Below are 57,671 nucleotides of genomic sequence, written 5' to 3' on the forward strand. Positions count from 1 at the left end.
CCCCAATTTATCTATCTACTACATTTGAACGTCAGCCAGACGGCAGCTACCCTCAGGGTTATAACTACAGTCGAGACAATAACCCGAATCGGGATAGTTTGGAGAAATGCCTGTCTAAATTGGAGGGGGGAGCAGCCGCCGCCGCTTTTTCTTCTGGTTCAGCAGCTACCTTGAGTATCTTCCAGGCTTTGTCTCCTGGAGACCATGTAGTTGCACCTCTAGATAGTTATACAGGAACTGGGTTTCTCTTGCGAGAAATTTTCGGCCCTTGGAATTTGGAGGTTACTTTTGTAGATATGGCTAACCCTAGCACAGTCATGGAGGCAGTTCAACCCAATACCAAGCTGATTTGGATAGAAACCCCTTCCAATCCAATGTTAAGGGTTACCGATATCAGCAAAATTGCCCATATTGCCCATCAGCATAATGTTTATTGTGTTTGCGATAACACTTGGGCAACACCGATTAGCCAACGTCCGTTGGAGTTGGGGGCAGATTTGGTTATACACTCCACAACCAAGTATCTCGGTGGACACAGTGATGTCTTAGGAGGTGCCGTGATTACTAAGGTTGAGGATGAATTTTTTCAAAAAATTAAAACAATTCAGATGGCTGGCGGTTCAGTAGCCGCTCCTTTCGACTGTTGGTTACTCCTGCGGAGCATTCAGACCTTACCCTACCGCATGAGAGCTCATTCAGAAAATGCCTTGAAGGTGGCACGGTTTTTAGAAGAACACTCCCAAGTAGAAGCTGTTCATTATCCGGGATTGCCAAACCATCCAGGACATAGGATTGCTGCTGGTCAGATGAACCTGTTTGGGGGTATGATTTCTTTCCAGGTGAAAGGAAACATCGAAGATGCCTTTGCCTTTACTGCCAAGGTGAAAGTATTTACACGAGCCACTAGCTTGGGTGGTGTCGAGAGTTTAGTCGAACATCGTGCTTCCATGGAATTTCCTGGTACCAGAACCCCAGACAATCTGTTACGGATGTCTGTTGGTCTTGAACATACTGATGATCTACTAGAAGATCTCGCTCAAGCTTTAGGTTAGTGAGGGGGCGTTGCACAATTGTGGGATGTTACCATTTTTTGCACATAACTAAAAGTGGCTTATAGTCTACAGTTCAAACTTCCTTCGGCAAATAGGTACATCATCCTGTTATTGTGCAACGCCAGTAAGGCAGAAGCATAATCCCATTACGAGGGGACGCACAAGTCGAAAGCCCCGCGTTTTTAAACCGGGTTAGAATTTACCGCAAGAATAGTGGAGCCTTTATAGTCGGCAGGTTATGAGTAAAAGTTTGAAGGTTTTTGTAATAAGGCTCCACTATTCTAAGGTTTCGTCTCCGGGATGAAGACTAGCAGCGACTTGAGTCGCCGTGAAAAAAATCTTGACTAGTACTTGACGCTTTTATATAAAATTGCTAGAGTAAAGACATATCGTTCGCGTAGCGCGACCGTTCGCGTAGCGTGACCGTTGGTCAAGGTCGAGGAGGTCGAATTTCGTTCGCGTAGCGTGATCTAAGGTCAATGATCATTCTAGAGTTTAAAGCCAAGGGCAAAAAGTATCAATATTCAGCTATAGACGAAGCTATCCGGACAGTTAAGTTTATCCGAAATAGTTGTATTCGCCTGTGGTTAGACAACAAAGGGACAGGAAAAAGTGACCTTAGCCGGTACTCTAAAATACTAGCTAAAGAGTTTACCTTTGCTAATGAATTAAACTCTACCGCTCGTCAGGCTGCATCTGAGAGGGCATGGTCATCGATTGTTCGCTTCTACGATAACTGCAAGAAAAAAGTTCCAGGCAAAAAGGGTTTTCCTAGATTCCAAAAGCGTGCTCGCTCTGTCGAGTACAAGAAGTCAGGATGGAAGTTATCTCCTGATAAAAAGTCGATAACGTTCACAGACAAAAAAGGGATTGGAAAGCTTAAGCTAAAGGGGACTTGGGACTTGTGGCGCTTCGACAAGAAGCAAATTAATCGGGTTCGGATAGTTAAACGAGCTGATGGGTACTATGTTCAATTTTGCGTTGCAGTTAACGTAAAAGAGGAAGTAGAGCACACAGGTGAAATGATTGGTCTGGATGTAGGACTCAAAGAGTTTTATACAGACTCCAATGGTCATTCTGAACCTAACCCCCAATTCTATAGAAAAGGGGAAAGACGTTTAAAATTTTATCAACGTCGGGTTTCCCGAAAAAAGAAAGGCTCATCCAACCGAAGAAAAGCGGTCAATATACTAGGTAGACAGCACCTTAAAATAAGTAGGCAGCGTGAAGAACATGCAAAGAGACTTGCACGTTGCGTAATCCGATCTAACGATCTGGTCGCCTACGAAGATTTAAGAGTTAAGAATCTGGTAAAAAATCACTGTCTCGCCAAATCTATTAATGACGCTGGTTGGTATCAATTTAGGAAATGGTTGGAGCATTTTGGGATTAAGTTTGGCAGGATGACTGTTGCAGTGAATCCTGCCTACACTAGCCAGAACTGTTCTGAATGCGGTGAAACTGTTAAAAAGTCCCTATCTACTAGGACTCATGTATGTGAATGTGGGTGTGAACTTGATAGAGACCACAATGCCGCTATCAACATCCGAAATCGAGCCATAAGTACGACGGGGCACGTCGGAACTTGGATTATTAATCCAAACGCTTCAGGAGATTTGGCCTCTACTGTCCTTGATTCCGGTCAGGTTCAGCAAGCCGAGTCATTGAGTGAAGAATCCCCGTCTCGCGATTAGCGGGGAGTGTCAATAGTTTAGAGATTTATGAGGAGTTATCGATTCTCTAGCGGCAGCACTCACCCAATCAACGAAAAAAGTCAAAAAGACAAAACAAACCAGCGTCATGCCCACACTGCGATAATCAAAGCTGCTCAGTTGTTCGGTCAACAACACCCCTAATCCTCCAGCCCCAACTAATCCTACAATGACCGTCTCCCGCATACACACCTCCCAGCGATAGAAAATATAAGCCAGAAAACGAGGTAAATTCATCGGGAATATCCCATAGAGAAACAAGAGTGCTCCTGGAGTTCCTTGTGCTTTTAAGGCTTCTAAGGGAGGCTTTTCCAAATTTTCATTTATTTCTGCCATCAACCTGCCAAGGATGCCTAGATTATGCAATCCTAGGGCGATCGCACCAGGTAAAACTCCCGGAAACATGACAAACATCACCACTAATGCCCAAATTGGGGCAGGAATAGCTCGGCAAAACAGTAGTATGATCCTGGTGAATACTAAGATAGACCAGCCTTGTAAGGCAGCTAATCGGGAAGCTTTTGGACTGGGATTGAGCAATCCCCCTGGTAGCAAAAAATTATGGGCTGCCGGAAAAGACAGAACAATCCCTACAAGACCAGAACCAGCACTGGCCAGGACAGACATAATTAGAGTTTGTAGTGATAACTTCCACAGCTGCGACAAGGGCACAGTCTTAAAATCGAGGGGAAATGATGCTTGGGCAATGTCACCCAAGAGTTTTTGAGTTCGGGGAGACCAAAACTTGCTCAGATCAGGACTGACATACAAAAACCCCAAACAGCACAAAGCCACTAAAATTAAAACTACTCTCAAATTAATCCGGCGGCGCAAGATGACACTACTGATGTCAATCGCAGCGCTTAATAAAACTAGGGCATAGAAAAATGTCCATAGTTGTTCGTAACGCAGAGACTGTAAACTCAGCAAGATCTCATAGCCCAACCCACCAGCCCCAACCAGTCCCAGTACAGTAGCTGAACGAATGGAACACTCAAAGCGATAGAGGGTGTAGGACAGGAGATTTGAAAAGGCTTGCGGAATGATACTGTAAAGAAAGGCCATCAAGGGGGACACGCCACTACTGAGTAATGCCATCAAAGCACCCCGGGGCGTTTCATCCAGAATTTCTGAGAAGACCTTCGCGACTATTGCCCCATAGGGAATGGCGATGGCCATAATGGCCGCCAGAGGATCTAAACCCCAGATACTGACAAAAAAAATGCCCCAGATCATCTCATGAATTGCTCTGGGGAAGGCCAGCAGTCCCCGAATTCCCAGCCAGATGGGTTGTCGCAGAGTCCAGTGAGGCAAGACTGTCAACCACCAAACCTGGGAGGTGATAACTCCTGCCACCACGCCGAGCAAGATACTCAGAAAAGTGCCGCAGGCGGCATAAGCTAGGGTCGTGAGGGTAGCCTTCAGGGTCAGCTGCAGAAACTCAGGACTCACTTCGGGGTGCAAACTCGCCCGCAAGAACCGCAACAGTTGGTAAAATCCTCCCACATTAACAAGATCTTGCTCAAAGATACCAGCTTTAACAACCGCCATCCCGATAAAAATGACAAAACAAATTCCCCACAGCAGGCTGCGATTCAGTAATGGTGGACGAGATAAACTTTGAGTCATCTAAGTTATTGCAACGGATTTTAATAGTATTTTGGTTTCAAGGGAACAGTGGATAAAGTAACAGGGAAAATAAAACGGGTAACAGGGAACACAAATAGAGATTTATATAATACCATAACACCCTAAAACTAGAGGTTAATAGACGCAACAAACGAAATAAATGGTAGTGTAAATATGTAATAACTTAGCTTTAATGTAGTAAAAAATTAGGCAATTAATATAACTACTTTGGTCACGCTAATATCGTTTATAAAATTTTTTTTAAATTATAATTTTTCACAAGTTTAATTTTCTTTATTTGACTCGATTAAAGATTATGTGGAGATGTCTAATGTGTCTTAAACTTTCCTTCGACTGCTATATAAGTTGAGACGGAAAGGTTCCTGAAAATTGAAAACTATACATTCATAAGATCAGTCTCTGTAGCATATAATTTGTCGATCATGCTCTGAGACAAAACCGCTGGAGGAACATCAAAGACAATCTGTCCCCGTTGCAATCCCACCAAGCGATCGCAATGACTGCAGGCGAATTCGAGAGAATGCAGACTAGTTACTAATGTCTTTCCCCCGGTTTCAGTTATCTCCTTGAGCAAATCCATAATTTCCCGACTCATTTGCCTGTCCAGGTTAGAAATCGGTTCATCAGCAATAATCACGTCAGGATTTTGCACCAGCACTCTAGCTAAGGCAACCCTTTGTTGCTGTCCTCCAGACAGTTCCTCGGTTGGTGCATAAAGCTTTTCGGGAATTCCTACCTGAGCTAAAGCCTTGAGAGCAGTGTCTACCTCTTGGGGAAACAATAAAGAAACAAGAGCTTTCATTAATGACCAGCGTCCTAAATGACCCGCATTAACGTTATGAATCACCCGGAGGTTATTGACTAGATTGAACTGTTGGTAAACGGTGCCAAGGCGACGCTGCACCTGACGCAATTGGCGCGGGGAGATTCTAGCTAGATTACGACCTAAGACCCAGACTTCTCCTTCGCTGGGGAGTAAGATGCCATTGAGCAGGCGCATCAAGGTACTTTTACCTGCACCACTCGCCCCCACTAGGGCAACTCGTTCCCCAGGATAAATCTTGAGGTTAAGGTTAGTCAATGCCCGAAACTGGCCAAATTGCTGGGATACCTGTTTGAGTTCAAAGATAGGAATTTTAGTCATTGGTGATTAGTGATAAGCTCTTCAGCATTTGGCGTTGCTTAATATTGGAATGATTTTAAAAGTTTTTAGGTGCGCTTTCCGCATCTAATTATTAAATTCGCCACGGGTCGCACCTGTGGAATGGGCATCTTGCCTGTTCGGCGATCTTTTCTGGCTGGCAGGATGCCCACCCTACTCCTATTCAGCGCGAAGACTGACGCAACGCCACCTAAATTGCTCAAAGGTAACAGGGAACAGCGGATAAAGGAACGGGGAATAGCCAATTTAAATGTAGATCAGCTTATTTACTTAATCTTGCCAATTTTCCGTCCAATTTTCTCAATTTGGGCATAGTTGTCATTTTTTGTAGAAATAAATTTAGTAGCTCCAAATAAGTCAAGAATTTCTTTTTGCTCGGGAACATTAGGATCTAGCTTTAACAAGGCGGCTTGAACCCGCTCGACAAAATCATCCCCGTAGCGTTCTTTGACTTTAGGATTAATCACCCAGTGATAATCATAGTAAGCTGGAGTTCGCCAAATCAACTCTACTTTTTTTAAGTCCACATTCCCAGCTGCAACGCGACTCTTCCAGACCTGTTCGTTCAAGGCTCCTACCTTGTAGCTCCCTGCCTCAACCAATTGAATGGTGGCATCGTGGGATTTGGAAAACCCAACTTCACCTTTAAAATCGTCTAAGGTTACCCCTGCTTGTTCGAGAAAATACTGGGGCATCAAGCGTCCAGAGGTAGATGACTCACTGCCAAAAGTTAAGGTATGACCTTTCAAAACTTTTAAATCTTTAATATCCTTAATGGGTTTGAGCCCGCTGCTTTTATTGGCGATAAAAACGGTGTGAAATTCAGCATCAATATCCCGTTGAGCGATCGCTTCAGCCTCTTCTACCTGTAACCGTGCTTGAACCCCAGTCAGTCCACCAAACCAGACCAGATCCAAGTCCCCCACCCGAAAAGCTGTTACCGCTGCTGCATAGTCAATCACAGGCTTGTATTCTACCGGAACCTTTAATTCTGCTTCTAGGTAAGCTGCAAGCTTGCCGTAGAGTCGCTGTAACTTTTCAGGATCTTGATCGGGGATTGCTCCAGTGGTAAAAGATTGAACCTGAGCCCCATTTCCAGACGAGGATGTAGAATCGGAGCTAGGGGAACAGGCAGTAACCGGTAGTAATAGGACTAAAAGAAAACCTAGTAAGATTTTTTTGTTCATTGTTTTCTTCCTTGATCATCAAACTGTGAAGATTATACTTTGGCTAAGGTAAAAATTGAATTTTTTTTATCCCAGATTTCGCCGATCAAGTTGTAGTATTAAAGTAATACGCTAATAATTCTGTGTAGCTTGGCGATTTTTTTTACCTATAAATAGTTAATTTGGCGCTATCGATGTTTGATCAGCCACAGATAAAGCCTGATTATTACCTATGACACTGTCAAGTCTGGGATGTGGGTTTTATTGAAGCAAAATTAGATAAACTGAAGACAGCTTTTTCAATTTTTTCAACGGGTCTCATGCAGCCAGCTCCTCAACCGATCACCACAGATTTAGTCTTAGTTGGTGGTGGTCACAGCCATGCGATCGCTCTCAAAAAGTTTGCCATGAAACCTCTGCCTGGTGTCCGTATAACCCTGATTACCGACAATGCCCACACCCCCTATTCGGGAATGCTACCAGGTCATGTTGCCGGTTTTTACACCTACGATGAAGCTCACATCGACTTGCGTCGTCTGGCGGTGTTTTCCAAAGCCCAGTTATATTTAGACCAAGCGATTGGTCTGGAGTTAACTGAAAAGAAAGTAATTTGTGCCAATCATCCCCCTGTTGCCTTTGATTATTTATCCATTGATATTGGCAGTACGCCAGCAAGGGTTGGAACACCTGGTGCAGCTAAGTATGCGATTCCTGCAAAACCGGTTCCCCTGTTTTTGGCAGCCTGGGAGCAAATCGCTGCCCAGGTGGAACACAATCCCATGGGCCCTCTCACCTTGGGTATTGTTGGGGGTGGAGCTGGTGGAGTAGAACTGGCCCTGAACATGCAAGCAAAATTGCATCAAATTTTAACCGATGCTGGTCAACCGACGGAGAAGTTACAAATTCATTTATTCCATCGAGGTACTCAACTGTTACCCCAGCACAATCGTTGGGTCCGGGGTCACTTAGAAAAAATTTTATTCCAACGAGGAATTAGAATCCATTTAAGGGAAGAAGTGAGTCAAATATCTGCTGATGCCGATCAATCCCAACCCCTCAAGGTGATCTGTGACTCTGGCTTAAAAGTTGAATGCCACCATGTCTTTTGGGTGACTCAAGCCTCGGCTCCCAGTTGGATTAAAGCCTCAGGACTAGCCACTGATGAGCGCGGGTTCATTCTCGTTGCCGATACCTTACAGTCGATTTCCCATCCCCATGTCTTTGCTACTGGAGATATTGCCACCATGCAAAACTACCAGCGGCCTAAAGCTGGGGTATTTGCTGTTCGTCAGGGAAAACCATTATTTGAAAACCTGCGACGGATTGTCTTAGGCCAAAAACTGCTCCCTTACCATCCCCAGGCTCGATATTTAAGTTTAATTGGCACGGGGGACAAACAAGCGATCGCTTCTTGGTCATTTTTGGAGTGGCGCTCACCGCTGCTGTGGCTATGGAAAGACCAAATTGACCGCAAATTCATGGATAAGTTTGACGATTTACCGTCAATGGAAGCGGAAGAACCAAGCAGTAGGGGAGATCAAGAGTCCAAAAGACAAGAAGACAATCTCTCCAGTTCCCTGTTGCCATCACCGATTAGCAAACCCAAAATGCACTGTGCAGGCTGTGGTTCAAAGGTGGGTAGTACAATCCTAGAAAAGGTGATCAAACGGCTGCCGATCATGGGAGGAGCCGATATTATGATTGGATTGGGGGACCCAGATGACGCAGCTGTTTTGCAAGTGCCAGCCGGTCAACTGCTGGTACAGACAGTCGATTATTTTCGTAGCTTGATCGATGACCCCTATATCTTCGGTCAAGTTGCCAGCAATCACTGTTTGAGTGACATTTTTGCCATGGGAGCAACCCCTCAAAGTGCCTTAGCCATCGTCACCATTCCCTACGGGACAGACGAAAAGATCGAGGAAACCCTCTATCAATTGATGTCGGGAGCCAATAAAATCCTCCAAGACTGTCAGAGTCCCTTAATTGGTGGTCACACCACTGAAGGCGCGGAATTAGCCTTTGGTCTGTCCTGCAACGGGCTAGTTAATCCCGACCAACTTTTGCGCAAAAGTGGGATGAAACCTGGGCAAGTGTTGATGCTAACCAAAGCTATTGGTACAGGAACACTGTTTGCAGCTGATATGCGCTACCAAGCTAAAGGTCGCTGGATTGAGCAGGCCCTTGAATCCATGTTGCTCTCCAATCAAACTGCTGCCCAAGTCCTTCTTGAATCCGGCGCAACAGCCTGCACTGACATTACTGGATTTGGGCTGTTCGGACACCTTTTAGAGATGGTAAAAGCCTCCCAAGTGGGAGTTGAATTAGACTTAGATGCCATACCGATTTTGCCAGGAGCCATAGAAACCGTGGAAGCAGGAATTACCAGTTCCCTACACCCTCAAAATTTACGACTAGCCATCTACATCAATAATGCTACCCAGGTTGGTGATTTAGCCAAATACCAGTTGTTATTTGACCCTCAAACCTCTGGTGGACTCCTGGCTGCTATTCCAGCTGAAAACGTTGATGAATGTATCAAGAAGTTGAAAACATTTGGCCACAAACAAAGCTCCTTGATTGGTAGGGTTATTCCTGCTCCGGAAACTATGCCAATTACCCTGAGGAATGTAGAATTGGGAATTGAGAATTGAGAATTGAGAATTGAGAATTGAGAATGCAGTATTGGGCATCTTGCCTGTCCTTAGTTCTTTGTGGAATGGGCGTCTCGCCCGTCCAAAACATGCAAGTTAAATGTCGAACAGCTTAGGTGGGCAAAAATGGGCGATTTATCAGTCTAATCCTTAAAGATATTCATTTTGCCCACCCTACTAGCTTTGATTACTTGTGGGATAGACATTTTACCTGTCCTTGCCCACCCTACTAGCTCTGCTTTTGCAGATTTTGTTCAAAGCTGTAAATCATCAGCAGTCCCCCAAGTTGCACCATTAATTGTGCCATTGTTACCATGACTTGTACGATCAGAAACGGTATTGCCACTCCCTTCGTTCAAAGGCCAATATCCCTCTAGTCCTGGTTCATTCGAGATCAAACGGCAAGATATATCCTTTTGGATTTCTGCCTGAGTACGAGTCACTCCCCAAAGCCTAACTTCAGCAATCTTACCCTTAAAAAGATGGGTTTCATTGTTATCGTTATATCTGCCAATTGCTAAATCATTTTCGGGCTTGTAATCAATACCAGAAGATTCTAGAGCTCGATTTGCTTTTTCTACTCCATCTACATAGACCTTCATTTCTTTACCATCGTAAGTTCCAGCAATATGATGCCATTGATTTAATGTAAGGCTATTGCTTTTACTATTCAAATAAATAATTTTTTGAGATGAGGTTTTCAAAGCAAAAAATATCCCGCTTTTCCCATTGAGTAAGAGACCGTATCCACTCTTAGCAGCACCTGTATCAAAAACATTGGAAATAATACCAGCCTCTCTAACTTGGGCTTCACAATAAACCCAAGCTTCTAGGGTGATCTCTTTGGCAATTTTAAATTCAGGCTGATTTCCCAAATCGATATAATCATCCTGACCATCAAACGTGAGAACGGCCTGTTTGGATGACACATTGGAAGACACAGAAGATGCCGAGGGTCTTTTCCTACTATTTGCATCTTCATCATAGTAGCAACCAATATCTACATTTTCTAGTACCCCCAAAGCATCGGGAACCAGCACAGCGGCGGAAAAGTAAAGGGTGACGAGGTAGGAGGCGATCGCTTTCTGGTCAATGCCCATCAACCGTACGGACACACCTGGAATCTCTTCATGTTCGCCAATCAAACCTGTTTTACGTAGCCCTACCACTCCTTGCTGCGCTTCACCCACGCGCATCAGCAGAATATTGGATTTGCCTTTGGCATCCACGGCAAGTTTGTTACTGGCAATAATGGGAACCCCGCGCCAGGTGATAAAGGGAGATCCAAACAGGTTAACTGTGGCTGGGGGAACCCCACGACGAGTGCATTCCCGACCAAAGGCAGCGATCGCCTTGGGGTGAGCCAAGAAAAAGGCTGGTTGTTTCCACACCTTAGCCAGGAGTTCATCAAAATCATCTGGGGTAGGGGGGCCTGTGCGCGTTGAGAGTCGCATGGAAGGATCCGCCCTGTGGAGTAACCCAAAGGCTCGGTCTGGATCACCATTGCCATCGTTGTTGACAATTTCCCATTCCTTGCGCTCCCTTAGCGCTTCAATAGTCAAGCGCAACTGCTCTTGCAACTGATCTCTGGCATTGCTGTAGAGGTCACTGACCCGGGTATGCACCCGCACAATCGTTTGAGCCACCCTTAAGGGATATTCCGGCGGATCATCGTCGTAGTCAACAAAGGTTTGGGTGAGGGTGGGTTCCCCTTCGTGACAACTTAAGATGTCAATGTTCTTTTCTCCGTCATCGTTTGCGGAAAAACCCTCTGAAATCCTGACATCCCGTCGGTTGACACGGTAAGTCCCCCCTGACACTTCAACCCAAGGCAATAGCTGGAGCAACCAGCGTGGTGAAATGGCCCGCATTTGCAGCGGGGATTTGGTGGTACAGGCTAGTTTCTTGGCGGCCCGAACACTTACACTCTGTTGTGGGTGCTCCGATGTGTAAACCATAGAATCGGTTCTCTTAAACGATTAGGGTCTAAGAGTAAACGCATCTAATTGGCACGATTCCTATATATAGTGTATTTAAAATTAAATAAACACTATTTTATGTATAAAATTCCTTGTCAACAAGCCCAATAAAGCCTGGTTTATTGAAAAATACTCCCAGTTTATTGACAAGATGCGTTTACCCTGATTACGATATTTGGATTGAGTTTTAAGATAACTGGTGTTTTGCTTTTTTAATTGCTGCGATCAGCTTATCTACTTCTCCAAAGGTGTTGTAAAAGGCTAAGGATGGGCGCACAGTGCTAGTCAACCCAAACCGTTTCAGGGTGGGTTGGGCACAATGATGTCCGGCACGTACGGCAATGCCTTCACTATCCAAGAATTTCCCCATATCCTCTGAAGAAATATTCTTAAGGGTAAAGGACAACGTACTGACCTTATCCGGCGCTGTACCAATCTGGCGCAATCCTGGAATAGCTGCCATTGCCGCTGTGGCATAGGCCATCAATGCTTCTTCATGTTTAGCCGCCGCTTCAAAACCAATTTGATTGAGATAGTCAATGGCTGCCCCTAAACCTACAGCTGCTGCCAGGTTGCCGGTACCTGCTTCAAATTTAGCTGGAATGTCGTTAAAGGTGGTTTTTTCAAAGGAAACAGACTCAATCATGTTGCCACCGCCTTGCCAGGGGGGCATCTCTTTGAGTAAAGCTGCCTTGCCATAGAGAGCACCAATGCCAGTGGGGCCAAAGAGCTTGTGACCGGAGAAAACATAAAAGTCAGCCCCCAGGTCTTGAACATTGGTTCGGAAATGGGGAACCGATTGAGCCCCATCGACCACCACCGTAGCACCATGGCGATGAGCCATAGCTGCCATGGTTTTGATGGGCAGCACCGTTCCCAAGACATTGGAAACATGACTCAGAGCAACGATACGGGTGCGATCGCTGAGCAGTTTTTGATATTCCTCCAGTAGGATTTGCCCTTGATCACTAATAGGAGCAACCTTTAACACAGCTCCTTTCTCTTGGGCTAGCATCTGCCAGGGCACAATGTTAGAGTGGTGCTCTAAGGTAGTGAGCAAAATCTCATCCCCAGCTTTAACATGCTTGCGACCATAGGTTTGCGCCACCAGATTAATCCCTTCGGTCGTACCCCGTACAAAGACAATTTCCTTGGCTAAACTTGCGCCCAGAAACCGTTGAATTTTCTCCCGAGCGTCTTCGTAGGCATTGGTAGAGCGCGCCGCTAGGGTATGAGCCCCTCGGTGTACATTGGAATTATCCTGCTCGTAGAACTGGGATAGAGTATCGATCACGCTCTGGGGTTTTTGACTGGTGGCCGCATTATCCATCCAGATCAGTGGCTTGCCATGAACCTGCTGGTGCAGAATTGGGAAGTCTCGCCGTACCGCTTCCACATCAAAGCCATCCTGGGGCAGTTGCGAGGTTTGTTGCTCAGTGGAAGGCTTGGATGAAGTTGACTCCGCCGGTTTTGAGTCTGGCAAAAAGTAAAACTTAGGTGTGCTTCCAGGGGGCAGGGGCACCGCTGCTGGAGGTTCGGTTAGAGACTGATGCAGATCTGCTTCACTCAGAGGAATGCGACCAACCCCTTCCTCTAAAATGCTCAGGAACTCGGCACCGGGTAGCATCTCAACCTGAGGTAGAGCCTCGCTCGTGCTCCGTCCCCCAAGTTGTTTGAGGTTTTGGATTTCCCCTTCCCCTTGACCTTGTAGCTCACGGCTTTGGGTTTCTATTACCCCTCCGAGTTGTTCGGGAGCCACCATGTTGCTACCGGATGGGTCACCAGCAGGTAGCGTAGAGGCAGCAGAGGTCATGGTTGGAGACAGATTTGGCAAAAAGTAATAATCGGGGGAACTTTCATCAAATAAAGACGCAGGTTGGGAAGAAGCCGGTGTTTTCCCCTGGATATCAGGAGAGGATTGTTGGCCCACTGCACCAGCTTGTTCAGGGTTTAGCACCGTTTTAGCTTTTGGTTCAACCTCCGATCCTACCTGTTCAGGGTTCTGCAATGCTGTACTGGTAGATCCTGCTGCTCCCATCTGGTCTGAGCCAGATTGAGGGGAAGCTGGAAGAGCTGGTTCTGTTGGCAGAACGGCTGCCATGCCTTGCTCAAACAGACGCTGTAATTCGGCTGAGTCGGGTAGGAACTCGCTGAGGCTGAGATCCCCCATCCCTGTCATGCCATTGCCACTGCTTGGAGATTGACTGGGTACTTGACGCCCTTGCCGATTGGCTTCGGTAGCAGCAGTGCTGGGTGCAGTTGTGCTTTTGGTTGCTGCCTCACTGGTTTGAGTCGGAGACAACTTGGGGGTTTGTGCTGAGGAGATCTCAGGCATTAAGGCAGAGCCAGAGGTATCCCCCTGAGGCACTGGCGTTAATGGGGCAGATGTGGGTGTTTTTCCCTGCAGATCAGGAGATTGCTGACTAGTTCCAGCCATCTGGTCTGGGGTTGACCCGCTGGACAGCAGCTGTTGAGCTTCAGCTCCCAATAGGTCTAGACTCCCCAAACCAGACATAAGTGGTTGAGCCTCAGAGATGATTGGGTCTATTATTTGGCCTAGACCCTGTAGGCTGGACAGCTGCTGTTGGGCATCAGACAGCAATTGCTCTGGACTTTGCCCACTAGTGGTCTGCTGGGGTTGAGCCTCCGGTTGCTTGGGACTCTGGCTGCTGGATTGGGGTTGAGCAGCCGCTACGGGTTGACTTAAACCCTGTCCAGTCAGCATTTGTGGTATCATGCCAGCCATTGCCTGTGGTGAGGTTAGCGGTTCGGGTAGCTGGGCCAAGAGCTGATTCAATATTTGATCTAACATTTGGGGATCGGATAGATCCCCTCCGAAAGAACTTTCAAGGGGTTGACTGTTCTGAGGCGATGGGGAAAGATTTAAACCTTGTTGTTCAGTCATAATTATGGTATGTCGTAATATCTACGTTCTCCAGAACGCCCAGGGCGTCGGGCACAAGGCAGGCTACGGAAAAATAGGTAGTAATCAGGTAAGTGGCAATCCCCTGGTCATTGATCCCCATTAAGCGCACGGACACGCCCGGCACTTGTTCTCCAGACACGCCAGTTTTGTGTAGACCCACCACCCCTTGGGCGGCTTCGCCAACTCGCATCAGCAGAATATTGGTTTTGCCCTCGTTTACCTTCAACTTATTACTGGGAACTACCGGAACCCCTCGCCAGGTGATATAGGGTGAACCAAATAGTTGAACGGTTGCAGGAGGAACACCCCGGAGCGTACATTCTCGACCAAAGGCAGCGATCGCTTGGGGGTGAGCTAAGAAAAATGCTGGCTGTTTCCAGACCTTTGCCAATAGTTCATCAAAGTCATCCGGTGTGGGTGGCCCAGTACGAGTGGAGATGCGCATAGATGGATCTGCGGCATGGAGTAAGCCATAGGCTTTGTCGGGATCACCATCACCATCATGGTTAATAAGGTCATTTTCCTTACGTTCCATCAATCCTTCAACGGTGAGGCGCAACTGCTCTCGCACCTGATCCGTGGCATTGCTGTAGAGATCACCGACTCGGGTATGAACCTTCAAGATTGTCTGGGCAATACTCAAAGGATACTCCCGAGGTTCATCGTCGTAGTCAACAAAGGTTTGGGTGACGCTGGGTTCGCCTTCGTGACCACTTAATATTTCAATGTTCTTTTCCCCATCATCGTTCGTGGGCATCCCTTCTGTAACTCTGATATCTCGGCGGTTCACCCGGTAAGTACCACCTGAAACCTCAACCCAAGGTAGAAGCTTGAGGAGTAAACGTGGGGTCTTCCCCCGCATTTGGGGCGCTGTTTTAGTCGTCGTCGCTAAATTACGCGCTGTTTGAGTACTTAAGCTTTGTTGCGGTTGGTCTGATGTATAAACCATCTCTTAAATCCAAGCAGTACATTAATTTTATTCACCTGGATTAATATACTATTCTCCTGAGGCGGACAGCAATTTAGAATAAATAAATCTTTGATCTTGTTAGGTAATCGGTAATATTTCTTAATTAACCATGGCTTATTGTGCTTGTTGACAAGGGATTTTCCAAATTATATAGTGTTTATTGAATTACCAAAACACTATATAATGAAATATTGCACAACTACAAAAAACTTAATAACGGCAGTGATAACAATCAATTTCAGTACTTAAATAGTCAAATATTATCACTTTTACCTGTTTCCCGTTCCCTGTTCCCTAGTTTTACAGGTAAAATTTTAACTTGGTGCAGTATCTAAGTATACTCAGCTCTTGTACCTGATCAGACAAAAATAAAAACCTAGCTCATTTAACCAATGCATAAGTATATCTAACCAGGGCTATTTCATGGTGGAAAATGCGCTCTTTGTTTATCTATTCAAAACTGGCACCATCTTTGTGCCTAAGCTATATTTGAAAAGTAATCAGAATGAAAGATATTTAGAGCAAAGTTACGAGCAACGACAAAGATTTAAGGTAACTGATGCATCCAAATACGTGAAGCATTTCACCAACAAGCAGCATTTTCGACCTTGCTTGTCAGTCAATATAATATAAGGCATCTTGCCGGTTTTGTGTCAAAGACTTTGTGCAAAAATCCCACACTCACACTTGGCGGTAGGCCATGGGTGGTCGATCACGCTTGCAGATTTGGGGCTTTTTTTCCTGGAAGCTAAAAGCTGATCAGGTCATCGAGAATCCTAAGTAACTTGATTTCACTATAACCAATCAGCCATCTTAGGGAGTGAGCAAAGTGCGATGTTGAGTTTGCGATCGCATCAGGGTTTGTATACAGTTATAAAAAGTGTCACATAGTCTAGCAATATCTCAAACTATTTGGTATACTTAAGGGAGGTTTAGTGAACAGCACAAGAAAATGTCGCAGAGTCTACCAAAAACTCTTATTATTTGTTAAACTTAAGTTAGGGTAACACCGACAGGGATTATTATGTAACTTAAATTAAAGCCGAAAACCAAGGGTTTAATAGTTGCGCTCTCTATCCCGGTGGAACCAACTTTGTTGACATTTTTATGGCGCTCGCGGGATATTCCGTCAGAGAAGCGCGGAGATACCCCCTGGATGTGAAAGCATCTTGCATTGGCGGATCAAAGTCTATCTTGGTAGACTTTGGTAGCTAAAAAGTATCGGAAACGATCACAAACCCATAAGTCACATACTCCTACACTGAACTCAAAGAGTCAGTTTAGGCTTCTTGCCAACTACACCCAGCGGTATCGACTTTCGCCGACGCTGCGCGAACGGATACCTAGGCTTGCTTGATTAACGACACGGTCAGAAGTTACCGCTAGAATAGGGCAGCCTTTATGGTTAGTCGGTTATGCGTAAAGGGTTAAAACTTTGAGGCGCGCTTTCCATGATTAAGGCTGCCCTATTCTAAGGTTTCCTCTCCGGGATGCCCCTACGCATGAAGTTACCGTAAGGATAGTGGAGCCTTAATCATAAAGTTGTAACCCTTTTCTGCATAGCCTGCTGACCATAAAGGATCCACTATCCTAAGGTTTCGTCTCTGAGCCGGAACAATACAAAAATTCGATTTTTTCGCGCTGTAAATAGCTGACTTGCCCAGCATTTAAGGCCGTAGGCCACGCTACGTGAACGGCTTTGTTTATCAGTAGATATATTATAGCAATTCCATACATACTCTGTGCAAAATTCATCCCACACCTAATGCGCAGCATAGGTGTGGGATGAATTTTGCCGGACAGCTAATCAATAAGCATCCTGTAATTCGTAGAAGTCCGGTGATATATAATCCTTCCGCAAAGGCCAACCCACCCAATCTTCTGGCATCAAAATCCGCTTCAGGTTAGGGTGCCCTTCAAAAACTATACCGAACATATCGTAGGTTTCCCGCTCCTGCCAATCAGCAGCTTTCCATATCCAGTAAACCGAGGGAAGCTTAGGATTATCTCGCGGTAGGAATACTTTTACACGCACTTCCTCAGGCTGATCAGTATTATCACTCACTTTAATCAAGTGGTAAAAGCTCACCAAGTCTGCCCCAGGACCAAAATCATAGCCTCCTTGACATTGGAGGTAGTTAAACCCATAGGCATACAGAGCAGTAGCAATGGGAAGCAAGACATCTGGTTCAACTTTGAGTACCTCAACGCCTAGGTGATCCAACTCCATGAACTCATGCTCAAAACCGTTTTCCTTGAGCCATCCCGAGACTTTTCCCGCTTCAACTATCTCAGAGGATTGTGTGGTTTGCTCTACGGGTTTTGACTCTTCAGCCACGCTCTACCTCCTGCTTTTGATAGGATTTGAGTGCTGGTGGTACTGCCATTCCCATCCCCTCGGTCAACTCTTTGGGGGGAGTATAGCGCTCGTCAGATTGCAGGTACTTACCGGTCAAAATCTCTGGTACCACTTTCATGTTGTGAGTGGTGCTGTAGTAACGGTGGGTTTGCTTGAGCTGACCACGCTCCTGAATCGACTCGTTAGCCACCTTTTTGCGAAGCTTGACAATAGCATCCATGATTGCTTCTGGACGAGGGGGACACCCAGGTATATAGACATCCACTGGAATCAATTTATCCACACCACGCACTGCTGTTGGAGAATCAACGCTAAACATGCCGCCAGTGATAGTACAAGCTCCCATGGCAATCACGTACTTCGGCTCTGGCATCTGCTCATAAAGACGAACCAGTGCTGGTCCCATTTTCATGGTTATGGTACCCGCTGTGATAATTAAATCCGCTTGTCTGGGGCTAGAACGAGGAACCAAACCAAAACGGTCAAAGTCAAACCGCGACCCAATCATTGCCGCAAATTCAATGAAGCAACAAGCGGTACCATACAACATCGGCCAGAGGCTGGAAAGCCGCGCCCAGTTGTAAAGGTCGTCTACTGTAGTTAAGATTACATTTTCCGATAAGTCTTGAGTGACTTGGGTTCGCTCAATCGGGTTAAGAATTTTGTTTGTTTGCTGCTGTTCTATAGCAGCACTATCCTTTGTAAGATTAGATTTCATGACCATTCCAAGGCTCCTTTGCGCCAAGCGTAAACCAGAGCAACCACAAGAATTGCAATAAAAATTAGGGCTTCCACAAATGCCAGTAATCCCAGGCGATTGAAGGCGACAGCCCAGGGATAGAGGAATACAGTTTCAACATCGAAAATCACGAACACCAGGGCGAACATATAGTAACGAATGTTGAACTGAATCCAAGCACCCCCCACTGGTTCCATACCAGATTCATAGGTGGTGCGCCGCTCTGGCTCCCGATGGCTAGGTCGCAAAAGCTTGGAAGCCGACAGGGCTAGTAGGGGAACTAAGCTGCAAGCTAGTATGAAGCCTAAGAGATACTCGTAACCGCTAAGAACAAACACAATTGGTCAGTGCCAGGTAAAAACTGGCGTTAGTACTTCTTTACAAACTTTATTATAGGTGGTCTGCCCTTTTGAACGGTCCTCAGGGGTCAGTGGTTGGTTCTCAAAAGCCAATGACTACCATAGACTTCAAGGTTGCTCGTAGTTGATTGTACTCCCTCTCCCTAGAAGACCCTACTCTTTCAAGGGTTCATCAAAAATCGGGTCAGGCATCTCGGAGAAACTCCTGAGCTTAAATCGAAAGTTAAGAAAATCTGACACTTAGTGTGTGATAATATTTTTTAACATAGTTATTAAGATTTGCTGCTTAAGCTTACAGAGGAATGACTGAACGAGCCCCAGAGCAAACCCTAGCTGAACAGGCACCCAGCAGCTATGAATGCCGTGCTTGTGGCTATGTTTACGATCCGACCAAGGGAGATAGTAATCGCAATGTTCCAGGAGGGACATTATATAAGGATTTGCCAGATGATTGGCGCTGTCCAGTGTGCAGCGCTCCGAAAATTCAGTTTATTAATATTGGTGCTGTTAATGCCCCGTCTGGATTTCAGGAGAATCTTACCTATGGCTTCGGTGTTAACCGCATGACACCAGCACAAAAGAACCTTTTAATTTTTGCCGCTTTAGGATTAGGCTTTTTGTTTTTTCTGAGCCTTTACGGTTTGAACTGAAATCAGGGCAGTTGGCTTGTATGCGTGAACGTGAGCAACTGCTGGCATCACCAAAGCTTAGATCTAGAAGCCATCGCCCTTGGTGGGGTCTGAAAACCTACGGAGAACGCTGCCATACTCAAGAAGTTCTGGAAATAATGAGATATTTGATGAAAACGCTGAAACAAATTTTAATATTACTGGCGGTGGCATTAATTTGTGTCAGCTGCAAATTTCCTTCATCCATAAGCTATAATCCTTGGGCGGTTATTTCCTTACCTACAGAAGCGACCATGCAAGACCTTGGCTTTACCGGGGATCTTAGTCATGGATGGATTGTGGGTAGCTATGCCACAATTTTTGAGACTAAGGATGGGGGTAATACATGGCAACAGAAAGGCTTGGATCTCGGAGATGAAAATTATCGCTTCTCCTCTGTAAGCTTTGCTGGTGATGAGGGGTGGATTGTTGGTCAACCCTCGATCATGCTTCATACTAATGATGGGGGGGGATCTTGGTCTCGCATTCTCTTAAGTGAAAAGTTACCAGGTTCACCCAACAGAATCCTGGCTCTCGGACCCAACTCAGCAGAGATGACCACTGATGTTGGCGCAATTTATCAGACTAAGGATGCTGGTAAAACCTGGAAGGCTCAGGTAGCACAAGCGGTAGGAGTCACCCGTAATATTTCCCGCTCTGAAGATGGTAGTTACGTTGCTGTGTCTGCTAGAGGGAACTTTTACTCCACTTGGGATCCAGGTCAGAGTGCTTGGTTACAGCATAATCGTTACAGTTCCAAGCGTCTCCAGAATATGGGGTTTACCCCCGATGGTCGTCTGTGGATTTTGGCCCGGGGTGGTCAGGTACAATTTAGCACTGCCGAAAACCTAGAAGAGTGGGAAGAACCAATTTATCCAGATTTTTCCAACAGCTTGGGATTACTTGACTTAGCCTATCGCACACCCAATGAAATTTGGGTAGCAGGTGGCAGTGGTAATTTGCTTTGTAGCTTTGATGGTGGAAAAACCTGGCAAAAAGACCGGGATCTTAGGGATGTTCCCTCGAATTTTTACAAAATAGTCTTTGTAACACCAGAACAGGGGTTTGTCATTGGTCAGAAAGGGATTTTACTCAAGTATGAGCTGCCTAGCCAGGAAGCTTAGGGCTTGGAAATCCCTATGATCGATGCCAGTCAGTTTCGTTTTATCTTTCAACATCGAAGATGTAGAAAAAAACGGCACTTAGAACTATTATAGTTATGGAATTTTAAACGGTTGTTGGTAGGAGGAATCTACGATGGCAGGTACAACTGGAGAACGTCCGTTTGGTGACATTATTACCAGCGTTCGTTACTGGGTCATTCACAGTGTTACTATCCCAGCCCTATTTATCGCTGGTTGGCTTTTTGTGAGCACTGGTCTGGCTTACGATGCGTTTGGCACACCCCGTCCTAATGAATACTTTACTCAAGAGCGGATGGAACTACCAATCGTTTCCGACCGCGACAATGCTAAACAGCAAGTTGAAGAATTTGCTCCATAAGGTTTTTTAGATAAAGGCAGACAATCATGACTAGCAGTAATCCCAATCAACCAGTTTCGTATCCGATTTTCACGGTTAGATGGTTAGCGGTTCATACCCTAGCCGTTCCTTCAGTCTTTTTCTTAGGCGCGATCGCAGCCATGCAATTTATTCAACGATAGGAGAAGCAATTATGGAGCGGAATTCCAATCCCAATAGACAGCCGGTTGAACTCAATCGGACGTCTCTTTACTTAGGTCTATTACTGATTTTTGTGCTTGGTATTCTGTTTTCCAGTTATTTCTTTAATTAACTGATTTAACAGATTCGCCTAAATCCCCATCTTGGAGACGGCTCGGATGTAAACTGGAAAAGACTCTTAGTTAATTCCCTGGTAATTTCCGGTTAATCGCTAATTTCCTAGCTAAGATGCACCGCGATAGACATTTTTCCTAAGTTGTTTAGGTTATGGCACCTACGAATGAACGCTATTTCGTAGCCCTGTCACTAGTAGTTAAGTTAAGGGAAAAGTGCTGCTAGCTCAACAAGCCTTTACAATATTGCCGTTCGCGGAAGCAGGAAGAAGTCCGGCAAAGATTACTCCTGATAGGAGTTGCACAAAATCTAAGCCACGAGGGAGGCTTTTCAACGAAATTACTAGTTATTAAGCCTTCTATCGTTAACTACATGTAAGAAAAAAAACTTGATTTAAAATTGGAGGTATAAGCTGTGTCTGGAGGGGGAAGAATTCCTTTATGGATAGTTGCCACTATCGCTGGTACTGGTGTCCTCGTAGTGGTTGGTCTTTTCTTCTATGGTGCCTATGTGGGAGTTGGTTCTTCCATGTAAGGTTGACCGATTTCTCTGATTAACACCCCGGCGAGGTTCCCTCGCCAAGGTAACGCGCACCAAAAGAAAGGCGCGAAATTAAACATGAAGTAAATCCACAGGTGCCCTTGACCCATTAAGAATTTAATTCTTAATGGGTCAAGGGCACCTAAGGATAATCGCTAGTTTAACTTGTAGCTGGCGGTATTTTTTTTGGTGATTAGCTTTTAAGACAGCCTGCCGGATATAGGAGTTTGTTGACAGGCTTCAAGCCAATTTAAAACAGGTGAAATTTTTATCGAATGTTTATCAGCTGATCCGGCAACATCAGTAATAATAAAGCCCCAACTTCCAATAAACAAAGAAGACCCACTATCCCAGCTAACGGTTTTCCTCCCAAACCCGTTATCCAAATTGGTCCAATGCCTGTGTAAGCAATTAACTCAGCTGAGTCCAAACAAGTTAAACCCCAAATCCAACCAGCATGTAGTCCCCATGCTAAACCCAGACTGCCTCCATCCACCCAACGGGCTAGGACTAATACCATTCCCATTAGCCATAATCCTGGTAACTGAGGGATAGTATCTTTTTGTTCCCAAACTAGGTGTAACAGGGCAAAAATCCCACTAGAGATGGCTGCTCCTACCCAGATAGAATAATCCTGCTGTAGTTGATTGACTAAGAAGCCACGAAAGACTAACTCTTCTGTAAGGCCAATCCACAGCCCTAATAACATCACTGGCAGTAATATCGGTCCCAAACGCTGCCAATTTTCATAATTCCACCTCACCCAGCCTAGTAATAATTGCCCAGTAAATACTATGATTAAGCTGAGAATACCTACTCCTAGTCCCAATCCTAGAGAGCCTAAAACGCTTAATTTCCACTCCAATCCGTAATCGGAGAAAGGCACCCCCTCTAGTTGAGAAGCTCCCCATAAAATTAGGGGAGCAATCAGGTAAAGTGCTGCGAGTAGTGGTAACTTTTGGTCTGGTGCTAAAGGCTTATTTGGACGCCACTTTAAAACCATAGCTATAGGGAGAGCTAGGGGCAGCCACAAAACTGCCCAAGCTAGGAAAAAAGTGCCTACCTTGAAAAGAGTAGTTGACGTCATTAATGACACAAACGACCCATTAGTTGCCTGATCAAGAATAGCCATTGGCGAGATTGGCAAATTACTATCAAATGACTATAAGGTCTAAACTAAACTACCATAAGCGGCTGCCGTTTTCCTATGCCTTGCTTCCCTAACCACAGAGCACATCGGGCTGGTTAATAATAGCCTGCTTTATCAACTCCTCAGGTAGTAGAAAGAAGATTTTTGTTTCTACTGTCTTATTATGGGGCATCCTCACCGTAGGCATATGCTTGATTCTTGGTCATCAGCTTTTCAGCAGATCAACCAGTCCACTTGCTTAAAAAATGACATTTTCCAAGTAGAGGTTGGTCTGTCCGATACTTTTTAGCTACCAGAATCTACCAAGGCAGATCCTAGCCCGCCAATGCAAGATGCAATAGCATCCAGGGGGTATCTCCGCGCTTCTCTGACGGAATATCCCGCGAGCGCCATAAAAATAAATGTCAAAAAAGTTATAACACCGGGATAGAGAGCGCAACTATTAAACCCTTGGTTTTCGGCTTTAATTTAAGTTACATAATAATCCCTGTGGGTGTTACCCTAATTTAAGTATAACAAATAATAAGAGTTTTTGGTAGACTCTGCGACATTTTCTTGTGCTGTTTACTAACCTTTTTCGCCCAGCGTGCGCTTAGCGGAAGCTTTTTCAGGTTCTTTCCCTGGAGTTTCCTTGTACCTTATGGTACCGATACAATTATTTTGACACTCCCCGCTCGCCCAGAGACGGGGATTCTTGGCTCAACGATTCCCCTTGCCATGACAGGTTTTCACCAAGCACAGATAAGGCCAAATCTCCCCGGAGACGAAACCTTAGAGAGGGTCGCCTTTATAGTCAGCAGGCTATGCAGATGCATGGTTAAATCTTTTTTAATAAGGTGACCCTCTCTTACGGTAACTTCAAACCCAGCGTTTGGATCATTGATCCAGGTTCCGGTGTGCCGGAAACGAAACCTTAGTAGAGTGGAGCCTTAGTTAATAAGTTTTGACCCTTTTTATCATAGCCAGTCCCCTGTAAAGGCGACCCTCTACTTACGGTAACTTCAAACCCCACCGTACCTTGTTTAGAATGGGAGACAATCAACTTTAATACAATATCTACCTTATTCGTTTCATAGACTCCCAGATCGTTAGACGAAACCGAGGTGCATGTATCATTCTTTTAACAGGTTTTTACGTCGTCTATTTATATTCAGGCAAGTTGGTTGTCTCACTTCCTATTATATAGGACAGCGCTAGTTTAGGGATTACCGACAACAGAAGAAAAAAATATCCATTGACGCATAAATTCGTCAAGCAAGGTTATATCCCCCGGATAAATCACGGGGGCTTTACCCATAACGTCGGTAACAGATTCTTACAAGCTCACGTGCCAAAAAAATCTTCAAGGCTCGCCCCACACGGTCGTTTTTCATCCCCGCTCGCTTAGAGACGGGGGTTTCAAACTCGCAGGATTTTCTGTAAGAAGGATTACTTCTTTACGGTGCGACCCCGCGCTTTTAAAAAGCGCTAGGGAACACGCACTAAGAGGTGGCTTTCTTTGGTTTGTGAGTAGATACCTCTTCAGATTCAGACTCTTCATCCACCTGCTTAAGATGGATATGCTTGTAGCCCAGTTTAATTTCAAACTCATCACCAGGCTCTAATCCCATGGCATGAGTGTAGGTTGAACCAATAACAATTTGACCATTTTTATGGACACTCACACGATAAGTCGGTTCACGCCCCCGACCATCTTTTGTGCCTTCTGGATCCAGGGGAACACCCTTGGCTCCTAAAACCGCATCATAAAAATCTGTTAAATTGACGCGGGTCTGGTCTGTTTTAGTTATAGTGTAATAGCCGCAACGCTTGGCTGTCTCTCGGCGAGGCAAGTGTGATAGCTCTTTTACTTTTTGAAGTAATGCTTTACCAGTTAGGGGAGTAGTTGAAATCTCTGGCATAATCTCACGAGATATCCTTTAAACTTCAGAGTGGTCAAGATCATTAATGGCCAAACTTTGGCTCTATTAAAAATATATCGTTAAATCTATCTCAGTTGACAAGATATTTTGGATCATTTGTTTAAATCTTTACGTATTTCAATAATAACAGATCAGACAATCTCTGCCTAAGCCTTTAGGGGCAGTAAGATGATAACTATGAAAATAATCCAGGAAACATACCAATAGGATTGCACTCTTACACCAGAAGTCAACTAGCGAGGGGTATTGCTTCCCTAGGGACTACTCAAACAAGTATGGCCTAATTATCAAGAGTAACTACTTACCTCAACAGTAGTCCTGTTGCTCATATCATCCCTTAACCTTACCGATTATCCTTGTATATGTTGGAATACTCAAGAGCTTAGTTTTATGCAAGTTGATTTTAAAATCATTCGACAGACTCAAAACACTGCGCCACTACTCCAGACTTATAGGCTGGATGTCCAGAAAGGAAACACGATTCTGGAATGCTTGAATCGTATTAAGTGGGAACAAGATGGTACTTTAGCTTTTCGCAAAAATTGTCGCAACACGATTTGTGGTAGCTGTGGCATACGAATCAATGGTCGCTCGGCTTTGGCCTGTAAGGAAAATGTGGGCAATGAATTGGGCAAGCAACAGCTGCCAGATGACTCTAAAATCCCGGAGATTACTATAGCACCTCTGGGTAATATGCCAGTAATCAAGGATTTAGTCGTTGAGATGAGCAGCTTCTGGGATAACTTAGAAGCTGTTGATCCCTACGTCAGCACTGCTGCTAGGAAGATTCCCGAACGGGAATTTTTACAGAGTCCTGAACAGCGATCGCATTTGGCTCAGGCAGGTAATTGTATCATGTGTGGTGCCTGTTATTCTGAGTGTAATGCCAAAGAAGTTAATCGAGATTTTGTCGGTCCTCATGCCTTGGCTAAAGCACAGCGTCTGGTGGTAGATTCCCGTGATAATACCACGGAAAATCGTTTGGAGAAATATAACGAAGGAACAAAAGGAGTCTGGGGTTGTACCCGCTGTATGATGTGTAATGCGGTTTGCCCGATGGGTGTGGCTCCTATGGATCAAATCGGTAAGATTAAACAGGATATTCTTGAAGGCATTGAGACCTATGATAGTCGTCCAATCCGCCACCGCAAAGTCCTAATTGATTTAGTCAAAGAGGGAGGCTGGATTGATGAGCGTAAGTTTGGCTTGCAGGTGGTTGGTAACTCATTTCGAGATATCCAAGGTTTGGCGAGCCTAGGACCACTGGGATTACGAATGCTAGTTAGAGGTAAGTTTCCCTTGAGCTTTTCTCCATCAGCAGGCACATCACAAGTGCGATCGCTAATTGAATCGGTAAAAAATTTGGAGTCTGAAGGATCTGATCAGTCATGAGTTCTGAAACACCCAATTCTAGTGAATCGTCTCAGGAGTCTTTTAACCAACCCGAACCAGCTTTTGGTTGGACTCCCTATGCTGAGCAAATCAATGGCAGGTTTGCCATGGTTGCCTTAGTTTGTATCGTGTTACTGGAGTTGCTCACTGGTCAAGGTTTGTTGACTTGGCTGGGTCTACTCTAAGGAATTTCCAACTACTATATAATGATCCCGAGCTTGAGATTTATTTGCTCTTACAATCAGGATTGTTGACGGTTGACGGTTGAACGCGCACGTGTGGCCGAAAGGCCAAGGTTGACGGTTTACTACCTCTGTTGGGATTTCCTCCTTGCCCTGACCAGCCAATTGTTGCGGCTACACAAATGTAGAGACCTAGCATGCTAGGTCTCTACAAAACTCTGGGCAATGAAAAGCTAATTAAACTGGAGTATTGCACCCGGATTGGCTATTAGTTGTGTTAATTAGATAGATTTTGGACCGCTGCTATACGAAAGTAGGCATTCTACAGAAAAGTCTACAGATTCAAGCTGTCTTACCATTGGGGAAAGAGCTATGGGGCTTTGGATTTGCTATCTGGCCATGACTTCCTGCTCGGGGAAGGTCTTGCTGAGCCATAACTTCGCTGATGTATATTTCCTGCTGAGGCAGTGGGATCACAATCCCCTCTTCTTCAAATCTTTCTTTTATAATTCGGCTGATGTCACAATAGGCTGTCCAGTAATCCTCTTTCTTAGTATAGGCCATAAACCAAATATTAACAGCATATTCAGCCAATTCCCCAGTGTCAATCCAAGGTGCAGGGTCTTCTAATACTAAAGGATGAGAGTTGGCAATATCCTTAAGAACTTGGATCGCTTGAGTAATACTATTGCTATAGCTGATCCTTACCGTGAGGAACATAGCGCGGACGGGGCTACTGGTTTCATTCTCAATAACGTTACCCCAGATTGAGTTGTTTGGCACGATAATGATTTTATTTTCATAAGTCTTGATGGTGGTGCAAACTAAGTTGACATCCTTAACCGTACCTTTTACCCCAGCTACTTCAATCATATCGCCCACGTCAAAAGGTTTATAGAGCAAGATCATTAACCCATTGGCAAAGTTACCGAGGGTATTTTGGAACGCAAATGCTACCACAAAACCAGCAGCTCCAATCATGGCCATCAGTGGACCAATACTGACCTCTAGGGCAGTGATCCCTAAAAGAAGACCCACCAAAAATAATCCTTGGCGGGTTATCCTAACCACGAACTGACGCAGCATAGCTGACATATTCGGGAACATCCACAAAGATTTCTCGAGCACTGTCCCTAAAATCAGGGAGAGGATGCTAAAGCCAGCGACAATTCCTAAAAATTTGCCAATGTTATTCGCCCAGCGCAGACCTCCTTCTTTAGACTGGAGCCAGCCGACGATGGTAATCCAGGTTCCTTCAGTGTCAGTGACGTCTACCTTAATCCCACTGATGGCATCGATGTATTTGTCGTACAACTCAACATCACCGCCTTTAGTTTCCAGCTCTTCCAGTACCACCTCAAAGCGATCGCTTAAAGCAGTGCGTTGCTCCCGCAGTGTGGTCATGTTGACCAGCACTTGCTTTTTAACTTCGGTCTTCGCCTCGACCGCTTCTTCTAGGTCTTGCTTGGCTTGGTCAATTCCCTGTCCAGTCTTTTTCTGCTCTTGTTCATCAGTAACGATTTTGTTGCTAATTGTTCCAATCTTATCTTGAACCTTAGCAACTTCTTCGTTTGAGGTTTTGGCTTTATCTTTCTCCGTTTCAGTACCTTCAACTGCTTTATCAATCGCCCCTTGCAAGGTTTTATCTTGCTTGGTCTTTTCCTCTTCTTTGACTGCTTCTTCTACTGACTCCTGAGCTTTTTCGAGAGCTTCCTGTGCATCTTCAGCAGCTTTTAAAGCTTTAATACGATCCTTAGCCGATCCCTTAGTCTCTATTTTTTCCTTAGTATCTGTCGCTTCCTCAAGAGCATCTTTGGCATCTTCTAGGGCATCAACAGCTTCTTTAGTTTGTTGAAGCTCTCGATTTTTGCGCTTTACAGCAATTTCCGCATCGCTAAGTTCTTTAACTTTAGTTTTAAGCAAGAACATCCACGCCTCAGCTTCACCATCCAGCTCATCCTTAGTCAAAGGCTTGAGCATTAGCTCTAGCTCCTCAATCGGAATAGTTGGATCGTCAGTGGTAACGGCTTTCTCTAAGACTGGATTAGTGGTCTGTTTAGCTTGAGCAGGTAACCACCATGCCCCAATAATTAAGAGACTGCCAAATAAAATGCTAATTTTCTTTTGTCGGTAACGAATCATTGGTTTTTCGTGTTAATAAGACGTTAATGAAGATGTAACCTGTATAGTTTGCTTGACTGCTGAGTGTTAACCAATGAAGATGTAACCTGTATAATTTGCTTCACTGTTGAGTCTTAACCGTTGACTGTCAACAGTTGCTCCCCCCATTACCCCCGAAGATCGGCAGAGCTGTTTCATTTTCGATTTAGACTGAGGGGGGCAGAGCAGTAGAGCAGCGGAGCCTAATTTTCGGCAAATATTCGGATTTTGACAGAATTTATCCCTTTATAATTCTCTCTATCTAACTAAGAAATGAAGATCCCGGGGGCAGTCAATAGTTAACGTTTAACAGTCAACACTCAACAGTCAACAAGGTATAGATAGCCTTTTATTGGTTCAAATCGAGCCATGTCCTTATTGTTGCCCAATATTTTTCATCAATAAACATCTTGAACAAAAATTTTGCAAAATCTTTGCTGAATACCGACTCCGCTTTGATCATATCTTTATTTCCCTGGCTGATAATTAATTTTTCATGGCTGCCATCATCCATAGCTTAGTTATCGGTAATGGTAGATTTACCAGCCGTATTTGGTATAATCTGCTTCTGTAAAACTCGGTAAAACCCTTTATTTTTACTGGGCTGTATTCTTAACAATTCGTTGAATGCTCCTAGAGAAACAGAATACTATCAAATCCGGTTGAATAACTTACTTCCTGGTGAGTATAGCAGGGGGAGCAGGAATCCTCATAAGGGTAGGTTTTTAACTTTGACCTCAGGTGTGGGGTGAGGTGTGGGGTGAGGTGTCGGGTGTGGGGTGAGGTGTCGGGTGTGGGGTTTGTCGTTAAAAATCATCATTGTCTTGATGCAATAGCGAGTAGGGAAAACCACGGCAATAGCGAGTGGGGGAAACCCCCGTGAGGCCACTGCATCGCTTCTTTGTTGTTTTCCTTTTCCTCTGATGAGGTTAAGTCCCATGTTTTACCCAAATGTAAAAACCTACCCCTGTGAGGAGCAGGAATCCCCCCTAACCCCCCTTAGTAAGGCAGGGCTGTTTCATTGTCGATGTCAAAATTTTTTCTGAGGTTTTGAAACCGCCTTGGAGTAACGGAATCACCCTTTTTTTGTCTGATTAAGTATTTTAACCTGAAAAAAGTCGTTAAATTCTCTAAGCGCAAAAAGCTTGGGCAACGGAATAAAAAACCGAATGATATCACCAAAACAAAAAGCGCTCGCCGAGAGTGTAAAATAAAAGCTAACGCTATTTAATCAAAAAAAGTTTATCTATGAATAGCCTAATTCAAGCCCTCAAAAAAGTATTTGAAGTTACCGTATAACAGGGTCGCCTTATCACAAATAATCAACCCTTTTATGCGTAACCTATCACCCATGCGACCCTTTTCAAGGTTTCGTATCCGAAGGACTTTCGTCAACTCCAAGGACAACGGCATCCTTGATCAAGGGTTTTATTAATTATCATTATCGAACTTATCCAAGGATATACTAGGTATATATCTTTAGAAAATTTAGATAAATTTCATCAAGATTTGTTAGAGGTTATCTGAGAAGTCTCATTTGCTACATCCAAGCCCCCTAAATCCCCCAATTTTGGGGGACTTTTAGAAGCCAATTGACTCTTGTTCCCCCCAAACTTGGGGGGCTAGGGGGGCAAAATTCAGTATCAAAAAACTTTTCAGATATCCTCTTATTTAATAACTTAAATATTTTTTCGGATATAGTTACTTATTACTAAACCATTCGACCAGTGATGCTAGGAGTAAATTTATCAAATTTGTGAAAAATTTTTCATCAGTGGGCAAGTCAGTTTGCTTTTTATAAATCCTTAAGATATTGGATAGCTACTGATGGGAATATTATAAATATTAAGGTTAACTTATGTCACAATAATTCAATGAATTTTTTTTATTGTGGTAATCTTTTATTGATTTAGTCAGGAGTTAGGGTTAGTTTTAAATTTAACTCGTTTCTCTTGGTGCGCGTTCACGCTTAGCTTTGAAAAAGCGCGGGGTCGCACCGCTTGAGAATAATAAAAGTTCATAAATTCACCAAGTTCAAGAAGCTATCAGAACTTGCCCCCTTCAGAATCAAGTATTTACTCTGGATGCTATCCACTGCCAAAAACAAACCACCTTTGATATTATAAACTCCAATAATTATTATCTTATTGCCGTTAAAAAGAATCAAAAAAAACTCTATTATTATCTAGAATATGTGAGTAATCATCAAACCCCAATTACAGTTAATCGAACGATTGACAAGAGTCATGGCAGACAAATTGAGCGCATTACTTCAGGTGCGACCGGTCGCACCTGTTGAATATATTTGGTTAAAAACTAAAAATTTATTAATAAAATTTTGGGATAAATTACGGTAATTTGCGTTAGTTAAGTGGTTATTTACTTTTTTTATTCAAAGAGAAGTTTTTGATTTTAATAAACTTCATAAGTATGGTTTGTTGCAAAAAAAATAATAGGAAATAAACGATTAATTAAGCCAAGTTGATTTTTACGAATCATTTAGTACTGCTATAATTGGATACATTACTTGATTTTATTTATGGGGGGGTGACATCCACGCTAAAATCCTTACTGGGTAATAATTTCAGCCCATCAGTTATAAAAAGATAGATGCTGTTTTGGGCTGACATTGGATGTAGTTATAAGGGTTTGAGCTTCCAGAAAATGAAAGGAGGGTCAATTGGCTGTATCAAGCCATAGCTCATTGGCATCAAAGCCTTATATAGTAATGTTTTTAGGGCTCATGTTACCCCCTCAGATTTTATTTAAGGTTTTATCTATAAGTTTAGCATACTAGATACTGAAGAACCCCCAATCCTTATTATTTCGTTTAAAGTGAACGCATTTGTGAATCATTGCAAACATCTCAAAGCTAGTGATGGACTTGCTTCGCAATTCCTGGAGATGTCTATTTTCCAAAAACAAACTTCAACCTAACTAAGCCATGTTCGACGATCTGCTCTCAGCCTTAAAAAGGCTAGATAAATTACTAGAGCAAGCAGTAATAACAGCACAAGCTGTCTACGGTTCAGAAGCAGCTACTGACCCTTATCGAGGTCTTCGTATTAATCGCGATCAGGTCAAGCAACTCCTAGATCGTGAACCAGGGATACCTTTGTTTGCAGTAGATGCAGAAAAAACTGAGTCCGCTCAGACTAACAATACACCATTAAACTGGCTGAAACAGACTTTCGGTTTGTCTGAATTTGATTTAGACGTGATGTTGATTGCCCTGGCTCCAGAAATTGATTTAGGTTACGAGCGTCTATATGCCTATCTCCAGGATGATGTCACTCGCAGGCGACCTAGTATTGATTTAGCCTTAAATTTACTATGTCCCTCTGCTGAAGCCAAACTGTTGCAACGAGTTCATTTTGCTCCTGACGCACCCTTAATCAAACATGGCTTACTTCATTTAATTCCTGACCCTCATCAGGTTAAACCACCAATATTATCCTATTATCTCAAGCTAGACGAGCAGGTTATCCATTCTCTCTTAAAACAAAAGCGTCTTGAACCGCGTTTAGAATCTTGGTGTCAATTGATAGATAGTCCTGCGGTTGAGGACAAGTTACCGATTAGGGATGACATTAAACACATACTTCCTAAGCTAGTCAAACACGCTCAAAATACCAGCCAGTCTCTACATCTGTACTTCTCTGGTTTGTCTTCTACTGAAAAACGCCGTGGAGCGATCGCCCTTGCCGCTCAACTCAACAAGCAGTTATTGATTGCGGATTTAGCTCAATCTTTAGCAATTAAGGAAGAGTTTGACCAACTGCTAAAACTGTTGTTCCGTGAAGCCTGTTTTCACAATGCTATCCTCTATCTAGAAAGTCTGGAAAGTTTAGATGCACTACAGACCAAAGAGCAGCATCTGTTATATAAAAGCTTACTTGACAGACTAACTGAGGAAAAAAGTGTGGTGATCTTATCTGGAACACAGTCGTTGGTGCCAAAGTTTACCAATCTCCAGGGTATGATTACTGTACCTTTTGCTACACCGGATTTTTATCAACGGCGCGTTTACTGGCAAGCTAGTTTAGAAACTAAAGAAATTGTACTTAGCGATCGCGACTTGGATACCCTCGCCAATCGTTTTACCTTGAGTTCAGCCCAAATAGCAGGAGCAGTAACAACTGCTTGTAATCAGGCTTTGTGGCGTGCTGCTGCCGAATTTGAAGAATTGCCATTAAACAGTACAATTAAGCCAACCCTAAATGACTTATTAGCAGCGGCTCGTGACCAATCTGGTAGCAATTTAACTGAATTAGCTCGCAAACTTAACCCTAAGTATAGTTGGCAAGACATTATCTTACCCCCCGATCAACTCGCTCAGCTCAAAGAAATTTGTAATCAAGCCAAGTATCGTCATATTGTCTATGAGAAATGGGGCTTTCACCGCAAGCTATCCATTGGTAAAGGATTAAATGTACTATTTTCAGGTCCACCAGGCACAGGTAAGACCATGGCGGCGGAAGTGATTGCTAATGAACTACAGCTTGAGCTATACAAAATTGATTTATCCCAAGTTGTCAGTAAGTACATTGGCGAGACTGAGAAAAATCTGAACCGCATTTTTATGGCTGCGGAAACAGCTAACGCTATCCTTCTGTTTGACGAGGCAGATGCTCTGTTTGGCAAACGCTCTGAAGTTCGAGATGCTCATGACCGCTACGCCAATATTGAAGTTGGGTATCTGTTGCAGAAGATGGAGGAATATGAGGGGATATCAATTTTGACAACAAATCTGCGCCAAAACTTAGACGAGGCATTTGTGCGTAGGTTAGCCTTTACAGTACACTTTCCCTCACCGGATGAAGCTAGTCGTCGGCGCATTTGGGAGGGGATTTGGACTGAGGAAATCCCCTTGTCAGCAGATGTAGATTTTGAGTTTTTGGCACGGCAGTTCAAATTGAGTGGAGGGAATATCAAGAATATTGCCCTAGCAGCAGCTTTTCTAGCAGCTGAGGCAGGTAGTGCAGTGATGATGGAACATCTGTTACAGGGCACTCGCCGGGAGTATCAGAAGATGGGTAAGGTCTGGAGTGATGGAATGCGATCGCATACATAATCCGCCCACGGTCAGTAGTTAGCCAGTTTTACACTAACGACGTACCTAGTGCTATTGTAAGCATTCAGCCGTTGGCCTTTGGCCAAGGCTGAGAGCTGAATCCTTACGTGCTATTTACCTGATTAAGCCACAAGTATAATACTGTAATCCTTGGGCGATCGCGAACATATTATTGATCAAGTTATTTCTTTTTATTCCTGTTATCTTATTTCTAGAATTATTTTAGTGAATTCGTATAAGGTGCTATGGATGACTTAGGGAGAAGAAAGTACACAGGTGACGGTAAGTGTCGCTACAAACCGCTTCCTGGTGCATGGCAAGAGCCAGAACCTTACATTGCTTCTAAGGCTTTGGCAGATGCAGTTAATACTGCTCTCTACCTGCGTCGTCCTTTATTATTAGAAGGTGACCCAGGCTGCGGGAAAACGCGATTAGCTTATGCGGTTGCCTATGAACTGGGTTATCCCCTCTACAGCTGCTACATCCGCTCTACCAGTCGAGCCCAGGATTTACTTTATGATTATGATGCCATAGGTCGGTTGTATGACATTCAGGAACGTCAAACTGCAGGTAATCCCAGGCAACCTTTGTACCGCAGAAATTATGTTAACTTAGGAGAATTGGGCGAGGCAATTCAGCAATCACAAAATGACATTCCTTCCGTGGTTCTAATTGATGAAATTGATAAAGCGGATCGGGATTTACCTAATGACTTGCTCTTAGAATTGGAGCGATTGCAATTCCAAATTAAAGAAGTACTAAACGTTCGTTTTGATGCTTTAAAAGGTAAAACCAAAGAAGAACGAATATATTTTTTACCGTTAATTATTATCACCAGTAATAGGCAAAAAGAATTGCCAAAACCCTTCCTACGTCGTTGCTTATTTTACTACCTTAAATTTCCAGAAAATGCTACCCTAAAACAGATTATCCAGAGTCATTTTAAAACTGAGATTACACGCCTATCCGAAGCAGCTATCCAAAAATTTGGGGAACTGCGGGAATTGAGAAATTGGCAAAAAATACCAGGTACCAGTGAATTTTTGGATTGGTTGAGAATGTTGGAACGAGATCAACAAGAGACCTCTCCAAAAAACAAATTTATGGTAAAATAAGATAAAATTTACCACTTTTATCAACCTCAAAAACCATGAGCTATACTTGGGATTACATCCAGAAAAATCCTAAACAAACAAAAAGATTGGTAGGAATAAATTATGAGCAACTATCTCAACTGATAGAACAAGCCAAGTTATTACATCGTCAACATCAAGAAAAAATTGAAAATCAAAAAGTCCGGCTAATAAAGCCTGGGGGAGGTGCTGGACAAAAATTATCAATTGAAGACCAAATAGTCTTGACATTAATTTACTTACGACATCACATAAACTTTCAACTTCTCGGACTACACTTCCAGGTGAGTGAATCTAAAGCAAACTCTACTTTTAACTACTGGCAATCTCTTTTCAGGGAAGCTCTACCAGCTTCTTTGTTAGAACAAGTAAAAAAGTGCCAAGAATCCGAGGATATAATTCGAGAAGCCTTAACTGAGTATGAGTTAATAGTAGATAGCGCAGAACAAGTCAGAGAAAGACCTTCAGACTATGATCAACAAAAATCCTTCTATTCTGGCAAGAAGAAAAACCATACATTTAAAAATCAATTTATTGTGTTGCCAAAAGGGGAAGATATTGTAGATGTAGTGGTCGGTAAACCAGGCCCCAAAAGTGACATAAATATTTGTCGGGAAAGTTTAAAAAAATTTGATGATAAGCAAAGACTGAGTGGTGACAAAGCTTATCTAGGAGAAGAACAAATAAGAACTCCCCATAAAAAACCAAGAAATGGTGAGTTAACCTCACACCAAAAGAAATATAACAAGCTATTATCTTCAAACAGAATATTTGTAGAACATGTGATTAGGTTGGTAAAAATTTTTAAAATAGCGGGAGAAAGGTTTCGCCTAAATTATAATAAATATTCTGGGGTAATTTTGACAATATGTGGTTTGGTAAGATTGAGAACAGGATCCTTAGTATTACAAGTAACAAAAGCGTCTGAAAGTGCTGAAACAATTGAGGTTGTTTATGCTCATAGTTTTGGTGATAAATTAACATCAATAGCTGGTTAAGCCTATTATAGCGTTAATTCAACGTAAAATTGAATTGGTCAATTTGAGCGCTGAAAAGCAGTGCCTGAGATACTTTCAAGTTTTTGGAGAGGTCTAAGGGAATCAAAGTACTGCTGAAGCATTAGCCGATACTCCGACCGCAAATCTGCCTCATCTAGAAACTCTAGTTAAAACTCAACAGGATCACGATGCCCTGAGCAAGACCAGGATACCAGATTAGTCACTGAGAGTATGATTGAGACTATGGGATTGGCCTTGGCCTTGGCCAAAAGGCCACGCTACGGGAATGGTCACGCTACGGGAATGGTCACGCTGCGCGAACGCGCCCGAAAATGAGCAATGACTACCTAAATTCAATTCCCAGACTGACGCCCTAATTCATACACACCACAGCTCATGCAAGCAATAATCCCAATACTGATTGCCCAACTGTGTCCCAGGCTAATTTCGACGGCGTAGTTACAAACTGCACCAATGACTAAAAAAGGCACAATACTGACAACTGACGCATAGAAAGCGTTTTGAGATTCTCTGACCTTGCTGGTTCGTTCAAATTCCTCAGCCGACATGTAAAATAATCCCTCAGCAAAGTTAAACCAGCGGTTCAATTGCTCCATAATCCATTGCCTCAAGGACGAGAGGCTTAAATATAGCGCTAGAGACCACAAAGATGCTCCTGCGATCGCGGTAGTATCCACCTCAAATCGGAAGGGTAAAAATTCAGTCAGCATCAGTTCACGCATAGGGTAGGCTGGGGCAAGGTGAAGTACCCCAGCCTGCTTCGCTGAGGCTGGGGCTTCCAATCTCAACTCAAATCAGGGACGGTCTTATTCGTCAATAGGGTTTCCCGCTTCATCCGCCGACGCCTCAACCAGAGGCGCTTTCCAATGGCCGGGTTCCCCGGCCATTGGAAAGCGCGCCTGCTGATGAAAGGTCTTACTCAGCGTCCACAGGCAGACATCCGCCTTCCGCAGACGTATAGTTCTTTTCGACAGACTCACCTTGGAATTACGACTCTATGGTCAACCAGCTGGGGCTTGTCTCTTCCCTGAGCTCTGCTAGTACTTTTACACCTTTAAGGTAGCCTTTTAGTCAGTCAGGCGGGTCATCGACCAATTTATTCTAACACGATTCGCAACAAGTCCTCGTCTGGCTATCCATCCCAGAGATGAAACCTGATTGTTAGGGTCGCCTTTAGGGTTAGTCGATTATGCGTAAAAGAGGTGCCCCAGACGCGCGCCAAGGGTGTAGTGGAGCCTTTATAGGTGATTGGCTATGAGGATGCATGGTTAAAACTATTGTATTAAGGCTCCACTACACTTACGGTAACTTCAAGACCCGTGGCGAATTTAATTCGCCTACGGAAAGCGCACCTTTGGTTAAAACTTTGCCGATTTTGGCGACCCTATCCTTACGGTAACTTCAACACCTTTAAAGAAGGTGGGGAATTCCGCGAGTTTTGTTAATCACTAAGTTAACCAAGATTTAACTGCTTTATTTAACTTGATCGCTTTAGTGTTAACTATTAACGGTTAACACTAAAGCGATCAAGTTAAACAGTTTACATTTAACCGTCAACCCTTAATAAAAAATTCAATCCTTAAATTGTGCAAGTTAAATGTGTATTAGCTTCTTGAGGTATCTTAACAAAACTCAAGATTTTGATAAATACCTCAAACAACCCAAACACCCTGCTGATGGCAGGTGATCTCGAGAGATATAAATGGAAAGACCCCTAACTAGCTAAAGCCAGAATAGAACTAATGCGCAGTGGTTATTTATCAAGGCTTCTAATTTTCGCTGGACTGAGTTTAACAACTTTAATCGGTTTAAGTACCCTTTCGAGTTTGCCCAGCCAGCCAGTAACTGCATCAGAACCTCCCTCAACCTTGGTAGCCGGAGTAAGAAGTTTTGCCAAAGGGGGTTCCTTTCCCGTAGAAAACTTCCGGGGCTACACCTCTGGCTTCGGTTACCGAGCCTCTCCTAGAGGTTCTGGATGGGAATTCCACCGAGGTTTAGACATAGCTGCCCCTGAAGGAAGCTATATCCGTAACTGGTGGAGTGGTAAAGTAATTAAAATTTCTGATGGTACTGCTTGCGGCACCTCAATAACTATCCAATCGGGCAAGTGGCAGCACATCTACTGTCACATGAAAGGATACGCAGTTAAAAATGGAGGTACTCGCTATTTAATTGACAACTCCGGTGGCATTCAGATCAAGGAAGGCCAACTGTTGCCTTCTGGAGCCAGAATCGGTCGAGTAGGGATGACTGGTCGTACCACCGGTCCTCATCTGCACTGGGGATTGAAGTATGGCAAGCAATACGTTGACCCAGCCCAGGTGCTGCGGGCAATGTATAAAACATGAGCTTGATTAGCAAAAACGCTAATGGTTAATGGCCATTAACCATTAACCATTAACCATTAACCATTAACATGTTTCAAACATGCATGCCTTTGATCGTTTAACTAGAAACTACGAAACTACCAATTGTTTCTTGTCCATCTGGGTGTGTTCTTCTACAATTTTGCGTAACTGGTCTCCTTCAATAGTTTCTTGATCTATCAACAGGTCTACTAATCGGTCAATTATTACCCGATTTTCCCGGACTAACTGACGAGCATTGCCATGGCAATGCTGCACAATTGTGCGCACTTGGGCATCAATGTGGGCAGCAATTTTCTCTGAGTACTCAGCCCTATTAATCACATTACCCCCTAGAAAGACTTCTCCCCCTGGATCTTCTAAGGACAGGGGGCCCAAATCGCTCATTCCAAAGCGGGTTACCATCTGCCGTGCTCGCGAGGTAACTTGTCGCAAGTCCCCAACAGCACCAGTAGTAACTTCAGCCTCACCAAAAATTTCTTCTTCTGCCGCTCTACCCCCTAAAGCAGCAGTAATTTGGGCTTTGAGTTGAGCCCGAGTAATCAAACCTTGCTCTTCATCAGGAATATACCAGGTCAAACCACGGGCTTGCCCTCGGGGAATTAGGGTTACTTTCTGTACCGGGTCGTGATCCGGTAGGAGGGTGGAAATTACAGCATGTCCTACTTCATGGTAGGCAATTAATCGCTTATTCTTGCTGTCCACTAGAGGAGTGCCTTCCATCCCAGCCACCACCCGGTCAATAGCATCATTGATCTCGAGCATAGTGATAGCATCTTTGCGGCGACGGGCAGTCAGGATTGCCGCTTCGTTGAGTAGGTTGGCTAAGTCAGCACCAGTAAACCCAGGGGTACGCTTAGCAACAGTTTCTAGACAAACCTCAGGGTCAATCTTTTTGTTGCGAGCGTGGACTTCCAGAATGTTATTCCTGCCTTTGTAGTCAGGGTAATCCACAATGACTTGTCTGTCAAAGCGTCCAGGACGTAATAGTGCAGCATCCAGCACATCTGGGCGATTAGTGGCAGCAATAATAATAATACCTGTGTTCCCTTCAAACCCATCCATTTCCGTGAGCAATTGGTTAAGGGTTTGCTCCCGCTCATCGTTTCCACCGCCAATCCCTGCTCCCCGTTGCCGTCCTACCGCATCAATTTCATCAATGAAGACCAAGCAAGGGGCATTTTCTTTGGCTTTTCTGAACAAGTCTCGGACACGGGAGGCACCAACACCCACAAACATTTCCACGAATTCGGAACCAGAGATGCTAAAGAAGGGAACTCCTGCTTCACCAGCGATCGCTTTGGCTAACAGAGTTTTACCAGTTCCTGGAGGACCCACTAGCAGCACACCTTTCGGGATGCGTGCTCCAACAGCAGTAAAGCGTTCTGGTTGTTTGAGGAATGTGACGACTTCTTGCAATTCCTCTTTAGCTTCTTGAATACCTGCTACATCATCAAACAGAACCCCGGTTTTGGCTTCCATCTGAAACCGTGCTCGGGATTTGCCAAAGTTTAAGGCTTGACCAGAATTACTCGCAGAGCGTCGCACGATCATGATAAAGCCTGCTAGTAACAACAGAAGCCAAAATAAGTTGGCAATTAGACCTAAAGCGGCTAAGTTATCCGGAGAGCGCCTAATTTCAGTGGGAACATTCTGTTGACGGAGTTCCTTGAGTAGCAAGGAGTTTTGATCGAACAAAGCAACTCGTTGAGGAGGTTCATTCTCCTTGGCCTCGTTTAGACTAACTTTAGCAATCTTAGTGGCTTCATCAATTTCTATTTTAGCGACTTCCCTATTTTTAACTTTCTTTAATAGCTCACTATAGGTTAGAGATTTCTCTTCTTTAAGCTGTGCTTGGGCTGGGGTACCCAGTATCACCCCTTGCCAAAGGAGCAAACTGGCAGCAATACGCCAGAATTTGACTAACTTGCGGTTTTCCTGGGGTTGCTGTAATCTAACCTCAGGATTTGCCAGCGGCTGTGGAGAGGTGTTTACCTCTGCATTAGCCATCCATGCTCTCATCCAGAAACGTTTCTTCATGGCTGTTTGCTCTTTGGTCTTGCCTTGACTCAACTCCTGGGTAAACCTAGTTAGGCTTCAATATAATTCACGCCCTTGAGTTGAAATTTCTTTCACTTTCTAGTCTAGCTCCCTCAAATCCCGCTTTAGCTGTAAGAAACTCATATTAAGTCCGGTAGCATCGGTAACCTGCTCTTGCCTAGATCGGGTTTCAAAACCTCACGCTGGTTTGTTTCTTAATCCTTCCTCCTGTAGAGACCTTGCCTGGAACATCTCTACAAATGGTAACCATACAACTGGACACGAGACCACTAGTTGACCTTGTAGGTTTGAGAGTCAACCATCAACCGTCAACCATGAACAAACATCTGATCAATTACACCGAAGTCGATGTCTTTATTTCTTCTACATGATCTGAGGGGGTTGGCGGAACCTGGGGGATTTCCATTGGTAAATCTTCCTGTTGGAGATCCTCTAGGGTAGTGACAAAATCTCTAATCCCTTGAAATTTTCCATAGACCGAAGCAAAGCGTACATAAGCCACTTCACTCTCCGAACGTAGGTAGCGCAAGACTAACTCACCAATTTCGTGACTGATGACTTCCCGACCAAATCGCTGTTGCAATTCTGCTTCAATCTCATCAACCAATGCTTCTAGGCGTTTTTGGAGAATGCCTGTTTTTTCACAAGCACGTATAATTCCTCGTAACAACTTGGAACGGTCAAATGATTCCCGCTTGCCATCCCGCTTGATCACAGTTATTGGCACAAATTCGATCCGCTCATATGTCGTGAAGCGATGTTTGCATCCCAAACACTCCCGGCGTCGCCTCACACTTTTTCCTGCCTCAGTAGAACGAGACTCAAGAACGCGGCTCTCGGTGTGGTGACAAGAGGGGCATCGCATAAGATAATTTTGTTTTCTTGCTGAGTGGACTGATTGGCGGCAGATAGTTGGAACGCCCTAAGAGTCGATACTTTCAAAATAACAAGTCTAACAATTAGATGGAAGATGAGCCGATATATACCTGTCCACTTACCTATATCCTATAGGCTCATGACAGGCTATTGCGGCTCAGAGCATCCACAGAACTGTTGAATTTCGATCTGATAAATAGAGGTAAACTACTTACCAATCTTAGGTGGTTCCCGAAAAGCAATGGCAAAAAATAGGGTGCCTAAGGCTAAGGTCAAGATTAAGATATAAGCAACTGATTCCATAGCTATAATTCCTGGTTATCTCCTCACTTACCAGTCTACCTTGCATGGACCACAGAAATAGCAAAAAGGCAAAAGAAAAATTTCTTTTCTTCTGCCTTTTGCTTTTGAGTCAAACTGTGATATTAGAGATTTAACCTCTAGATAGGCTCTGTCCTACGGGTACTCTTATCACCAAGCTTCTGGAAGAAGCCCCACTCGACTTGCTCTTCCTCTAGGTCAGGATCGACACCAGCAAACACATCCCGATAGAGGGTGCGTGAGCCGTGCCAGATGTGCCCAAAGAAGAACAACAGTGCAAAGACAGCATGACCAAAGGTGAACCAACCCCGAGTACTAGTGCGGAATACACCATCAGAGTTTAGGGTTTCGCGGTCAAATTCAAAGCCCTCACCCAGCTGAGCAGTACGAGCGTATTGCTTCACATCGAAGGGGTCAGTAAAGGTTTGACCATCAAGAACTCCACCGTAGAAGCTAGCAGTGACACCAGCTTGCTCGAAACTATACCTAGATTCAGCCCGTCGGAAAGGTATGTCCGCACGAACTACACCATTAGCATCGGTCAAAATGATCGGGAAGGTTTCAAAGAAGTTCGGCATCCGACGAACGGTCAGCTCCCGACCTTCACTGTCTGTGAACACCGCATGACCTAGCCAACCTTCAGCAATGCCATCCCCTTTGTCCATCGGACCTGTACGGAACAAACCACCTTTGGCAGGGGAGTTGCCTATATAGTCATAGAATGCCAGCTTCTCTGGAATCGATGACCAAGCTTCTGACAAGCTAGCACCATCAGCCAATTCAGCTTGTACCCGTTGGTTAATTTCCTGTTGGAAATACCCCTGATCCCACTGATAGCGGGTTGGACCAAACAGTTCAATTGGGGTGGCAGCACTGCCGTACCACATGGTGCCTGCTACTACAAATGCAGCAAAAAACACAGCCGCGATACTGCTGGAGAGTACCGTTTCGATATTCCCCATCCGTAGAGCTTTAAACAAGCGCTCTGGTGGTCGTACTGTTAAGTGGAATAAACCAGCAATAACCCCAACAACACCAGCAGCGATATGGTGAGCGACAATACCTCCAGGGTTATAGGGGTTAAAGCCTGCTGGTCCCCATTCTGGTGCGATGGGTTGAAGACTACCAGTGAGACCATAGGCATCAGATACCCACATCCCAGGACCCCAAAGCCCAGTCAAGTGAAAGGCACCAAAGCCAAAGCAGAGTAAACCAGATAAGAACAGGTGAATGCCAAAAATTTTTGGCAAATCGAGAGCTGGGTCGCCACTCCGTGGGTCTCTGAACACATCTAAATCCCAGTAAACCCAGTGCCATACTGCAGCCAGGAACAATAAACCAGAAAGGATAATATGAGTTGCAGCGACACCTTCAAAAGACCATAAGCCCGCATTGGTTACAGTTTCACCAGTGATACTCCAGCCCCCCCAGGACTCAGTAACCCCTAGACGAGCCATAAAGGGCATGACGAACATCCCCTGACGCCACATAGGGTTAAGGACCGGGTCACTCGGATCAAAAATTGCCAATTCGTACAGGGCCATTGAACCAGCCCAGCCTGCCACCAGGGCTGTATGCATCAAGTGCACAGCTAGCAGACGTCCTGGATCATTCAGGACGACCGTGTGTACTCGGTACCAGGGTAGTCCCATTGACTACGCTCCTCCTAATATAGAGTTTTTACTTCGACGTTTCTTTTGATCAATATGTTAGAAATCCCCTTGAAGTCTCCCCCGCTTGAAACACAGAGGATTCTAAGAGTCACGTTGTTCGAGGGGTTAAAAACCTGATCTGACAACGCTTACGGTATGATTTCTCAAATTTGACACTGTTTGGAGAGCTTTAACACTCTCCGACCGACCTTGGTTAGGTGTGAACCTAACTGTATCGCTACTTTGGTAGCCCCCCTAGATATCGCCATTGGCAACTTAGGTAGGACAAAGTATGTATGAAACTAAAGTTTGTTTAAAGAAGTGTAACTATTGTTAGAGCCGATTGCAAGCGAACGGTCATGTTCTCAGCTTAGGGTCGGAAGCGCTTAACCAGCTATATTGCGCAAATTTCCCTTTTATTTGCCTAAATTTAAGCAATATAGCTTCTAAAACCTAAAAATTGTCAAATTCAGTCCGGTAGCCTCTTTACTGATTAGCAATAGTCGGACACAAATCAACATGAAAAATGTATATGGAAAAAGGCACAAGGATAGAACTTATGCCCAGTTGATTTCAAACCATATCACTTACAGCACTTAAGAGCAGAGGGGGAAGAGGGGGCAGAGTCCGGAGTTGGGGAAAGCTGGGGCTCAAAGGGCTATTGATATGCAACTCGGTATTAGGCTCCAATCCTACGGGTAGGGTTTTTTGATTAACTGGTCACCCTAGCTAAGCCCGTTGATAACAATTCGCAATCAAAAGTATAACTTCTTCATCTTCCTTATCCTTACCCTCTTCTCCCTCTTCTTCCTTGTCCCCTGATGCCTTTTCCCTGTATCAGTTAACCTTTGCCCCCTACCATGATTTCAGTATGTGTCATCGCTAAGCGCTCAAGAACTTGCTCAGCAGTGATCAAGCGTTTTAGGACAACTTGACCAATAGTTTTTGCTGACTCGGGTGAGGTGTTAGGCATGGGTTTGACTTCAACCATAACCACAAGGTCTTCAACCTGATAGAGCCACAATTTTTCTCCTTGCTCTAGGATAGAAAGGTTCATTTGCTTAATTTCTGGCAGCCGTCGCCAAGCGTTTTCGTTCCAAAGACCTCCAAACTCCCAAACGCGCCCGACTATCCAGCCTTCCGATAAAAAGAAATATTTCACGTTGCTCTTCGCTAATCCTGCTCTATATTCCTATTTTCCACTCAAATTGAGTTTTTCAGCTTAAATTGACGATTTAATTCAAATTTTATCGAACAACCGCAATTGGTTAATTTCAGGACTTACGCATCAAGCTTGTCGGTTAAGACTGGGTGTGGGGTAAGCGTGGAAATTTATAGAATTTGACAAAATCATCAGTATATGATTTACAGCAGTAAGCATTGTTACTTCACCATAGTTTTTTTAGCTATAGCAGTCCCCAGGGCAGGCGCGGACATCACAAAAGTCTCAAACCTAAGTAAGCGCAAGAGTTTGACTTCTGACTTCTGACTTCTGACTTCTGACTTCTGACTTCTGCTATATAGCTGCTTACGGTATCAATTGATCGGTAAAATAATCGATAATTCAGATAAAAAAAGGATAATACAAGCCAATCCAATTCTTATATAACCTGCAACTCCTAGGGCGTGTCATCAAATAGGTATCAATCCAATATAAAATCAGTAGCTGAGGGAGAATTGATTAACATGGAGGAGTGGTATCATGACACGTCGCGTGAGCCTTGCGGGATGACCAGTGGGAACGAATCAAAGACTTACTACCAGGGCGAAAAGAGACAGTTGGAGTGACGGCGAAAGATAACCGATTATTTGTCGAAGCAGTGCTGTATCGCTATCGAGCCGGTATTCCCTGGCGGGACTTACCTGAACGATTTGGGGATCAACGAGATAGTTCATACCCGTTTGCTGTCGGTGGGCAAGGGGTGGGGTGTGGCAAAAGATATTTGAGGAGCTAGCTAAGGATGCAGACAATGAATATGCAATGATTGACTCAACAATTGTACGTGCCCACCAGCACAGTGCTTTGAAGTTACCGTAAGATAGTTGAGCCTTTATAGTTAGTAGGTTATGGGTAAAAGGTTCAAGTCTTTTGTAATAAGGCTCAACTATCTAAGGTTTCGTCTCTTGGGGCAAAGGGGGGGATGGGGCGGGCGAAGCCATCGGTCGCAGCAAAGGTGGACTGAGTACGAAAATTCATGCCGTGGTAGATGCCGCAGGTTACCTACTGGCTTTCATTTGACCCCTGGACAAGCATGTGACCTCGAGGTCGCGATGTCCTACTCGAAGACCTTAGAGCCGATACACTGATTGCAGACTTGGGATATGATGCTGACCAGCGCGTGATTAAACGACTTGAAGAAAAGGGCACTGCAGCTGTGATTCCGCCCAAACGCAATCGTACTTTCCAGCGTGAATATGATAAAGACTTGTATAAAGCACGACATCTGCGCCACGAATTTCTTTGCCCAACTCAAACAATATCGAGGAATCGCGACACGTTATGATAAGCGAGCAATAAACTTTCTCGGGGCAATTTATCTTGCTGCTACTGTTATCTGGCTTAATTGATGACACGCCCTAGGACGACCATTTCCTGGCAAGTTCCGGTAGATGCCAGGAAAAACCCCTTTACTAGAACCAAAGTTCTCCGTCTTCGTCATATTCAAGAACCATTAGATTGACCGGCTCATTTGTGTTAGCTTCATTTTTCGTTATTGTCCTCGTTTTTTTAATGTCGGGGATAGTAGAAGATTCGTTAAAGCTGTAAGTATAGCCATCCTTTCTGTGGACTCTAGCTAAGTTTTTAACGTGCAAGCTTATTGCCTTTTTCCCAGAAACTGTGTAATTAAAGGAATTACTCTTACTTCTAGGATTAACTCTTCCAAACTCCCCAGTCAAAAGGTTTTTGGCGATGTCCCCACTGCACCAACCTTTGATTGGTTTTAGCGGGTTGTGCCTGATGGGGTAACCGTATTTGTTGAGCGCCGCTTTTTGTCTGCCACCCTGTCCTTTGCAAATTACTAACAGTGACTGAGAGGTTTTCAATGTTAAGGTCTCAACACCTCCAACACAAGCAGCATCAATAAGCGTGCTGTTTAGGTAGCCCTAATTTAGTCCGGTTGTACTTGGTTTGTGCTCCTGTCCCAGTAACCACAGGTTTCATCTCTCGAAGTATCCTCACTAACTTGTTGCGGGTTGTATTCACCGCTGCTGCATCTCTTAACGGCGAAAGCGCCTTGGTTTTGATTTTTTGAAGCAAACTGGGTTTCTTCTTTAGGAATTCCTCTATGGGTTTATTCCCCTTCCGTTGATTGCATTTTTCGCAAGCCAGACAAAGATTACTGACTCGGTTGCTTCCACCTCTAGATTTTGGGTGAATATGCTCAACCTGCAAAGGAACGTTTTGCTTACCACAATAGGTACATTCCCTTCCCCATTTTTCGAGTAAATACTCTCTTACTTCGTAGCCAGCTAGTTCCCCTTGCTGGTACTCAACACTACTAACTTCAGGATTCTGCATTTTTTGGGTGTCAAACTTAACTCTTTCGACCCAAATCTCATTGACCGGACAGAATTTGATCACTCGTTTAACCCAGGTTTGGATAGTCAATACCCTATGCTCATTACTTGGAGCAAGCCACCCCTCTGGACGCTTACGATTGAGGAATCTTGGTTTTCTGTAACGTGTGTTGCGATTGCGTCTTCCGCGTCTCACAGCTTTTCTAGACTCTAGCTTCTTCTTGATCAAACCTCCTCTGTGCTCTAATTCCATCGCCCAAATAACTTGGTTGTCTTGCACTAAAGCAAACCCGGTAAACTTGCTACCAGGGTCGATCTTAATTTGACATGGTGAAATAGTTGGGCTTGAGATCGCAGTTTTCAAGATGATTGTAAATGGATACATCCTAAAAACCGCAGCCTTACCCTTATCCAACAACCGGCGGGCTTTCTTTGGGGATATGGGGTTTAATGGTCGCTTATTTGTATCTATGACAAATACATAATTTTGCATTTTTAGTGCGCCTCGAATCGGTAATGTTTTCCTCGGCCATGTTGTAATAGCTTGTGTTTTGCCAACTACACATTTTGCCTTCGTCTTAATAGTTAGCGATAGAGCTGGGAGCTGGAGGTCACCCCCAGGTATCATGACTAAAACAACGTAGGAAATTAATCCTTGGCCTGCAACCTAGCTAGATAACTTCCGAGTTTTGCTGGAAATTACCAAGGCTTTTACTAGGTGGCTTTATACAACCTATTAGATTGGCTATATATATACTTCAACCTTGATATGACAAGCATTTAGTCCTGCACAGTCACCTCATGACGCGCCGTTTACCGAAAAGATCCAGTAATGGCCGTCGGCTTCAGCTCCCAAATAAGGCTGATCCATACGGCAATCAACAAGTTTAATCTTACCCTCAGATTGCAACTGTTTGTAGTAACCCTCAAAGTCGTAGGTGTTGTAATAGGTGGTTTTGGTACTCATGACAATAGTTCCTCCTGGCTTTGTGACCTGTGCTAACCATTTCAGAGATTGAGGTTCAACAAAGTCCAGGGCAAACACACCACAGCAGAGGGTTAGGTTATACTGTCCATGCAGAAAAAATGGCAGTGGATGGTTTAAATCAACCCATCCAATTAAGGTTTGGTAGGCTCCAGTTTTATGGGCTTCTACAATCATTCCCTGAGATAAATCTGTCCCATCAATATGCCGAAAACCCTGATCCTGTAAGCCTTTGCCAACCAACCCTGAGCCGCATCCCACATCAATGACCTTAAAATCAGGATTTGTTGGATTGATCAACACTTTGCCACTGTTGACTATTTCCATCAGATAACGAACGATGTATTCTGGCCCATCGTAGTTTCTGGCTGCAACATCTCGGTTGTAGTCCGGTGCCCATTTATCATAGCGTTCTTGGTGAGTCTGCATAACGGTAGACCTGCTTATCTAGAAAACAATAAAAATTGGTATCAAACATCCCTATTGCTTAACTGGGATCAGTCTTTTAGCTCTGGTAGTATTAAACAATGGACTCTCCATAATCAATTCACCCTCTTCCTTACAAACATTTAGCGCAAAAGTACTAGCAAAGCCGTAGCCCAAAATGTCGATAAAGGGTTTAAGTTTTTGAACCCTATCTAAATCATAGGTTGAATCTGCTGCGATAAATCTCATCACAAAAGCTCTTCTCCTATTAATCGGACCCTCGGTTAATGGACAACTCCGATGAATCACCTCCTTGTCAAACAAAAGTGCATCCCCTAATTCAAAATCATCCGTTTCAGCCTGAGTTTTGAGAATTGGATCAACCTCAGGTGAGTTGACCATGAAGGATTCTAAACGTCCCATTTCTTTTCTAGATGGAGCTGCATCTTGTGCTTGCAAGCCTTGTACATAAGAAGAAAGAATGGATGTGTAGTCATAAAGAAATCTGCCACAAAGTTTTTCCTTTGAGACATAGCTCATCCCTCCTCCCTGTGCCTTTGTATCTATTTTTGTTAAGGGAATCCAAAGGGTACAGCCAAAATCTTCTAACTGCTGGTAAGAAAAACTCAAGATGCCGACGTGCCACTTGAATCCTGGATTGGTGTTTTTCTCTATTTCAAACCCTAAATGCTGAGCATAGAGTAACGAGCATTGGCAAAGTGTCGCTAATGTTGATTGAAATACAGGATGCTGAATTATTTTGAGGTTTTCATTGCTTTCCATATCATATTTAAACCGTGACACTGAATCCTCATAGGCTGTTTTTGCAGATTCAAGCTCCTGTTCTAATATTTTATCAAGACACTTTATTGCCTCAGGTTCCAAAAATCCTTTCAGCTTGACAAATCCTTTTTTTTTAAAATTGGCAATATCTTGATCTGTTAATTTGAAGGATGAATAAATCATTTTTTTCGGATAAAAAAAATCATCAATAATATATTATAGCGTTTCTAGGACTCATGAGGTACACATTAGTTTTTACCTCTTCCCTCTTCCCTCTTCCCTCTTCCCTCTTCCCTCTTCCCTCTTCCCTGCTCCCTGCTCCCTGCTCCCTGCTCCCTAAAAACCATAAAATTGTACCTCACAAGTCGTAGAATTGCTATACAAATATTGAGAGGGAGAGCTGAGGGGGTGACATGCAAGCTAAAATCCTTACTGGGTATTGCGTTCAGCCGATCTGTAACAAAAAGATACATGCTGTTTTGGCCTGACCTTGGACTTCGTTATAAGGGTTTGAGCTTGCCATTACATCATTCGTAGGGTCAATTTGCCAGTTTATCTTTCCTAAGACAACTGGCATCAAAGCCTTATCTAGTAAGCTTTTCAGGGCTCATGTCACCCCTTCAGGAGGGAGAGTCAATCATTTTTACCATTATTTTTACCATTAGGGAAAGTTAATTATTATTACGATTCAAAAATGCATGTGATTGGTCACTGAGGCTTCTAGGAAGGGACTTGAGTGTGGGTTGCAGCTTCTCTACCCGCGATTCGCCCAAAAACCAGACATTCCGTGATGGCACACCCCCCTAGACGGCAGGCTCCGTGAATACCGCCTGTGACTTCTCCTGAAGCATATAGCCCGATAATCGGGTGATCGCCTTTCCCCAGAACCCGCCCGCGAACATCAATTTTAAGGCCTCCCATAGTGTAATGGACTTTAGGCCATAATCGAACGCCATAAAAGGGGGAACTCAACGGCTTGGCATAATCCCGTATAAATTTACCAAACTCTGGGTCTTGATGCTGCTCCACAAAGGAGTTATATCGACTGATGGTTTGGTTCAGTTTCTCTAAGGGAATCTGATACGTGCTTGCTAAAGATGATAGGGTCTCAAATTTTTTCACCACGCCTCGATCTAAATCAGGTTCGATATCAATGCCAGAACTTTGCATTCCCGCAGCATCGGCAATACCAATACAAGGATGACCAATTTCTAACAACTTATCTGTCCACCGTTTACGATCAGCGAGTTCATTAATAAAGCGTTTTCCAGTCACTGGATCAACCGCTAATCCATAGGCTAGCACCGTATAGCTAGCAAAGAGTGGAGCAATGCCATAGCCTGTTTCATCTGGAGAGACCCAGGGAGCAAGCTGAATCTGATCCAAATCGAGGCACTGGGCACCAATTCTGATGGCTTCTACCAAGGCTTCTGCGCTGGTATTGGGAACATTAGTGTGATCCAGATTGGGGGGGAGATGGGGGGCGTATTGCTGCCGAAAAGCGGTATCTCCGGAGAAGCCCCCTGTTGCTAAAACGACTCCCTGGTTAACGTTAATCTGCTGGATCGGAGCTGAGGGCTTGGTTGTTTGCACTTCTACTCCTGTGAGGATCGGATGGGTATCTGTCTGGGAGTTTACCAGTAATTTGCTCAGGCGAGTTTGGGTTCTAATTTCGACCCCGAGTTGCTTGGCTTTAGTCAACAGTGCAGTGATCATGGCGGCACCTGAAACGTCTTCTGGTGTGTGGTTGCGAGGTACGGAGTGGCCACCATACTGATCCACTCGATCTTTGAATTTCACACCAAGTTCATTCGTGAGCCACTCGAAAGTGGGGTAGGATTGCTCGATCACCTGCTGAACCAAGCGCGGATTGTTTCTCTGTTCCCCTGCCTGGCACATATCTGATTTCAACAGGCTAAAAGAGTCTTGGATGCCTTCTCTGGCTTGAATCGGAGAACCCACAACGGTCAAAGTTCCTCCACTAACAACTGAGTTACCGCCGAGGCTGTTTTCCTTCTCCAAGACAATGACGGATGCACCCGCTTGAGCCGCAGCGATCGCCGCACTCAGACCGGCAAAACCACTCCCGACCACGACAACATCCGCGATCATGTTGTGAGTATCAGTCATATGATTCACTCTTCTGTGATTTGTTTCTCTGATGTTCATGGGTGCCAGCCGGTTCACCCAGGCGGCCATCTTTAGCCCGCTCCCTTGCTCCCCGTGCTTCTTGTAGTAACTGCTTCCAATCTTGGGTTCGAGCCAGTTCCTCCAGGCGCAGCCCTTCTGTTCTGGGGGTTTTTAACCCGGCTGCCCGCATTCCCACATATCTCGCCCAGGCACCATTTTTCTTACGTACCTGGTGGGGCTGAAAATGATCTAGATCGCGAAAAGTAATGTCTTTTGCTATCGTGATCGCCCCTGCTGCGATCGCCTTTTCCCAGAGGTCTTGTCCCTTTTGAGTCCGCACCATGATGGCATTAAACCCTTCATCTTCCCCCTGAGGGTCTGAATTCGGCCAGCAGTCTCCGGCCACCAGATCGGCAACTTCACCGATGGCATCAGGGCAAATTTTACAGCGGGGTTGAGTGCCCCATGCCATCTTATCCTCCCAGAGTTCCTGGTAGCTGATGGAAAAAGTCCGGTTATCCTGGGTGACGAGACGGGTCGGACCGGGATTGCCATAGCCCCGGTAACGAAAGGATTTGAGATCGGCTTCTGTCACATTAAAGCGATCGCAGACCTGCACAAACTTTGACAAATCGGACATTCCCCCACAGAAAAACGATAGACAGTAGCGCACCAATTCCTTGACTCGTGGATCATGTTCTCCTAGATTCCGAATTGCCGTAATATCACAGGGTTTCCCCACCACTGCAAACGGCCGATTTAGATTGATAACATCGATAAAATTCACTAACGATACACCCGGTCCATAACGAGATCCAGATGCGGCTAAGACACTGGCCGCATCAAAACTCAGGCAAGGGGTAAATAACATTGGTCGCTCTTGGGATGCCTTCACGTGCAGAATAAAATCTACCGATTTGGATTCTAGTAGATAAAGCGACAATGCGGTCAAAACCCCACCGGATGAACCCCGGTAGCGAATATCCGGATCGGCAGCATAACCAATGTGGAGTTGAGCCGCCGCCCCCCAAATTGGATCAATCACTGCACCATCGGCTAGTAATGCTGGATCTGCACTGTGCAACTGTAGACCCGGGCAGGTGGCATTAATGGTTTCTAGTGCTTGATCGCTTAAGTTGGGTTGAGCCATCGGACGAGTTCGCCCTTGTGGAGTCATCACGATTTTAATTGCACCCGGTTCAGCAAGACTCTGACAGAGACCACATCCCATACATAGACTGGAGGTAACGATCTGATCGATTGAAATAGGTGCTGCTTCAGATTTCTCTTTGAAAGTTGTATGTTCGATCACCACTAGGTTGCTTTCAATATATGACTTTTGCCCAACTTGGATACTGTACTACGTCTACGTGACTGCTGTAGGGATTGTTCTGAGCCAAGCAGATAGCCTGCAAGCCTGGTTAAACCGGTTTCAATGTGATGGGCTGGGCTGGCAAAATTTAATCGCAAAAAGGCATGATCGTGATCATGAAAATCAATGCCAGGAGTGGAACTCAGGGCATAATTCTGAGCCAGATGCAGGGATAATTCCATGGCATCTTTTTCTGCCTCAGCCACATCTACTAGCGCAAAAAAGCCTGCTTGAGGGTGAGTTCGCAGTTTTAATCCAAGGCGTTTGGCTGTGCGCTCAAACAGTAACCAATTATAGCGCAACAGATATCGGTGTTTGCTCACCAATTCATCCCAGTGTTGTATCAGGTTCTCCGCAATCAGTTGGCTGGGTAAACTGGTACACATATTGAGAACGGCTTTGACGTTGGTCATCAATTCCACCTGTGATTCAGGCACAATCAAATATCCTACCCGGACACCAGCAATTGCCAAGGATTTGGATAGACTGCTAATTATCAGATGACGGTCAGATAAACCAATGGCACTGGGAATGGGTTCATCGTTGAGGGGTAAAGCTTGGTAGACTTCATCAAAAATAACGGGAACACCTAAATTAGCGATCGCTTCGAGCTGATGGTCTTGCAAAAATGTACCGTATGGATTGCTGGGTGAATTGATCACAATTGCTTTAGTTTTATTGGAAATCTGGTTTGGCAATTGTTCAATATCAATGCAATAGTCATCTCCCATGGGAGCTAAACGACAATTTACCCCAAAAATCTTGGCTAATACGTTGTAAGCTGGATAGCAAGCTTCAGATAGGATGATTTCATCTCCCTTATTCAGTAGCATTGCAAATGCAAGGGTCAACGCACCAGAAGCACCGTTCGTAATGCAGACCCGATCTGGGCAGAGATCGTAATCAAATTTTTCCTGATAGTAGCCGCAGATGGCTTGACGCAAACTGTTAATACCATTGATATTGCCGTACCCGACGTGGTGACCGAGCAGCACACTATCGATATTGACATCCACGTGCTCAAATGGGTTAAAGGAAGAAATTCCCTTACCAAAATTGATAGGTTCCAGTCCTTGATGATTGGCGCGATCAAAAACCTCCATAATGATGTCCATTGCTAGGGGCGGACATGATACGTCACTTTCAGGCATAACTATCATCTTGATCTTTTTAAGCTTACTGTTCAATTGGTTTTATCCATGCTGTCGTAATAAGCAGGTGCACAAAATTAATGACACATTTTACAAAGCTCAAACCTTTACAAGGTAAGCTTTACAGAGATTACGATTAGGCAATTAATTCTGTGTATGTGCTTAACTTTGTTCAACAGAATCAAACTTATTTTTTTATGTTGAACAAAGTTATAGTCATGAATTCATCAGGTTAATCAAGGGATCATTATGTCTAAAACTGAATCAATGTTCTTATAATGCTGACGGGGAAGTTTTTCGACTTTTTTATTCAGAGTGTCTGGATATTTTTCCAGCAATTGATCACACCAAACCGGATCAATATTTTTGGCAGCGAGCAATCGATAACGTTGACGTGTCAACGAATCAGGGTGCCTCAAAGGCAAATGCTTTTGGCAAAAATCCGTGACTTCGGCTTGAATCGACTGCCCTGAGGATTGCAAATCGTGGTGAGCCAGATACCCACCTAATGGCGTGTTCCCTCCGGCTAAGCCAAAGCCCTTTAAAGTGACATCAATCCAATCACAACCCTGGGCAAAGGCTTGGTTAGAGTTCTCAATTGCATATCCCAAAGTATCGTGGGCATGAAACCCTAACGATTGTGGGCAAATCTCTCTGACTAATGCCATCATGGCGTTAACCTCATGAGGATAAAGTGCCCCTCTAGAATCAGCTAGGTAGACAATATCCACGTTTTTCGATGGGGCAATCGTTCTGAGCAGACACTCAATTTCCGCCAGTGAATAGGATGAAACACAGATCAGATTTAAACTGATTTTGAGATGGCTGGATTGTTTTTTAAGATGATTAGCGATTTCTAATGCCTTGTCAACCAGATCAGCGGTACAGGGCATCCGCAGCAGCGAGATCTGGTCTAACTTGTCAGCTACTGCTGCCTGCCAGTTATCCTCGGCTGGATTGAGCATACAAACTAAAGACATCTCAGGATATAACTGCTGAATCTCTGCTAAAAACTCTTTTGGGCAACCATTCACTGGAGATGTCATTCTGTCGGGTGTGCGTAGAAAACCCACCTCAACTTGACTCAATCCCTGATCCTGTAAAAAATTCAATACGCTTTTGGTTTCTTCTAATGAAAATTGCCACCGATTTAAATAGCCCCCATCCCTTAGGGTTACGTCTAGAATGTTACTGACTGCAATCCTTCGCCCTAGACATTGAGGTGATTGTAAGCTTTGCATCAGTTACTATTGTTCCTTTAACTACCTGCACCATGACCAAGCACTACCTCTGTAAAATTATTTTGGAATTATCTAGGTAGACTTAAACAGCCTATTAATAACATAAAGTGAGCATTCCATACAAGTTAGAGCTGATTTATAAACTCGCTGTAATCCTTGTAGGATAAGGCTTCCATTAAACTAGAACACTTGAACTACTTAATGCTAAAATGCAATCATAGCAAGGCTTTCAGGCTTCTTAATATTTAATTTACAAATTAGCTCTTATACAGGGTAAGAGCATCTCAATCAACTATGACAAAAGGATTGTAGAACGTAAAAATTAAGTCTAGTTGACTGAGAAAACTAATCAACCACGTACTGCTACGTTGGCATTTTGAATTCCAGTCGATACCATAGTTGAGCATGTTGTTTTCGTGAGGCCATCGCCGGGTCAGGATCATGATTACTCACGTGCGACCCGTGGCGAATTTAATTCTTAATGGTAAGAGCGCACCTATGTGAAACGAACCCGACGAATCAGTTTCCAGGCATTTTCCCTCGGAGGCTTTGACCCACTCCAAACCAAATCCGACAATAGCTGTTTCCTCGTGCGCCAGTGTGTATCTACCCACCGACGAAAACTGGTTTCAACGACATGGGTAGGGAGTTTTTAAGCAATGGGGCACTAAGTTTTGATAAAATGAATACTTAAGGGTACACGCAACCAGTTTCGATGTCGCTGTAATCTAATCCTAGCAATATGTTCAGGCATTTTTTTTAACTGGTCTGTCCCGATGTAGTATTATTGTTCCACAGTACTATAAGCTAGAATCGATAGCACTTTTGAGCACCTTTAGTATATTTGTACAGGGGAACTTTAGTGCTTATCGCAATGCCATGTCTTGCCGTTTTGTTCATTGGCTCTAGGAAAATCCGGACGTATTTATCAGATATAAAGCGAGTAATGGCTATATTTGGGCGCTTATTTGGCTAAAGTCCCAATAAGCCAGGGGCTTGAGATCCCGTAGCTGACCAGACTAAGTGATTAGAGGACAATCCAGAGTGGTAAAAAACTGTTTATTTGTGAACAATCGGGAACCATACCCTGAAACCTGTTTTGACTCAATTCCAGGTATTGCAATGGTGTGGTATCAGGATCATTCAGAGGGCTTTTCGTTAGAAGAGGCGATCGCCAACAATCCGGATACTCATATCCTCATCACCACGTTGATGGATTGGAGTGCAGCTAACTTGCAAAAACTCCCGAAGCTGGAACTGATCATCACCATTACCACAGGCACAGACTATATTGATAAAGCCTATTGCCAACAGCATAATATTAAAGTGCTCAATACCCCTGGCTTCACTGGAGCCTCGGTTGCTGAACACGCAGTTGCGTTAATGCTAGCTGCCGCCAAGCGGTTGGTGGATTACAATCACAAAGTTCGTACGGGTGATTTCCAAATCTTTGAACATCAGGGAATTGAACTGTTTGGCTCTCAAGTGGGTATCATCGGCATGGGGACAATCGGAACCCAGGTGGCTCGTATGCTGCAAGGCTTTGGCATGAACATTGTGTACTGCAACCGCAAGCCGAAAGAAAGCAACCTGGCTCAACCCGTTGATCTAGAGACGTTGTTAAGTACAAGCGATATCATTTTCCTCACCCTATCCCTCAATGCTGATTCCCACCATCTGCTCAATCACAACACCTTTGCTAAAGTCAAACCAGGAGCAATTCTGATCAGTATCTCACCGGATGATCTGATTGAATTTTCTGCTCTACAAGAAGCCCTAAGTAGTGGCAGGCTCTCCTATGCAGGGATGGACATCCACCATGAAGATTCACGTTTTATGACACTGCCTAATACTGTTCTGACCCCTCGCCGTGCATGGTACACTCAAGCCGCATTTGAACGACGGATCCAGATTTTCACCCAAACCCTCGGAGATTACATGAAAGCACATTGACACTCCCCGCCCTATAAGAGCGGGGATTCTTTAATCAACAACTCAGCTTGCTCAATCAGGCCGGAACCAGAAAGAGTAGAGGCCGAATCTCCTAAAGCGTTTAGATAATGGATCTAGGTTTCGGTGTGCCCCACCGTACCTTTCTTTTTTATAAAAAGATAGATACTTTTTTAATCTAACTTTTTTCATAGACGTTTAAGTCGTTAGACCAAATTACGCAATATGTATCTCGTACATATTTTTTACGTTGCCTACTTATTGATTAGATAGTATTTATCTTGCTTTTTAGTTTATTGTTTATAATATTATTTTAACACGCTCTGTAAAAACTGTCAAGTTTTAGCTTAAAAAGAAAGCCGTCCTATAAGGACGGGGCTTTAAACCCAATTTTTTCGGTAACGAACCCGGTTGGGTGTCACCCCCGACTAAAGTACGGGGGTCTATGATCGATATCCATTGACAATGATTCTGCAAGATTTGGAGGTGAAAAACTTTACAACTTTCCTCCCTTGGTTAAAACCCAGGGGTATCCAAGTTAACGGAGGTTATTGATGAAATTTTTACTCATTCAAGGAGCTAACCTGAACTCACTGGGCTATCGTCAGGGCAACACCTATGATGATACCACCGCTGAACAGCTTGATCGGATGCTGAAGCAACACGCCAGTGACTTTGATTATGAACTGGATATTTTCTACACAAATATCGAAGGTGAAGCCATCAATAAGGTTTATGCCAGTGTAGCAGCAGGTGTGGATGGGGTTCTCGCTAATCCGGCAGGATTCACCTACAACGCCTATTCTCTCAGGGATTGCCTCTCTTACATCGCTCCACCTTATGTGGAAATTCATATTACCAACATCGACAAGCGCAATATCAAATCAGTGATGTCAGTCGCTGCAGTTGGAGTTGTACAAGGTTTTGGGATCGATTCTTATTTTGTTGCTCTCGAAGCAATGTTGAGACTTCTTAAACATGAACCCTATCAAAATCGTTGAAATTTGCTCAGAACTGGGTGCAGCTCAGTTGGGTGCTAGCATGGGACCAGATGCTATCCGGATGGCGGCTCA

General features: G+C 44.3%; 48 protein-coding genes and 4 pseudogenes (1 of these 52 running past the window's edge). 23 read left to right on the plus strand and 29 right to left on the minus strand.

The features are described 5' to 3' along the window. Positions 1-1,052 (plus strand): aminotransferase class I/II-fold pyridoxal phosphate-dependent enzyme (locus tag F6K49_RS10535; protein ID WP_293096405.1); only part of this gene is annotated, 1,052 nt, incomplete at its 5' end. 479 nt (positions 1,053-1,531) lie between these two features. Further along, positions 1,532-2,746, plus strand: a complete 1,215-nt coding sequence (locus F6K49_RS10540; RefSeq protein ID WP_075897520.1) for an RNA-guided endonuclease TnpB family protein — start codon at positions 1,532-1,534, stop codon at positions 2,744-2,746. 9 nt (positions 2,747-2,755) lie between these two features. Here F6K49_RS10540 and F6K49_RS10545 read toward each other — a convergent pair whose 3' ends face one another. The 3 genes from F6K49_RS10545 to F6K49_RS10555 form a co-directional block, all read right to left on the minus strand. After that, a complete protein-coding gene (locus F6K49_RS10545; protein ID WP_293096408.1) occupies positions 2,756-4,393 on the minus strand; it encodes an ABC transporter permease subunit in 1,638 nt (545 codons plus the stop codon). Positions 4,394-4,790: 397 nt separating this feature from the next. Further along, positions 4,791-5,558 carry an ATP-binding cassette domain-containing protein gene (locus F6K49_RS10550; protein WP_293096412.1) on the minus strand — a complete coding sequence of 256 codons (768 nt, stop codon included), beginning with the start codon at positions 5,556-5,558 and terminating at the stop codon, positions 4,791-4,793. A 284-nt stretch (positions 5,559-5,842) separates the two neighbouring features. Then, on the minus strand, positions 5,843-6,763 hold the full coding sequence (locus tag F6K49_RS10555; RefSeq protein ID WP_070391728.1) for a putative selenate ABC transporter substrate-binding protein: 921 nt from the start codon (positions 6,761-6,763) through the stop codon (positions 5,843-5,845). Positions 6,764-7,062: 299 nt separating this feature from the next. On the opposite strand from F6K49_RS10555, the gene selD reads away from it, so the two are divergent. Further along, entirely contained in the window at positions 7,063-9,396 is a 2,334-nt protein-coding gene (gene selD, locus F6K49_RS10560) for a selenide, water dikinase SelD (RefSeq protein ID WP_293043606.1), read from the plus strand. A 254-nt stretch (positions 9,397-9,650) separates the two neighbouring features. On the opposite strand, the gene F6K49_RS10565 is transcribed toward selD, so the two are convergent. The 7 genes and pseudogenes from F6K49_RS10565 to ndhC all read right to left on the minus strand — a co-directional run bounded on the left by F6K49_RS10565 (position 9,651) and on the right by ndhC (position 18,707). Continuing rightward, positions 9,651-10,337 carry a LamG domain-containing protein gene (locus F6K49_RS10565; RefSeq protein ID WP_293096517.1) on the minus strand — a complete coding sequence of 229 codons (687 nt, stop codon included), beginning with the start codon at positions 10,335-10,337 and terminating at the stop codon, positions 9,651-9,653. Between the two features lie 42 nt (positions 10,338-10,379). Then, positions 10,380-11,354 (minus strand): annotated as a pseudogene (locus F6K49_RS10570) (family 2B encapsulin nanocompartment shell protein); the annotation flags it as partial. Positions 11,355-11,562: 208 nt separating this feature from the next. Then, a complete protein-coding gene (locus tag F6K49_RS10575; protein ID WP_293070285.1) occupies positions 11,563-12,792 on the minus strand; it encodes a cysteine desulfurase in 1,230 nt (409 codons plus the stop codon). A gap of 1,480 nt (positions 12,793-14,272) precedes the next feature. Continuing rightward, entirely contained in the window at positions 14,273-15,250 is a 978-nt protein-coding gene (locus F6K49_RS10580; RefSeq protein ID WP_293096416.1) for a family 2A encapsulin nanocompartment shell protein, read from the minus strand. 1,828 nt (positions 15,251-17,078) lie between these two features. Next, entirely contained in the window at positions 17,079-17,609 is a 531-nt protein-coding gene (locus F6K49_RS10585) for an NAD(P)H-quinone oxidoreductase subunit J (protein WP_070391732.1), read from the minus strand. Then, positions 17,602-18,348 carry a photosynthetic/respiratory NAD(P)H-quinone oxidoreductase subunit K gene (gene ndhK, locus F6K49_RS10590; RefSeq protein ID WP_293046788.1) on the minus strand — a complete coding sequence of 249 codons (747 nt, stop codon included), beginning with the start codon at positions 18,346-18,348 and terminating at the stop codon, positions 17,602-17,604. The genes F6K49_RS10585 and ndhK overlap by 8 nt, the downstream gene beginning before the upstream one ends. Further along, positions 18,345-18,707 carry a photosynthetic/respiratory NAD(P)H-quinone oxidoreductase subunit C gene (gene ndhC, locus F6K49_RS10595; RefSeq protein WP_070391734.1) on the minus strand — a complete coding sequence of 121 codons (363 nt, stop codon included), beginning with the start codon at positions 18,705-18,707 and terminating at the stop codon, positions 18,345-18,347. Before ndhC ends, ndhK begins: the two co-directional genes overlap by 4 nt. Before the next feature lie 323 nt (positions 18,708-19,030). Here ndhC and F6K49_RS10600 point away from each other — a divergent pair, with 323 nt between their 5' ends. From F6K49_RS10600 to F6K49_RS10625, 6 genes are all read left to right on the plus strand, one after another. After that, complete coding sequence (locus tag F6K49_RS10600; protein ID WP_293026129.1) at positions 19,031-19,378, plus strand: rubredoxin; 348 nt, start codon at positions 19,031-19,033, stop codon at positions 19,376-19,378. 137 nt (positions 19,379-19,515) lie between these two features. Then, on the plus strand, positions 19,516-20,520 hold the full coding sequence (locus tag F6K49_RS10605; protein ID WP_293070283.1) for a photosynthesis system II assembly factor Ycf48: 1,005 nt from the start codon (positions 19,516-19,518) through the stop codon (positions 20,518-20,520). A 133-nt stretch (positions 20,521-20,653) separates the two neighbouring features. Then, complete coding sequence (gene psbE, locus F6K49_RS10610; RefSeq protein ID WP_075897538.1) at positions 20,654-20,899, plus strand: cytochrome b559 subunit alpha; 246 nt, start codon at positions 20,654-20,656, stop codon at positions 20,897-20,899. Between the two features lie 26 nt (positions 20,900-20,925). Further along, positions 20,926-21,060: a cytochrome b559 subunit beta gene (psbF, locus tag F6K49_RS10615; RefSeq protein WP_075897540.1), complete on the plus strand. Its 135-nt coding sequence runs from the start codon at positions 20,926-20,928 to the stop codon at positions 21,058-21,060. An 11-nt stretch (positions 21,061-21,071) separates the two neighbouring features. Then, positions 21,072-21,191 (plus strand): photosystem II reaction center protein L, encoded by a 120-nt coding sequence (locus tag F6K49_RS10620; RefSeq protein ID WP_071986819.1) that lies wholly within the window; start codon positions 21,072-21,074, stop codon positions 21,189-21,191. Positions 21,192-21,607: 416 nt separating this feature from the next. Continuing rightward, a complete protein-coding gene (locus F6K49_RS10625) occupies positions 21,608-21,727 on the plus strand; it encodes a photosystem II reaction center protein J (RefSeq protein ID WP_071986820.1) in 120 nt (39 codons plus the stop codon). 274 nt (positions 21,728-22,001) lie between these two features. On the opposite strand, the gene F6K49_RS10630 is transcribed toward F6K49_RS10625, so the two are convergent. Both F6K49_RS10630 and F6K49_RS10635 read right to left on the minus strand, forming a co-directional pair. Then, entirely contained in the window at positions 22,002-22,865 is an 864-nt protein-coding gene (locus F6K49_RS10630) for a type II CAAX endopeptidase family protein (RefSeq protein WP_293096420.1), read from the minus strand. A gap of 1,499 nt (positions 22,866-24,364) precedes the next feature. Continuing rightward, positions 24,365-24,784 (minus strand): AbrB family transcriptional regulator, encoded by a 420-nt coding sequence (locus F6K49_RS10635; RefSeq protein ID WP_293045255.1) that lies wholly within the window; start codon positions 24,782-24,784, stop codon positions 24,365-24,367. A 411-nt stretch (positions 24,785-25,195) separates the two neighbouring features. Here F6K49_RS10635 and F6K49_RS10640 point away from each other — a divergent pair, with 411 nt between their 5' ends. Further along, on the plus strand, positions 25,196-26,197 hold the full coding sequence (locus F6K49_RS10640; protein WP_293096423.1) for a succinate dehydrogenase/fumarate reductase iron-sulfur subunit: 1,002 nt from the start codon (positions 25,196-25,198) through the stop codon (positions 26,195-26,197). Continuing rightward, complete coding sequence (locus F6K49_RS10645; protein WP_071103444.1) at positions 26,194-26,382, plus strand: chlorophyll a/b-binding protein; 189 nt, start codon at positions 26,194-26,196, stop codon at positions 26,380-26,382. The genes F6K49_RS10640 and F6K49_RS10645 overlap by 4 nt, the downstream gene beginning before the upstream one ends. A 339-nt stretch (positions 26,383-26,721) precedes the next feature. On the opposite strand, the gene F6K49_RS10650 is transcribed toward F6K49_RS10645, so the two are convergent. The 3 genes from F6K49_RS10650 to F6K49_RS10660 form a co-directional block, all read right to left on the minus strand. After that, complete coding sequence (locus F6K49_RS10650) at positions 26,722-28,521, minus strand: mechanosensitive ion channel domain-containing protein (RefSeq protein ID WP_293026143.1); 1,800 nt, start codon at positions 28,519-28,521, stop codon at positions 26,722-26,724. 367 nt (positions 28,522-28,888) lie between these two features. Continuing rightward, on the minus strand, positions 28,889-29,053 hold the full coding sequence (locus tag F6K49_RS10655) for a hypothetical protein (protein WP_293026145.1): 165 nt from the start codon (positions 29,051-29,053) through the stop codon (positions 28,889-28,891). A gap of 195 nt (positions 29,054-29,248) precedes the next feature. Then, positions 29,249-29,479 (minus strand): hypothetical protein, encoded by a 231-nt coding sequence (locus tag F6K49_RS10660; protein WP_293096426.1) that lies wholly within the window; start codon positions 29,477-29,479, stop codon positions 29,249-29,251. 2,004 nt (positions 29,480-31,483) lie between these two features. Here F6K49_RS10660 and F6K49_RS10665 point away from each other — a divergent pair. The 3 genes from F6K49_RS10665 to F6K49_RS10675 all read left to right on the plus strand — a co-directional run bounded on the left by F6K49_RS10665 (position 31,484) and on the right by F6K49_RS10675 (position 35,744). Continuing rightward, a complete protein-coding gene (locus tag F6K49_RS10665) occupies positions 31,484-33,613 on the plus strand; it encodes an ATP-binding protein (RefSeq protein ID WP_293070264.1) in 2,130 nt (709 codons plus the stop codon). A gap of 245 nt (positions 33,614-33,858) precedes the next feature. Continuing rightward, entirely contained in the window at positions 33,859-34,728 is an 870-nt protein-coding gene (locus tag F6K49_RS10670) for a MoxR family ATPase (protein WP_293070262.1), read from the plus strand. 35 nt (positions 34,729-34,763) lie between these two features. After that, complete coding sequence (locus tag F6K49_RS10675) at positions 34,764-35,744, plus strand: transposase family protein (protein ID WP_293070260.1); 981 nt, start codon at positions 34,764-34,766, stop codon at positions 35,742-35,744. Positions 35,745-36,097: 353 nt separating this feature from the next. Here the strand turns inward: F6K49_RS10675 and F6K49_RS10680 are convergent, their stop codons facing one another. Then, positions 36,098-36,475 carry a hypothetical protein gene (locus tag F6K49_RS10680; protein WP_293028594.1) on the minus strand — a complete coding sequence of 126 codons (378 nt, stop codon included), beginning with the start codon at positions 36,473-36,475 and terminating at the stop codon, positions 36,098-36,100. Positions 36,476-37,507: 1,032 nt separating this feature from the next. On the opposite strand from F6K49_RS10680, the gene F6K49_RS10685 reads away from it, so the two are divergent. Continuing rightward, complete coding sequence (locus tag F6K49_RS10685; RefSeq protein ID WP_293028572.1) at positions 37,508-38,113, plus strand: M23 family metallopeptidase; 606 nt, start codon at positions 37,508-37,510, stop codon at positions 38,111-38,113. Between the two features lie 108 nt (positions 38,114-38,221). On the opposite strand, the gene ftsH is transcribed toward F6K49_RS10685, so the two are convergent. From ftsH to F6K49_RS10710, 5 genes are all read right to left on the minus strand, one after another. Further along, positions 38,222-40,204 carry an ATP-dependent zinc metalloprotease FtsH gene (gene ftsH / locus F6K49_RS10690; RefSeq protein ID WP_293028575.1) on the minus strand — a complete coding sequence of 661 codons (1,983 nt, stop codon included), beginning with the start codon at positions 40,202-40,204 and terminating at the stop codon, positions 38,222-38,224. Positions 40,205-40,526: 322 nt separating this feature from the next. Beyond that, positions 40,527-41,057, minus strand: a complete 531-nt coding sequence (nrdR, locus tag F6K49_RS10695; protein WP_293028577.1) for a transcriptional regulator NrdR — start codon at positions 41,055-41,057, stop codon at positions 40,527-40,529. 218 nt (positions 41,058-41,275) lie between these two features. Next, positions 41,276-41,371 carry a photosystem II reaction center protein T gene (locus F6K49_RS10700; RefSeq protein WP_008180851.1) on the minus strand — a complete coding sequence of 32 codons (96 nt, stop codon included), beginning with the start codon at positions 41,369-41,371 and terminating at the stop codon, positions 41,276-41,278. 137 nt (positions 41,372-41,508) lie between these two features. After that, on the minus strand, positions 41,509-43,041 hold the full coding sequence (gene psbB / locus F6K49_RS10705; protein ID WP_293028584.1) for a photosystem II chlorophyll-binding protein CP47: 1,533 nt from the start codon (positions 43,039-43,041) through the stop codon (positions 41,509-41,511). Positions 43,042-43,882: 841 nt separating this feature from the next. Then, a complete protein-coding gene (locus F6K49_RS10710) occupies positions 43,883-44,203 on the minus strand; it encodes a hypothetical protein (protein WP_071103453.1) in 321 nt (106 codons plus the stop codon). A gap of 559 nt (positions 44,204-44,762) precedes the next feature. Here F6K49_RS10710 and F6K49_RS10715 point away from each other — a divergent pair. The 4 genes and pseudogenes from F6K49_RS10715 to F6K49_RS53295 all read left to right on the plus strand — a co-directional run. After that, positions 44,763-45,064: pseudogene (locus F6K49_RS10715) on the plus strand (IS5 family transposase); the annotation flags it as partial. A 135-nt stretch (positions 45,065-45,199) separates the two neighbouring features. Continuing rightward, positions 45,200-45,312 (plus strand): annotated as a pseudogene (locus tag F6K49_RS10720) (IS5/IS1182 family transposase); the annotation flags it as partial. 17 nt (positions 45,313-45,329) lie between these two features. Beyond that, positions 45,330-45,470 (plus strand): annotated as a pseudogene (locus F6K49_RS53290) (transposase); the annotation flags it as partial. Then, on the plus strand, positions 45,457-45,609 hold the full coding sequence (locus tag F6K49_RS53295; RefSeq protein WP_366514161.1) for a transposase: 153 nt from the start codon (positions 45,457-45,459) through the stop codon (positions 45,607-45,609). The pseudogene F6K49_RS53290 and the gene F6K49_RS53295, both read left to right, overlap by 14 nt. A gap of 63 nt (positions 45,610-45,672) precedes the next feature. On the opposite strand, the gene F6K49_RS53300 is transcribed toward F6K49_RS53295, so the two are convergent. The 4 genes from F6K49_RS53300 to F6K49_RS10735 form a co-directional block, all read right to left on the minus strand. Continuing rightward, positions 45,673-46,086 (minus strand): hypothetical protein, encoded by a 414-nt coding sequence (locus F6K49_RS53300; protein ID WP_364305987.1) that lies wholly within the window; start codon positions 46,084-46,086, stop codon positions 45,673-45,675. Positions 46,087-46,120: 34 nt separating this feature from the next. Continuing rightward, a complete protein-coding gene (gene iscB, locus F6K49_RS10725) occupies positions 46,121-47,188 on the minus strand; it encodes an RNA-guided endonuclease IscB (RefSeq protein WP_366514162.1) in 1,068 nt (355 codons plus the stop codon). A 171-nt stretch (positions 47,189-47,359) separates the two neighbouring features. Beyond that, a complete protein-coding gene (locus F6K49_RS10730; protein WP_293028588.1) occupies positions 47,360-47,974 on the minus strand; it encodes a class I SAM-dependent methyltransferase in 615 nt (204 codons plus the stop codon). 51 nt (positions 47,975-48,025) lie between these two features. Then, on the minus strand, positions 48,026-48,937 hold the full coding sequence (locus F6K49_RS10735) for a hypothetical protein (protein WP_293028591.1): 912 nt from the start codon (positions 48,935-48,937) through the stop codon (positions 48,026-48,028). Between the two features lie 53 nt (positions 48,938-48,990). On the opposite strand from F6K49_RS10735, the gene F6K49_RS10740 reads away from it, so the two are divergent. Continuing rightward, a complete protein-coding gene (locus F6K49_RS10740; protein WP_293074075.1) occupies positions 48,991-49,125 on the plus strand; it encodes a hypothetical protein in 135 nt (44 codons plus the stop codon). 349 nt (positions 49,126-49,474) lie between these two features. Here F6K49_RS10740 and F6K49_RS10745 read toward each other — a convergent pair whose 3' ends face one another. The 4 genes from F6K49_RS10745 to F6K49_RS10760 all read right to left on the minus strand — a co-directional run bounded on the left by F6K49_RS10745 (position 49,475) and on the right by F6K49_RS10760 (position 54,648). After that, positions 49,475-50,884, minus strand: coding sequence for a flavocytochrome c (locus F6K49_RS10745; RefSeq protein ID WP_293029647.1), 1,410 nt, complete (start codon positions 50,882-50,884; stop codon positions 49,475-49,477). Next, positions 50,877-52,196: a Coenzyme F420 hydrogenase/dehydrogenase, beta subunit C-terminal domain gene (locus F6K49_RS10750; protein WP_293029650.1), complete on the minus strand. Its 1,320-nt coding sequence runs from the start codon at positions 52,194-52,196 to the stop codon at positions 50,877-50,879. The genes F6K49_RS10745 and F6K49_RS10750 overlap by 8 nt, the downstream gene beginning before the upstream one ends. Before the next feature lie 2 nt (positions 52,197-52,198). Beyond that, positions 52,199-53,407, minus strand: coding sequence for a pyridoxal phosphate-dependent aminotransferase (locus F6K49_RS10755; protein ID WP_293029654.1), 1,209 nt, complete (start codon positions 53,405-53,407; stop codon positions 52,199-52,201). Positions 53,408-53,643: 236 nt separating this feature from the next. Further along, complete coding sequence (locus tag F6K49_RS10760) at positions 53,644-54,648, minus strand: hypothetical protein (protein WP_293029659.1); 1,005 nt, start codon at positions 54,646-54,648, stop codon at positions 53,644-53,646. 1,122 nt (positions 54,649-55,770) lie between these two features. On the opposite strand from F6K49_RS10760, the gene F6K49_RS10765 reads away from it, so the two are divergent. From F6K49_RS10765 to F6K49_RS10775, 3 genes are all read left to right on the plus strand, one after another. Then, positions 55,771-56,601, plus strand: coding sequence for a D-isomer specific 2-hydroxyacid dehydrogenase family protein (locus tag F6K49_RS10765; protein WP_293096432.1), 831 nt, complete (start codon positions 55,771-55,773; stop codon positions 56,599-56,601). A 551-nt stretch (positions 56,602-57,152) separates the two neighbouring features. Then, positions 57,153-57,599, plus strand: a complete 447-nt coding sequence (locus tag F6K49_RS10770; protein ID WP_293065056.1) for a type II 3-dehydroquinate dehydratase — start codon at positions 57,153-57,155, stop codon at positions 57,597-57,599. Continuing rightward, on the plus strand, positions 57,577-57,671 hold the start of the coding sequence (locus F6K49_RS10775) for an arginase (protein WP_293018360.1). 874 nt of this gene lie beyond the right edge of the window; 95 of the gene's 969 nt are visible here — the first part of the coding sequence; it begins with the start codon at positions 57,577-57,579; its stop codon lies beyond the right edge, outside the window. Before F6K49_RS10770 ends, F6K49_RS10775 begins: the two co-directional genes overlap by 23 nt.

This window comes from Moorena sp. SIO3I6, from assembly GCF_010672095.1.

What these genes read in the sequence shown, in the direction of transcription:
- F6K49_RS10540 (WP_075897520.1), top strand. Translation starts at nt 1,532, where the DNA reads ATGATCATTCTAGAGTTTAAAGCCAAGGGCAAAAAGTATCAATATTCA.
- F6K49_RS10545 (WP_293096408.1), bottom strand. Translation starts at nt 4,393, where the DNA reads ATGACTCAAAGTTTATCTCGTCCACCATTACTGAATCGCAGCCTGCTG.
- F6K49_RS10550 (WP_293096412.1), bottom strand. Translation starts at nt 5,558, where the DNA reads ATGACTAAAATTCCTATCTTTGAACTCAAACAGGTATCCCAGCAATTT.
- F6K49_RS10555 (WP_070391728.1), bottom strand. Translation starts at nt 6,763, where the DNA reads ATGAACAAAAAAATCTTACTAGGTTTTCTTTTAGTCCTATTACTACCG.
- selD (WP_293043606.1), top strand. Translation starts at nt 7,063, where the DNA reads ATGCAGCCAGCTCCTCAACCGATCACCACAGATTTAGTCTTAGTTGGT.
- F6K49_RS10580 (WP_293096416.1), bottom strand. Translation starts at nt 15,250, where the DNA reads ATGGTTTATACATCAGACCAACCGCAACAAAGCTTAAGTACTCAAACA.
- ndhK (WP_293046788.1), bottom strand. Translation starts at nt 18,348, where the DNA reads ATGAAATCTAATCTTACAAAGGATAGTGCTGCTATAGAACAGCAGCAA.
- F6K49_RS10600 (WP_293026129.1), top strand. Translation starts at nt 19,031, where the DNA reads ATGACTGAACGAGCCCCAGAGCAAACCCTAGCTGAACAGGCACCCAGC.
- F6K49_RS10605 (WP_293070283.1), top strand. Translation starts at nt 19,516, where the DNA reads ATGAGATATTTGATGAAAACGCTGAAACAAATTTTAATATTACTGGCG.
- psbE (WP_075897538.1), top strand. Translation starts at nt 20,654, where the DNA reads ATGGCAGGTACAACTGGAGAACGTCCGTTTGGTGACATTATTACCAGC.
- psbF (WP_075897540.1), top strand. Translation starts at nt 20,926, where the DNA reads ATGACTAGCAGTAATCCCAATCAACCAGTTTCGTATCCGATTTTCACG.
- F6K49_RS10620 (WP_071986819.1), top strand. Translation starts at nt 21,072, where the DNA reads ATGGAGCGGAATTCCAATCCCAATAGACAGCCGGTTGAACTCAATCGG.
- F6K49_RS10630 (WP_293096420.1), bottom strand. Translation starts at nt 22,865, where the DNA reads ATGGCTATTCTTGATCAGGCAACTAATGGGTCGTTTGTGTCATTAATG.
- F6K49_RS10635 (WP_293045255.1), bottom strand. Translation starts at nt 24,784, where the DNA reads ATGCCAGAGATTTCAACTACTCCCCTAACTGGTAAAGCATTACTTCAA.
- F6K49_RS10640 (WP_293096423.1), top strand. Translation starts at nt 25,196, where the DNA reads ATGCAAGTTGATTTTAAAATCATTCGACAGACTCAAAACACTGCGCCA.
- F6K49_RS10645 (WP_071103444.1), top strand. Translation starts at nt 26,194, where the DNA reads ATGAGTTCTGAAACACCCAATTCTAGTGAATCGTCTCAGGAGTCTTTT.
- F6K49_RS10650 (WP_293026143.1), bottom strand. Translation starts at nt 28,521, where the DNA reads ATGATTCGTTACCGACAAAAGAAAATTAGCATTTTATTTGGCAGTCTC.
- F6K49_RS10655 (WP_293026145.1), bottom strand. Translation starts at nt 29,053, where the DNA reads ATGGATGATGGCAGCCATGAAAAATTAATTATCAGCCAGGGAAATAAA.
- F6K49_RS10660 (WP_293096426.1), bottom strand. Translation starts at nt 29,479, where the DNA reads ATGGGACTTAACCTCATCAGAGGAAAAGGAAAACAACAAAGAAGCGAT.
- F6K49_RS10665 (WP_293070264.1), top strand. Translation starts at nt 31,484, where the DNA reads ATGTTCGACGATCTGCTCTCAGCCTTAAAAAGGCTAGATAAATTACTA.
- F6K49_RS10670 (WP_293070262.1), top strand. Translation starts at nt 33,859, where the DNA reads ATGGATGACTTAGGGAGAAGAAAGTACACAGGTGACGGTAAGTGTCGC.
- F6K49_RS10675 (WP_293070260.1), top strand. Translation starts at nt 34,764, where the DNA reads ATGAGCTATACTTGGGATTACATCCAGAAAAATCCTAAACAAACAAAA.
- F6K49_RS10680 (WP_293028594.1), bottom strand. Translation starts at nt 36,475, where the DNA reads ATGCTGACTGAATTTTTACCCTTCCGATTTGAGGTGGATACTACCGCG.
- F6K49_RS10685 (WP_293028572.1), top strand. Translation starts at nt 37,508, where the DNA reads ATGCGCAGTGGTTATTTATCAAGGCTTCTAATTTTCGCTGGACTGAGT.
- nrdR (WP_293028577.1), bottom strand. Translation starts at nt 41,057, where the DNA reads ATGCGATGCCCCTCTTGTCACCACACCGAGAGCCGCGTTCTTGAGTCT.
- F6K49_RS10700 (WP_008180851.1), bottom strand. Translation starts at nt 41,371, where the DNA reads ATGGAATCAGTTGCTTATATCTTAATCTTGACCTTAGCCTTAGGCACC.
- psbB (WP_293028584.1), bottom strand. Translation starts at nt 43,041, where the DNA reads ATGGGACTACCCTGGTACCGAGTACACACGGTCGTCCTGAATGATCCA.
- F6K49_RS53295 (WP_366514161.1), top strand. Translation starts at nt 45,457, where the DNA reads ATGATAAAGACTTGTATAAAGCACGACATCTGCGCCACGAATTTCTTT.
- iscB (WP_366514162.1), bottom strand. Translation starts at nt 47,188, where the DNA reads ATGATACCTGGGGGTGACCTCCAGCTCCCAGCTCTATCGCTAACTATT.
- F6K49_RS10730 (WP_293028588.1), bottom strand. Translation starts at nt 47,974, where the DNA reads ATGCAGACTCACCAAGAACGCTATGATAAATGGGCACCGGACTACAAC.
- F6K49_RS10735 (WP_293028591.1), bottom strand. Translation starts at nt 48,937, where the DNA reads ATGATTTATTCATCCTTCAAATTAACAGATCAAGATATTGCCAATTTT.
- F6K49_RS10740 (WP_293074075.1), top strand. Translation starts at nt 48,991, where the DNA reads ATGAGGTACACATTAGTTTTTACCTCTTCCCTCTTCCCTCTTCCCTCT.
- F6K49_RS10745 (WP_293029647.1), bottom strand. Translation starts at nt 50,884, where the DNA reads ATGACTGATACTCACAACATGATCGCGGATGTTGTCGTGGTCGGGAGT.
- F6K49_RS10755 (WP_293029654.1), bottom strand. Translation starts at nt 53,407, where the DNA reads ATGCCTGAAAGTGACGTATCATGTCCGCCCCTAGCAATGGACATCATT.
- F6K49_RS10760 (WP_293029659.1), bottom strand. Translation starts at nt 54,648, where the DNA reads ATGCAAAGCTTACAATCACCTCAATGTCTAGGGCGAAGGATTGCAGTC.
- F6K49_RS10765 (WP_293096432.1), top strand. Translation starts at nt 55,771, where the DNA reads ATGGTGTGGTATCAGGATCATTCAGAGGGCTTTTCGTTAGAAGAGGCG.
- F6K49_RS10770 (WP_293065056.1), top strand. Translation starts at nt 57,153, where the DNA reads ATGAAATTTTTACTCATTCAAGGAGCTAACCTGAACTCACTGGGCTAT.